37 protein-coding genes, 1 tRNA gene and 2 pseudogenes are annotated in these 43,185 nt (G+C 69.6%); 16 read left to right on the forward strand and 24 right to left on the reverse strand.

The genetic code is table 11. The features are described 5' to 3' along the window. Nucleotides 1-80: 80 nt before the first annotated feature. Together ACFHYQ_RS13235 and lat are read left to right on the forward strand one after the other, a co-directional pair. Nucleotides 81-1,751 carry a penicillin-binding transpeptidase domain-containing protein gene (locus ACFHYQ_RS13235; protein ID WP_394301421.1) on the forward strand — a complete coding sequence of 557 codons (1,671 nt, stop codon included), beginning with the start codon at nt 81-83 and terminating at the stop codon, nt 1,749-1,751. Nucleotides 1,752-2,204: 453 nt separating this feature from the next. Further along, nucleotides 2,205-3,500: an L-lysine 6-transaminase gene (gene lat / locus ACFHYQ_RS13240; RefSeq protein WP_394301422.1), complete on the forward strand. Its 1,296-nt coding sequence runs from the start codon at nt 2,205-2,207 to the stop codon at nt 3,498-3,500. A gap of 177 nt (nt 3,501-3,677) precedes the next feature. On the opposite strand, the gene ACFHYQ_RS13245 is transcribed toward lat, so the two are convergent. The 6 genes from ACFHYQ_RS13245 to ACFHYQ_RS13270 all read right to left on the reverse strand — a co-directional run bounded on the left by ACFHYQ_RS13245 (nt 3,678) and on the right by ACFHYQ_RS13270 (nt 6,567). Further along, nucleotides 3,678-3,878 carry a helix-turn-helix domain-containing protein gene (locus ACFHYQ_RS13245; protein WP_394301423.1) on the reverse strand — a complete coding sequence of 67 codons (201 nt, stop codon included), beginning with the start codon at nt 3,876-3,878 and terminating at the stop codon, nt 3,678-3,680. A gap of 123 nt (nt 3,879-4,001) precedes the next feature. Beyond that, nucleotides 4,002-4,496: a DUF421 domain-containing protein gene (locus ACFHYQ_RS13250; protein WP_394301424.1), complete on the reverse strand. Its 495-nt coding sequence runs from the start codon at nt 4,494-4,496 to the stop codon at nt 4,002-4,004. Nucleotides 4,497-4,549: 53 nt separating this feature from the next. After that, a complete protein-coding gene (locus ACFHYQ_RS13255) occupies nt 4,550-4,741 on the reverse strand; it encodes a hypothetical protein (RefSeq protein ID WP_394301425.1) in 192 nt (63 codons plus the stop codon). 216 nt (nt 4,742-4,957) lie between these two features. Next, nucleotides 4,958-5,030 (reverse strand) — tRNA-His (locus ACFHYQ_RS13260). 95 nt (nt 5,031-5,125) lie between these two features. Next, the gene (gene orn / locus ACFHYQ_RS13265) at nt 5,126-5,722 is read right to left on the reverse strand and encodes an oligoribonuclease (RefSeq protein ID WP_394301426.1); all 597 of its coding nucleotides are present in this window, start codon (nt 5,720-5,722) and stop codon (nt 5,126-5,128) included. 20 nt (nt 5,723-5,742) lie between these two features. After that, nucleotides 5,743-6,567, reverse strand: coding sequence for a hypothetical protein (locus ACFHYQ_RS13270; protein WP_394301456.1), 825 nt, complete (start codon nt 6,565-6,567; stop codon nt 5,743-5,745). Nucleotides 6,568-6,603: 36 nt separating this feature from the next. Here ACFHYQ_RS13270 and ACFHYQ_RS13275 point away from each other — a divergent pair, with 36 nt between their 5' ends. Beyond that, entirely contained in the window at nt 6,604-6,879 is a 276-nt protein-coding gene (locus tag ACFHYQ_RS13275) for a hypothetical protein (RefSeq protein ID WP_394301457.1), read from the forward strand. A 45-nt stretch (nt 6,880-6,924) separates the two neighbouring features. Here ACFHYQ_RS13275 and ACFHYQ_RS13280 read toward each other — a convergent pair. The 3 genes and pseudogenes from ACFHYQ_RS13280 to ACFHYQ_RS13290 all read right to left on the reverse strand — a co-directional run. After that, nucleotides 6,925-7,023: pseudogene (locus ACFHYQ_RS13280) on the reverse strand (DUF2510 domain-containing protein); the annotation flags it as partial. Between the two features lie 19 nt (nt 7,024-7,042). Then, nucleotides 7,043-8,560: a protein kinase family protein gene (locus ACFHYQ_RS13285; RefSeq protein ID WP_394301427.1), complete on the reverse strand. Its 1,518-nt coding sequence runs from the start codon at nt 8,558-8,560 to the stop codon at nt 7,043-7,045. Between the two features lie 3 nt (nt 8,561-8,563). Continuing rightward, nucleotides 8,564-10,249 carry a serine/threonine-protein kinase gene (locus tag ACFHYQ_RS13290; protein ID WP_394301428.1) on the reverse strand — a complete coding sequence of 562 codons (1,686 nt, stop codon included), beginning with the start codon at nt 10,247-10,249 and terminating at the stop codon, nt 8,564-8,566. 98 nt (nt 10,250-10,347) lie between these two features. Here ACFHYQ_RS13290 and ACFHYQ_RS13295 point away from each other — a divergent pair, with 98 nt between their 5' ends. Beyond that, entirely contained in the window at nt 10,348-10,560 is a 213-nt protein-coding gene (locus ACFHYQ_RS13295; protein ID WP_394301429.1) for a hypothetical protein, read from the forward strand. Nucleotides 10,561-10,641: 81 nt separating this feature from the next. Here the strand turns inward: ACFHYQ_RS13295 and ACFHYQ_RS13300 are convergent, their stop codons facing one another. Together ACFHYQ_RS13300 and ACFHYQ_RS13305 are read right to left on the reverse strand one after the other, a co-directional pair. Further along, complete coding sequence (locus ACFHYQ_RS13300) at nt 10,642-11,244, reverse strand: hypothetical protein (protein ID WP_394301430.1); 603 nt, start codon at nt 11,242-11,244, stop codon at nt 10,642-10,644. 182 nt (nt 11,245-11,426) lie between these two features. After that, nucleotides 11,427-13,253 carry a substrate-binding domain-containing protein gene (locus ACFHYQ_RS13305; protein ID WP_394301431.1) on the reverse strand — a complete coding sequence of 609 codons (1,827 nt, stop codon included), beginning with the start codon at nt 13,251-13,253 and terminating at the stop codon, nt 11,427-11,429. A 168-nt stretch (nt 13,254-13,421) separates the two neighbouring features. Here ACFHYQ_RS13305 and ACFHYQ_RS13310 point away from each other — a divergent pair, with 168 nt between their 5' ends. Then, nucleotides 13,422-14,225, forward strand: coding sequence for a TrmH family RNA methyltransferase (locus tag ACFHYQ_RS13310; RefSeq protein ID WP_394301432.1), 804 nt, complete (start codon nt 13,422-13,424; stop codon nt 14,223-14,225). Between the two features lie 6 nt (nt 14,226-14,231). On the opposite strand, the gene ACFHYQ_RS13315 is transcribed toward ACFHYQ_RS13310, so the two are convergent. The 3 genes from ACFHYQ_RS13315 to ACFHYQ_RS13325 all read right to left on the reverse strand — a co-directional run bounded on the left by ACFHYQ_RS13315 (nt 14,232) and on the right by ACFHYQ_RS13325 (nt 19,759). Further along, a complete protein-coding gene (locus ACFHYQ_RS13315; protein WP_394301433.1) occupies nt 14,232-17,609 on the reverse strand; it encodes an ATP-binding protein in 3,378 nt (1,125 codons plus the stop codon). A gap of 163 nt (nt 17,610-17,772) precedes the next feature. Further along, the gene (locus ACFHYQ_RS13320) at nt 17,773-18,858 is read right to left on the reverse strand and encodes a lysylphosphatidylglycerol synthase domain-containing protein (RefSeq protein ID WP_394301434.1); all 1,086 of its coding nucleotides are present in this window, start codon (nt 18,856-18,858) and stop codon (nt 17,773-17,775) included. 103 nt (nt 18,859-18,961) lie between these two features. Continuing rightward, nucleotides 18,962-19,759, reverse strand: coding sequence for a PIG-L deacetylase family protein (locus ACFHYQ_RS13325; protein WP_394301435.1), 798 nt, complete (start codon nt 19,757-19,759; stop codon nt 18,962-18,964). 160 nt (nt 19,760-19,919) lie between these two features. Between ACFHYQ_RS13325 and ACFHYQ_RS13330 the strand changes: the two genes are divergently transcribed. Beyond that, the gene (locus ACFHYQ_RS13330) at nt 19,920-21,071 is read left to right on the forward strand and encodes a glycosyltransferase family 4 protein (protein ID WP_394301436.1); all 1,152 of its coding nucleotides are present in this window, start codon (nt 19,920-19,922) and stop codon (nt 21,069-21,071) included. Nucleotides 21,072-21,407: 336 nt separating this feature from the next. Further along, a complete protein-coding gene (locus tag ACFHYQ_RS13335; protein WP_394301437.1) occupies nt 21,408-22,385 on the forward strand; it encodes a malate dehydrogenase in 978 nt (325 codons plus the stop codon). Nucleotides 22,386-22,483: 98 nt separating this feature from the next. Here the strand turns inward: ACFHYQ_RS13335 and ACFHYQ_RS13340 are convergent. The 5 genes and pseudogenes from ACFHYQ_RS13340 to ACFHYQ_RS13360 all read right to left on the reverse strand — a co-directional run. After that, a pseudogene (locus ACFHYQ_RS13340) lies at nt 22,484-22,978 on the reverse strand (DUF998 domain-containing protein); the annotation flags it as partial. Between the two features lie 44 nt (nt 22,979-23,022). Next, a complete protein-coding gene (locus tag ACFHYQ_RS13345; protein WP_394301438.1) occupies nt 23,023-24,780 on the reverse strand; it encodes an alpha-amylase family protein in 1,758 nt (585 codons plus the stop codon). A gap of 150 nt (nt 24,781-24,930) precedes the next feature. Beyond that, entirely contained in the window at nt 24,931-25,134 is a 204-nt protein-coding gene (locus ACFHYQ_RS13350; protein ID WP_394301439.1) for a cold-shock protein, read from the reverse strand. Nucleotides 25,135-25,292: 158 nt separating this feature from the next. Beyond that, the gene (locus ACFHYQ_RS13355) at nt 25,293-26,264 is read right to left on the reverse strand and encodes a phosphotransferase enzyme family protein (protein WP_394301440.1); all 972 of its coding nucleotides are present in this window, start codon (nt 26,262-26,264) and stop codon (nt 25,293-25,295) included. After that, a complete protein-coding gene (locus ACFHYQ_RS13360; RefSeq protein ID WP_394301441.1) occupies nt 26,261-27,718 on the reverse strand; it encodes a helix-turn-helix domain-containing protein in 1,458 nt (485 codons plus the stop codon). Before ACFHYQ_RS13360 ends, ACFHYQ_RS13355 begins: the two co-directional genes overlap by 4 nt. Nucleotides 27,719-28,058: 340 nt before the next feature. Between ACFHYQ_RS13360 and ACFHYQ_RS13365 the strand changes: the two genes are divergently transcribed. Next, complete coding sequence (locus ACFHYQ_RS13365; protein WP_394301442.1) at nt 28,059-28,388, forward strand: hypothetical protein; 330 nt, start codon at nt 28,059-28,061, stop codon at nt 28,386-28,388. Nucleotides 28,389-28,504: 116 nt separating this feature from the next. After that, complete coding sequence (cysS, locus tag ACFHYQ_RS13370) at nt 28,505-29,860, forward strand: cysteine--tRNA ligase (RefSeq protein WP_394301443.1); 1,356 nt, start codon at nt 28,505-28,507, stop codon at nt 29,858-29,860. Nucleotides 29,861-30,319: 459 nt separating this feature from the next. On the opposite strand, the gene ACFHYQ_RS13375 is transcribed toward cysS, so the two are convergent. The 5 genes from ACFHYQ_RS13375 to ACFHYQ_RS13395 all read right to left on the reverse strand — a co-directional run bounded on the left by ACFHYQ_RS13375 (nt 30,320) and on the right by ACFHYQ_RS13395 (nt 34,727). Then, nucleotides 30,320-31,435 (reverse strand): cation diffusion facilitator family transporter, encoded by a 1,116-nt coding sequence (locus ACFHYQ_RS13375; protein WP_394301444.1) that lies wholly within the window; start codon nt 31,433-31,435, stop codon nt 30,320-30,322. A 127-nt stretch (nt 31,436-31,562) separates the two neighbouring features. Continuing rightward, nucleotides 31,563-31,748 carry a hypothetical protein gene (locus tag ACFHYQ_RS13380; protein ID WP_394301445.1) on the reverse strand — a complete coding sequence of 62 codons (186 nt, stop codon included), beginning with the start codon at nt 31,746-31,748 and terminating at the stop codon, nt 31,563-31,565. A 126-nt stretch (nt 31,749-31,874) separates the two neighbouring features. Next, nucleotides 31,875-32,858 (reverse strand): 2,3,4,5-tetrahydropyridine-2,6-dicarboxylate N-succinyltransferase, encoded by a 984-nt coding sequence (gene dapD / locus ACFHYQ_RS13385; protein ID WP_394301446.1) that lies wholly within the window; start codon nt 32,856-32,858, stop codon nt 31,875-31,877. A 1-nt stretch (nt 32,859) separates the two neighbouring features. Further along, the gene (locus tag ACFHYQ_RS13390) at nt 32,860-33,564 is read right to left on the reverse strand and encodes a response regulator (protein WP_394301447.1); all 705 of its coding nucleotides are present in this window, start codon (nt 33,562-33,564) and stop codon (nt 32,860-32,862) included. Next, entirely contained in the window at nt 33,561-34,727 is a 1,167-nt protein-coding gene (locus ACFHYQ_RS13395; protein ID WP_394301448.1) for a sensor histidine kinase, read from the reverse strand. The genes ACFHYQ_RS13390 and ACFHYQ_RS13395 overlap by 4 nt, the downstream gene beginning before the upstream one ends. Before the next feature lie 160 nt (nt 34,728-34,887). Between ACFHYQ_RS13395 and ACFHYQ_RS13400 the strand changes: the two genes are divergently transcribed. From ACFHYQ_RS13400 to ACFHYQ_RS13430, 7 genes are all read left to right on the forward strand, one after another. Continuing rightward, on the forward strand, nt 34,888-35,550 hold the full coding sequence (locus ACFHYQ_RS13400; protein ID WP_394301449.1) for a hypothetical protein: 663 nt from the start codon (nt 34,888-34,890) through the stop codon (nt 35,548-35,550). A 104-nt stretch (nt 35,551-35,654) separates the two neighbouring features. After that, a complete protein-coding gene (locus ACFHYQ_RS13405; RefSeq protein ID WP_394301450.1) occupies nt 35,655-36,827 on the forward strand; it encodes a glutamate-cysteine ligase family protein in 1,173 nt (390 codons plus the stop codon). 32 nt (nt 36,828-36,859) lie between these two features. Continuing rightward, nucleotides 36,860-38,188 (forward strand): ergothioneine biosynthesis protein EgtB, encoded by a 1,329-nt coding sequence (egtB, locus tag ACFHYQ_RS13410; RefSeq protein ID WP_394301455.1) that lies wholly within the window; start codon nt 36,860-36,862, stop codon nt 38,186-38,188. Nucleotides 38,189-38,239: 51 nt separating this feature from the next. Further along, entirely contained in the window at nt 38,240-38,965 is a 726-nt protein-coding gene (gene egtC / locus ACFHYQ_RS13415; RefSeq protein WP_394301451.1) for an ergothioneine biosynthesis protein EgtC, read from the forward strand. 91 nt (nt 38,966-39,056) lie between these two features. Continuing rightward, entirely contained in the window at nt 39,057-40,049 is a 993-nt protein-coding gene (egtD, locus tag ACFHYQ_RS13420) for an L-histidine N(alpha)-methyltransferase (protein ID WP_394301452.1), read from the forward strand. Between the two features lie 893 nt (nt 40,050-40,942). Beyond that, a complete protein-coding gene (locus ACFHYQ_RS13425) occupies nt 40,943-41,821 on the forward strand; it encodes a hypothetical protein (RefSeq protein WP_394301453.1) in 879 nt (292 codons plus the stop codon). Nucleotides 41,822-42,160: 339 nt separating this feature from the next. Further along, nucleotides 42,161-43,185, forward strand: a 1,025-nt coding sequence (locus tag ACFHYQ_RS13430; protein WP_394301454.1) for a 13E12 repeat family protein, incomplete at its 3' end; no start/stop codon positions are given.

Below are 43,185 nucleotides of genomic sequence, written 5' to 3' on the forward strand. Positions count from 1 at the left end.
CGCTTGGTCGCATCGTGTCGAAAAGCTTGCAGCTTGACATTCAAGCTCCTGGGATGTCTCTCGCGTGATATGAGAACCGTATGCGGAACCGGGCCCTGCTCGCCCTGATCACGGTCGTGGCCACCATTTTCGTCTCCGGCGTGGTCGGTCTCATCGTGTCAGGCAGGCAGAATTCCACGGCTGCCCAGTCCCCGGTGGGGTCCCCGGCCCCGACCGCGGACCCGGCGACCGCCACCCCGGCCTCCCCGCCGACGATGGAGCTGCGGACCGAGCCGGACGGCTCAGCCCAGGAGGTCGCCGACGGCTACCTCAGGGCATGGTCGCGGGGCGACTTCGAGGCGATGCGCGAGATGGTGGACGACCCGCCCGACGACTTCGTCGCCAGGCACCGGGACTTCGAGGACGCTCTGCTGTCGGCGTCGGTGAAGCTCATAGAAGAAGCGGCCGTCACGACCGGCGACGACACCGCCGAGGTCCCCTTCGGCCAGGAGCGCGCGGAGCCGGGCCACGGCACCTGGAGGGTCCGCTCCACGCTGCGCCTCGCCGTACGGGACCTCAGCTGGAAGGTCATCTGGTCGCCCGCCGTCCTGCACCCGGACCTCGCCGAGGGCGGGCAGATCGTACGGGCCACGGGTCCGGCGCCGACGCGGGGACCGGTGACCCGCGAGGGGCGACCCTTCCCGCGGGACAGTTGGGCCGACGAATACCTGACCCGCCTGTCGGCCGCCATGACCGGGGGCGCCGCCGTGCCGACGGAGGGAACGGACGCGGCCTGGGCCATCCAACTGCAGAACCCCGGAGAGCCGGCCAGGACCCTGATCGAGCACAGGCCCCGGCCGCCGAAGCAGGTCAGGACGACGATCGAGTGGGCCGTGCAGGCGGCGGCGGCGCGGGCGCTCGACGAGGTCGGGCATCCGGCGGCACTGGTCGCGGTGCGGCCGTCCACGGGGGAGATCCTCGCGGTCGCCGACCGCCTGGGCGGCCCCACGCCGCGAGGGGCGTTCGAGCACAAGTACGCCCCGGGCTCGACGTTCAAGACGATCACCGCTGCCGCGCTGCTGAGCGAGGGAGTCACCCCTGACACGCCGGTGGAGTGCCCGGCCGCCTACCAGATCCCCGGACATCGTTCGTTCCCCAATTACAAGAACGAGGACCACGGCACGGTGACGCTGCGGCGGGCGTACGCGCTGTCGTGCAACACCTCGTTCGTACGTCTGACGATCGAGCGGCTGAACGCCGACGCGCTGGTCGAGCAGGCCCGGCGGTTCGGGTTCGGCGTGCCGATCGACACCGGCGCGGGCGGCGCCTGTGGCGGCATCGACCATCCCGAGAATCCCGACGCGCTCGCCGCGGACTCCTTCGGTCAAGGCAAGGTCGAGGCGACCCCGCTCTGCATGGCGCTCGTGGCGGCGGCCGTAAGCAGCGGAGAGTGGCATCCGCCGCGGCTGCTCCTCGACGCCGCCGAGTTGGCGGCCGCACAGCCGGAGACCGTGACTCTCCGGCAGGACGTGGCCGACGGGCTGCGCGCGATGATGAGCGCGGCGGTGACCGAGGGAACCGCGAGCGGCAGAGGGCTGCCCGAGGGGACCGCCGGCAAGACCGGTACGGCCGAGGACTGGCAGGGCGGCCAGGACCACGGCTGGTTCATCGGATATCGCGGCGACCTCGCCTTCGCCGTCTTCATCCAGAACGGCGGCACCGGCGCCGGCGCCGCCGTCCCCATCGCCGCCCGCTTCCTCCGGGCGCTGTAGCCCCCGTCCCCCCTCCCCCCGTCCCGTGATCTTGCGAATACTCGCAGGTCGAGCCGTGAGCAGGCATTTCACGTTCGTGATCTTGCAGTTTCTCGCAGCCGTACGCCCTGAGCTGCGAAAACACTGTTCATGATCTTGCATTCGGGACTGCAAGATCACGAAGTGCGCAGGCGCAGGTCGGGGTGCTCGTCTGCGAGAAACTGCAAGATCACGGAGTCGATTCGCGCAGGTCGGGAGGGTGGCGTGCGAGAATTCGCAAGATCACGGGAAAGTGTCTGGTGGCGGTCGCCTCGGGCTTTGCCCGGCCATGCCGTACGGCATGGCCGCGTCGTCAGCTCCTTCCCCTGAGGTATGGAAAATGTTCGCCAGAAGTCACATCTGGCTAGAAAGTCTTCACTATTAACCCCGTATATGAGGGAATAGTGTTGTCAGCGGCGTAACGGTGGAGGTGACATGGATCCCAGTGCTGTGCATGGCGCACTCTCGCGGCATCTGCTCGTCGACGGCTACCGGCTGGTGCTCGATCTGGACCGGAGTGCGGGTTCCTGGCTGGTCGACGCCCGGGACGGCCGACGATATCTGGACTTCTACACGTTCTTCGCGTCGGCACCGCTCGGTATGAACCCCTTCGCCGACGACCCGGAGTTCCTGGAGTCGCTCGGCCGCGTGGCCGCGAACAAGCCGGCCAACTCCGACCTCTACACCGTCCACCTGGCCGAGTTCGTGGAGACGTTCCAGCGGGTGCTCGGCGATCCCGAGTTGCCGCATCTGTTCCTGGTCGAGGGCGGCGCGCTGGCCGTCGAGAACGCGCTCAAGTGCGCCTTCGACTGGAAGAGCCGCTGGAACGAGGCCCACGGCCGCCACCCCGGGCTGGGCACCAGGGTGTTGCACCTGACCCGGGCCTTCCACGGCCGCAGCGGCTACACGCTCTCGCTGACCAACACCGACCCCGTGAAGACCGAGCGGTTCCCCAAGTTCGGCTGGCCCCGGATCGACGTCCCCGCGATCCATTTCGGGGACGTCGAGCGGGCGGAGGAACGCGCGCTGGCCCAGGCCCGTGAGGCGTTCACCCGATTCCGCCACGACATCGCCTGCTTCATCGCCGAACCCATCCAGGGCGAGGGCGGCGACAACCACATGCGCGCCGAGTTCCTCCAGGACATGCAGGCGCTCTGCCACGAGAACGATGCCCTGTTCATCCTCGACGAGGTGCAGACCGGCGTCGGCCTGACCGGCACGCCCTGGGCGTACCAGCAGCTCGGCCTCGCCCCCGACATCGTCGCCTTCGCCAAGAAGGTGCAGGTAGGCGGCATCATGGCAGGGCGCAGGGTCGATCTCGTGCCCGACAACGTCTTCGCGGTCAGCGGCCGGATCAACTCCACCTGGGGCGGCGGGCTGGTCGACATGGTGCGCTCCCGCCGGATGCTCGAGATCATCGAGCGTGATGGGCTGATCCCGGGGGCGGCGATCCTCGGGGAGAAGCTGCTCGGGGCGCTCCAGGGTCTGGAGGCCGACGGCCTCATCGCCAACGCGCGCGGACGCGGGTTGATGTGCGCCTTCGACGTCCCCGATTCCGCCGTCCTGGATCAAGGGACGCTGGTCGCCCGGCTCCGTGAGGAGGAGGGCATCCTCGTCCTGCCCTGCGGCGATCGATCCGTACGGCTGCGCCCCGCGCTGTCCGTCCAGCCCGACGAACTGGAGCACGGCCTGGCCGCTCTGCGCCGGGCGCTGAGCCGTACCGGCCATTGAGTACGGCCGTGCACCATCGAACGGATGCCGGACGCTCGGCTGTGCCTGCCCGAGCGTCACGGCATCCGAGCGTCACGGCATCCGAGCGTCACGGCATCCGAGCGTCACGGCATCCGAGCGTCACGGCATCCGAGCGTCACGGCATCCGAGCGTCACGGCAGCTGGGGCGTTAGAGCGTCAGGCGTCGTCGCTTCGCGTCGCCCCCAGCCAGCGGCCGATCGCGGTGTCACGCGACTCGACGCCGAGCTTGCCGTAGATGCGGTTGACGTGGTTCTTCACGGTCTTCTCGCTGAGGAACAGACGCTGGGCGATTTCGCCGTTGGAGTGACCGGTTGCGATCAGCTCCATGACTTCGGCTTCCCGCTTGCTGAGTCCCATTCGGGTAGGGTCGTCGACTCTCATCAGGCCTCCGTCGAGAGGTCAAAGATCGCCTGCCCCCCGCGCGGCCGTTGACAGCGAGCATAACCCTCATTTCCCAACTTTGGGGGCAATGTGGCCTGACTAACTTCCGTAAGATCGCCCGTCGTCCTGTTTGCGCACGCTCACCCGGCCATCGGGTTCCAGCACCACGTTCAGTTCGCTCACATCATCGGTTCCCTGCTCGCGCAGGTGCGCCATCAGCTCGTCCTCGGTGATGAGCTCGCGCCGGAGATTGCGCCGGTCAAGCCTGCCGTCCCTGATGAGGACGCGTGGCGGAGGCTTGACGACACGGGCGATGGCGGGCCAGCGGAAGGCCGCGGCGTCCAGCACGATCGACCAGCCGACGATGGTCGCCACGAGGAGCAGTCCGTCGGTGATCGAGTGATATTTCCCGGCCATCGCGTTCTGGGCCGCGTCAGCGATGATCACGATCACGATCAGATTGGTGGTGCTGAACGAGCCCACCTCGCGCCGGGGCGTGAAGCGAAGCATGAAGAAGATCGCCAGATAGACGACGGTGCCCCGGACGAAGATCTCCGGTAGCGGTGTCTCCGGCAGGAAGACCTCTTTCCACATCTCCCTCCCTTTCCCCGTGGGCGGCGGTCAAGTCAGGGGAGATCGGCGGGCTTTCACCGGTCTTCGGGTGCGGGCTCGGCGACCTCCACCTCGAAGGTCACGTACCCTTTGCCGCCGCAGTCCTGGCAGGGCTCTTCCACGCCGGCGGTCCCGATCCGGCCGCCGGCGACCGCCATCCGATAGATGATGACCCGTCCGGGGCCGTGACAACCGGGACATATCGCGTTGTGTTGCCTGTTCGGCATCGGTTGCCGCTCTCCTGGGGCGATTCGAGCAGAGGGAATTCACGAGCAGTGGGAACAAGCACAGAGTAACGGTGGTGAAGCAGGGATCGCGACCGAACGCGATCGGCGCATGACCCAGAGTGCTGCCGCGAACTGCCGCATCCCGACCCCCGTACGGGGATGCGGGATACGAAAAAGGCGGTGGCCGGTCCAGTTGGGACCGGCCACCGCCGCGCGGGTGAGTGATGGGACTTGAACCCACGACATCCAGGACCACAACCTGGCGCTCTGCCAGCTGAGCTACACCCACCATGTCCGCCCCTTGCGAGGCGTACGAAAGAAGTGTAGCGGCATTTTGGAGTCCGTGTGCTCACCGGTTCCGCCGGCCGGTCTGGAAACCCGGGGTCAGGAGGCGGAGACGGCCTCGGCGACTTTCCGGGCCGTGGCCGAGTCGGGGCCCGGCTGGGGCACGAAGACGGCCGCCCGGTAGTAGCGCAGCTCCCGGATGCTCTCGACGATGTCGGCCAGGGCCCGGTGCCCGCCCTGCTTCTCGGGCGCGGCGAAGTAGACCCTGGGATACCACCGGCGGGCCAGTTCCTTGACGGAGGAGACATCGATCATCCGGTAGTGCAGGAACGCGTCGACCAGCGGCATGTCCCGCGCGAGGAACGCGCGGTCGGTCGCTATCGAGTTGCCGCACAGCGGAGCCTTTTTGGGCTCGGCCACGTAGGAGCGGATGTAGTCGAACACCATGGACTCGGCCTCCGCGAGCGTCACCCCCGCCGCCAGCGCACGCAGCAGGCCCGAGGCGGTGTGCATCTCCCGCACCACCTCGGACATCTGCTCCAATGTCTCGGCCGGGGGCTTGATGACGACGCCGACGCCCTCGTCCAACTGGTTGAGCTCGCTGTCGGTGACGACGCAGGCCACCTCGACGAGCGCGTCACGGCCGAGGTCGAGCCCGGTCATCTCACAGTCGATCCAGACCAGTGGGTCATTCATGGCTCAAGAGTAGTCGGCGTTTACCTGGCTTCGAGCGAGTCCAGCACGCGCTTGTACGCCGACTGGTCCAGATTGTCCGGAATGGAGATGTGCAGCAGGGCAGGAGACTGCCCCTGGCCCTGATCGACCAGGACGAACGCCGCCTTCTCGGCCTTCCACTTCAACGCGTTCACCTCGGAGACCTTCGAGAAGTCCATCTCGAGCTCCACCACCCAGGCCTCACGGTCGCCCACTTTCATCGCCTCGTTGCGTACGATCTTCCGCGCGTGCGGCAGGGGGTAGAAGACCGGCTCATAGACGGACAGCAGGGCTCCGGCGAGGCCTTCGAAGCTCCCGGGGCCGTTGTACGGGAAGATCTGGGGGAGCCGGCCGGTGGAAATGGAGCCCATCCAGTCGCTCTCCTGGCCGTCGTAGTTCCGCTGGGACATGACCAGGCAGGCGCTCGTCCACAGCGGCCGGTTGGGGTCGCCGGGATTGTTGATCTCTGCCGCCTTGGGCACGATCCAGGCGTCGCCGGGATAGGCATAGGAGAGCCCGGTGACGGGATCGGTGATCCGCTCTCCGGACGGCTGGGGCAGTTCGGGCATCGACGGCGCGGGCGTCGGTTCGGTCAATGGGGGGACGACCCCGTCCAGTGACGGCGTCGACACCGGCTGCGGACCGGACGCGGTGGACTCGGCGCTCTTGTTGACGAAGAACAACACGCCGCCGATGACGAGCGCGAGCGCGACGACCACGGCGACGCCGCCCAGAGCCCACGGCCACATCGAGGACCGCTGTGGCGGCGGCCCGAAGTCCGGCACCGGCATCTGGGCGGTCTGCCCGAGATTTCCCCACTGCGGCACGTCGCGGACCGGCTGTCCCGGCTGCTGGTGAGGCTGGTGAGGCTGGTGAGGCTGGTGGGGTGGCTGGGGAGGGACGCTGTGCTGTGGGGCGGGCTGCTGCCGCCCGGGTTGGTCCGGCTGCTGCCAGGGCTGTCCGGGTTGGCCGGCCTGTTGCGGTCGGTCCGGCTCTTCAAGATGGTCTGGCTCTTCGGGCTGTTCCGGCTGTCCTGGCGGGTCCGTCGGCTGCTCGGGTTCCCCGGCGTACGGCGCCTGTGCCGCGGGAAGGGGGTCGCCGGGTCGTACGGGATATCCCAGGTGAGGGGACTGCCGTAATGCATCCGGCTCACCCGGCCGGCTCGCCTGACCGGACTGCTGCATCCGTGCATGAATGGCGTCGGTCCACTGCGTGCCGTCCCACCAACGGAGGTCGGGGGAGCCGTACGGGTCGGGGTACCAGCCGGCGGGGGTCGTCGTCATGCGGGCCACACTAGTGAAATCAGCATTTGTAGGAAAAACCGGCTTTATCCTGCAGAGGCTTCCCCGTCGCGCTGGGAGACAGGACGCGCAGCGTCGCGGTGCCGCGGAAGGACCCGGAGCCCTTCACCGTCCAGTGCAACGGGAAGTCCAACGACGTGGTCCCCGAGCCCACCGACTGCTCCTGCTCGATCTTCTGGCCGTCGCTGCGCAGCCACTCGTAGCGGATGGTTCCGCGGCCGCCGTTGGTCGTGACGACCCCGACGAAGTCGGCCCTGCCGCCGCAGCGCACGGTCTTCTTCGGCGGTTTGACGTCCACCCTCAGCACCGCGAGATCGGGGCCCAACGGGGACATGCGGAACCAGAGGATCACGGCGGCGATGAGCATCGCGAGCAGCAGGGGCCCGGCCCACACCGTCATCCGCCGCTTCCGCCGTCGTGGGGCGTCGCCGATCACTTGAGTATGGACGGTGGACGTCTGCCCGGAGCGCCAGATCTGCTCTGCGGTCGTCTCAGTCGGCACCCCCGGCCCGAAGCGCATCATCACGTCATGGTCCGGCTGTGCCGTACGGCCCGCCGGGGCGGCCGGGGCGACGTCGCGCGCGCCGGACAGGTCGAGCAGCGTGACGGCCTCATCGGCGACGGCCGTGACGGGGCTCATGCCGGGGGCGGGCGGGGATGCCGGGCTTGGGGATGCCGGGCTTGGGGATGCCGGGCTTGGGGATGCCGGGGCGCCTCCCGAGATCCACAGGTGGACGGTCCGGGCCAGGGTTGTGCTGCCGGGAGGAAGCACGTCGTGTCCGGCGAGCAGGGCCTCCCTGGCGGCGCCGAGCCCCTGGGCCAGGGCCACCGCGGCGGTGCGGTCGAGGAGCGCGGCGGCCATCCCCTGCGCGGGACGACCGTGTGTGGAGTCCTGCGCGAAACGCGCTGCCAGACCTCGGGCGAGTGCCGCCCAGGCGGCCGTATCCGCCGCTGTGCTCTCCGCCGTGCTTCCCGTCCCGAACTCGTTCGCGTTTCCGTTCGCGTTTCGGTGCGTGGACGCGTCGCGAAGCGCCGCGAGCAGCCCTCGTTCGGCCAGGAGCACCGATCCGTCGTCCCCGATGACAACCGTGCCGGGATGCACAGCGCCGTGCGCGAGCCCCGCCGCATGGAGGGTGAGCAGTGCCTGCGCGGTCTCCAGGAGGATCGAGGCCGCCCCGGCGGCGTCGATCCCGGCCCCGGGCACGGTGCCCCCGAGCAGGTCGGCGAGGGTCGGCATGGCCCGGCGTGTGGTGATCAGCCAGACCTCGCCCCGCGCGGTCACCAGGTCGGCGATGGGCAGGAGCACCGGTGGGCCGCCCTGCCGAAGTAGTTGAAGATCCGCTTTTACCGCGGTGATGAACCGTTCCCTGACCGGGGCTCCGCCGATCAGGTGCGGATCGAACCGCAGCACGCCCGACGGGGCTCCCGCCGGGGAGACCGCGTCGTGCCAGGTGCCGAGTTCACTCGTCCGGGTGCGTCCGGTCAGGCGATACCCCGCGATCGTCGCGCCCTCGTTCATCCATCACCTCGAGTCCCGCCGACGGCGCCTTCCGGTCGCCCGCTTCACCGCCAGTGTGGCGGGCACCAGGCCGGCCGTCATCAGGCCGATGGCGAAGACGCCCGCCGGAACGGCGCTTCCGTCCGGAGCCTCGGGTGAGGCCGTCAGGCTCGGCGGCGCGTCTCCGCTCGGCGTCCCCTCGCCCGGCTCTTCGCTCGGTGGAGTCGGGGACGGCGGGGTCGAGGACGGCGGGTTCTGAGTGGCGGTCGGTCTGGACGTCGCGGGTGGTGTCGTACTCCCCGGAGCCGGACTCTTCGGGACGGGGAGCGTGATCGTGGTGTCGGGCTCCGATTGGGTCGGCGACGGCTTCCTCGTCGGCGTCGGCGTCGGGCTGGGCTTCGGGCTCGGCTTGGGCGTCGGCCCGGCCGTCGGGCTGGGGGTCGGTCTCGCGGTCGGCGTGGCAGTGGGCTGCTGGACGGGATCGCCGGTCGCCGTCGGCCTGGGCCGTACCACCCGGGTGCTCGACGCGGTCGGCTTCGGATCGTCGGCCGAGCCTGTTTCCGTGGGCGTCTCCGTGGGCTCGGCCGTCGCCTCGTCGGTGGCGGGGGCGACCGTCAGCGGATCGGCGGGCGAAGTGCTCGGTGTCATGATCGTCTCGTCGGACTGGAGCGTGGTCCCGGTCAGGGAGCCGACCAGGGCCGCCGTGCCGCCCGCGACGGCTGCCATGACCACGACGGTCAGTCCGATCTTCGTGCTCACCTTGCCGAGCAGGCCGCGGCCCAGGTTCGTCTCCGCGATGGACGTGCCGACTTCGGAAGCCTCCTCGGCGAGAGGGAAGAACTGGACCAGCAGGCCGGCCAGCGCGGCGAGCCTACGCCGTCCCCGCTCCTCCCAGGCCGGGCCGTACACGTCGGCCGCGACGAGTTCCAGTTCCTGAAGGAACTCCAGTGCCGACCGCGGCCGGTCGGCGGCCCGCTTGGCCATGCCGCGCTCCACCAACCCGCGTAACGAGGGCGGCACTTCCTCCACCGGGGGAGGGGTGACCTGGTGCTGGCGGGCCAGCGCCGCCATGTTCTGCGCCCGGAACGGGCGGCCGCCGGTGAGGCACTCGAAGAAGACGACGGTGGCCGCGTAGACATCGGTGGCCGGGCCGGCAGGGCCGCCCGACCACTGCTCCGGCGCCATGTACGGCGGCGTGCCCGAGACGGCGCTGCCGCCCTGACCGATCTGCGTGGCGATGCCGAAGTCGACGAGCTTGCTCATGCCGTCGGCCTCGACCATCACGTTCTCAGGCTTGTAGTCGCGGTGGACGACGCCGACGCCGTGCGCCGCCGCGAGGCCGAGCAGCGACCCCTTGAGTACGACCAGTGCCGCCTCCGGACCGGTCGGGCCCTCGGAGCGGAGCATCGCGCGCAGCGAGACGCCGTTGATCAGCTCCATCACGATGGCGGCGCCCCGTGGCACCTCCACGTATTCATAGAACTTGGCCGCGTGCGGGCTGGGGTCCATCGACGCGAGCAGGCGCGCCTCGTGCCGGAACCTGGCGACGAAATGCAGGTCCGACATGAGTGCGTCGGCCAGGTACTTGATGGCCACCAGGATGTCGTCGGCGTCATGCCGTGCGAGCACGACTCTGCCGGCGCCACCCCTGCCCAGCTCGCGAATCTCCGTGTAGCCGGGGACTCGCCAGGCATCCGTCTGGCCGTGCATACGGTCTCCTCATCGCCCTGGGCCCCCGCCATGACGAGACCGTAGCTTAGTGACCATCGACGCCGTGAGTAGAAAAATCAGGAAATAGCCGAGCAAACGTGTCAAACAACCGGCACCGGCTACCCGCGGTCGCGGACGTGGGCGGGCACGGCGGCATGGCGTGCTGCTCGTCACCGCCGACCGTCACCGCCGACCGTCACCATCACGGGCCGCCCCGCGTGCACGGTCTCGTGCTCGGGTACGGCTCGGCCTCGCGGGCCGACGTACGGCACGGCTGCGCGGTGATTCGACGGCTCCTCGCCGCACAGTGATCCACCCACGATCCACCCACGATCCACCCGCGATCCGCCTGCCTCTCGCACGCGGGAGGGGGATCCCGGGCGGGACGGCCGTCAGATCACCCGCTCCAGCAGCCGCAGGTCGTCAGGTGCGGGAGGGGCCTCCAGCTTCGCGGGAGCCGTCCCGAGGATCCTGGAGATGTCGATCGAACCCGGATCGCCCTCCCGGGTCCCCGGCACCTGGGAATGGCCGAAGTGTCCGCCGAGGGCCCACAGCCGGCAGCTGCGGTCGGCCATGAGCGAGTGCGGGTACGGCAGGGGCGGTCCGCACGGCCAGCGCCGGGGGACCTCCCAGGAGTCCAGCCACTCCAGGATGTCGTCCAGGCCGTCGAGCTTGGTGTCGGTGAACGGTTCGTGCGTCGATCCGATGACCCGGATCTGCACGCAGACGCGTCCGTTTCGGCCCCGGTCGCCCACCAGCCCGCACGCCGCCCTGGTGGGCGGGAGGAGCTGGACGATCTCCCCGGTCACCGGGTTCCATACCAGGTGGGAGGGACGATCGAGCTGGATGAGCCGTTGTGCGACGGACTTGGCCGAAACCGCCTGAGGATCCGCGGGCCAGATGAACCAGACGGTGCGCGGAGCACCGCCCAACATCGCCCCGGAGTCCTCAAGGGAGGGAAGCCGGCTGGTGCCGGGCAGCCATGCTTGGGCCACGATGCCCCCTCAAATCCTCGGTCGGGTGGATTTCTCCCCTTTCGCGCTCCCACTAACACCTGGTGAATCCTGATTGTTACTGGCGAGTGCTATTTGACGGCAAAGTGGAGCGCATTCGCGGCATGGTTCCGTAATCTCCGGTGAAAGCACAGCATTTGCGATAAAGGAGAGAAATTCGAGGACTACTGTGCCGAACCTCCACAGTTCGGCGCGCACAGACGGCGGGCGATGCCCTTGAGGAAGATATCGCGGACCTCCAGCACCGTCTGGGGGAAGTAGGCGGCGCCACCGGTGGCCTTGGCGATCGCGGTCATCTGTGCCTTGTCGTCGTCCTGCGTCGTGTTGAACGAGATGATCAGGATGCTCACCGGACGCTTGGGGTCGTACGCCTGCTTCAGCTTCTGGATGATCTCCTTGTTCTCGATGCCGCCGTTCGGGTCGTCGTTGCCGACACCGTCGGTGAACAGGAGGATCGTGTTGACCTTGTCGGGCTGATATTCCTTGGTCATCTTCTGGTAGGCGGCCCACAGCGTGTCGTTCAGCCCGGTGTTGCCGGTCGGGATCGCCTGGGTCCGCTGCATCGCCTGGATGATGCGGTCCCGCCGGGTGACGCCGTTGACCTGCTGGGCCAGCGGACCGATCGAGATGACGGGCTTCCAGTCGACGCCCGGTCCCTGCAGGTTGTCGGAGAACGCCCAGATGCCGATCTCGGTCTTGTCGGGGAACAGCTTCAGCCCTTCGATGCTGGTCTCCGTGATGGCCTTCATGCGGCTGACACCGGTGCTGTCCGCCGGCTCGGCCATCGTTCCGGAGATGTCGATCAGCCCGAGCAGGCGGGCGCCCAGCTTGACCTGCCGCCACGCCTGGGCCAGCTTGTCGATCGACGCCTGGTCCGGAAGTTTGATCTCAGCGGGCTTCTTGGCGCTCACGCCGTTCTCCGGCTTGAGCAGGCCGCCGCCCTTGCCGTCCGGCGTGCGGAAGCCGTAGTCCTGCACGGTCTTCTTGCCCGAGGCCGAGGTCAGCTCGGCGGCGAAGGCGGCCGCGGCCTTGCGTACCGCGCCGGCCTTGGCCCTGATGACGATCGGGTAGTCGAGGCTGACCGTGCCCTCGGTCGGATAGAGCGCGACCGCGGGGCTCGACGGGGACGTCTTGGTGTTGAACGACCAGACCGCCTGCTCGGAGGCGACGCCGACCGGGATGCGCGCGGTGGTCTTCGTCAGCGTGGCGAAGAGATTGTCGGGGGACGGCACGGTGGATTCCGACAGCTGCCGCAGCACGCCGACGAGGAGTTCCTCGCTGCCGCCGCCCGCTTTGAGCACGCTCGCGCCGGCGAGTAGCGCGCCCAGCCCGGCGGCGTTCTGCGTGGGGTCGAGCGCGAGCACGCGAACCTTCCTGGCCAGGCCGTCGGGGTTCGCGGCGTTCGCGGCGCTCATGAGCCCGGTCCAGCTCGCCGGGCTGAAGGCCGAGCGCAGCTTCTCCGCGCCGGACTTCGACGTGGTGAGCACGACGGGGGAACGGGCGGCGTTGCCCGCCACCTTGGCCGTGCCGTCCGTGGGCAGGCCGGTGGTCCAGAGCTTGGAGTCGGGGATCCAGACATCGGGGTCGGCCCCGGACCTGTCCTCGGCCTGGGCCTTGGTGGGGCCGGATCCCGTGATCGCGTTGGCGACGTCGGCGGACTCGGCCGCCTTGACCGTCACCGTCACGCATTTCCCGTCGATCTTCTTGCCCGACTTGGCGAACTTGCCGGCGACCTTCTGCACCGCCGGCTGGATGTCGGGCGAGGCCGCCACGGTGAGACCGATCTTTTCGCCGGGGCCGTTCCCCTCTTCTCCGCACTGGGGGTCCTTGTTGACGACCACATAGGCAGCCACGCCGCAGAGCACGGCGAGGGCGACCGCGCCGGCCAACGGGACGAACACCTTGCCCGGGCCGCCGCGTCGCCTGGGTGGCGGCTCGTGCTGGGGGTTGAAGTCACCCTCGAGTTCGTCTGTGCGGTGCCGTCCGCCCACGGTGCCCTCTTCGGTCTCGATTTGGCTCTCCCCGGGCGCGCCGCGGATGGCTCTCGGGGAGATTCTCCGTAATGCTTACGGAACGATACTGGGCATCGTGAAGAGGGCCAAACGTCGTTTTTGGTGCACCGATATCGGGGCGCACCGGCGTCGCCGTACCCTTGACAGGTGCTCATCCAGGTCGAAGACGCCGCCGATCCGCGCCTCGCCGATTATGTACGGCTGCGCGACATGGACCTCCGCAAGAGCCTGGAGAGCGAGCACGGACTGTTCATCGCCGAGGGGGAGAAGGTCATCCGGCGGGCCGTCGGGGCGGGTCACCCGGTGCGCTCGATCCTGACCACGGCCAAGTGGGTCGGCCATCTCGTCGACGTCGTCGATGAGACCACCGTCTACGTGGTCTCCGACCAGGTCATGGCCGGCGTCACCGGCTTCCCCGTGCACCGGGGTGCGCTCGCCTCGATGGGACGTACGGCGCTGCCCGCGGTCGCGGAGCTACTGGGCCGGGTGCGCAGGATCGTCGTGCTGGAGGACCTGGTGGACCACGGCAACGTCGGGGCCATCTTCCGTTGCGCGGCGGCGCTCGGCGTCGACGCGATCGTCCTGTCGCCCCGATGCGCCGACCCCCTCTACCGCCGATCGGTGAAAGTCTCCATGGGGGCGGTCTTCGCGATCCCGTACGCCCGGATGATCGACTGGCACGGCGGCCTGGCCGAGATCCGGGCGGCCGGTTTCCGGACGCTGGCGCTGACGCCCGATCAGTCGGCCACGCCGCTCGACGAGGTCGTCATGGCGGAGCGGGTGGCGCTGCTGCTGGGCTCGGAGGGCGATGGCCTGTCGTCACACTGGCTCAAGGAGGCCGACCGGTCCGTCCGCATCTCGATGAGCCCGGCCGCCATGGAACTGGGCGTGGACTCGCTCAATGTCGTGGCCGCCGCCGCCATCGCCTGCCACGGCCTCCTCCGCCGATAGAAGGCGTCATGGATGCCGGGGCTGGAGGGCGTGGCGGGCGTCGGCGATCCATCGGGGCACGTTCACCCTTTCGGCCACGGCCAGTGCCTTCTCGTAGTGCTCCCCGGCCGGCAGGCCGAGCCGTACCGCGAGATCGCCGAGCGTCCTGGCGACCGGCCAGAGGGCGACCACGCCCGTGCCCGCCCCGGCGATCCTGTCGTGGAACGGCAGCAGCTTCTCGTACGCCTCCCGCATCCGGCTCTCGTCGTCGAGCAGCATGCCCGCCAGCGCCCGCCAGATGAGCGCGAGCTCGTAGAGGAAGTCGGTACGGACCGGCTCCCGGGTCACCGCGACCGCCTGCGCGTCCTTCACGTGTCCCGCGTAGAACAGCGCCACCACGTACGCGTCGAGCGTCCACTTGGCGCCGCGCTGGTGGGCCTCGCCCAGCGGCTCGACGATCTCGGCGGCGCGGCCGTCGACCAGGTGGAGGCAGAACGTGGCGATCAGCGGCAGGTCCTGACGGCCTTCGAGCATGCCGGCCCGCGCCGTCAGCCGGGCCGCGTTCCGGTAGGCGCGCTCCGCCGCGTCGTAGTCACCGGTGATCATCAGCCGCTGGCCGGCGTACCACGCCCCCACGGCGGCCGGGGCGGGCAGGTCGTAGCGCCGGCCGAGCCGTTCGGCCTGGGCGAGGTGCTCGTCGGCCTCGGCGAAGTCGCCCCGGGCGGCCGCGCATTCCAGCAGCACCAGGTGGGCCAGCGTCTGGACCGCGATCTGGCCGGACTCCGCGCCGACCCGCAGCAGCTCCCGGCCGATGGTCTCGCGCTCGTCCACCTGCGTCAGCGTGTACGACTGGCGCAACCTGCCGCTGAGCGCCATCGCCAGCAGCGCGGGGTCGCCGCTCGACCTCGCCAGCTCCTCGGCCTCCAGCGACGCCTGGTAACCGCGCTCGGTGGCCGAGCCCTCGAGTTCCAGCGCCAGCGTGGCGAGCAGGCTGGCCCGCAGGGACTGCTCGCCCGGCGGCAGTTCCTCCAGGGCCTTCTCGGTCACGTTGACGATCTCCCAGGCGGTCCGGGTGAAGTCCCGGGCGATGCCCTTGTGCGGGACCGCGAGCGCGGCCGCCACCCGCGCGGTCAGCTCCAGATCGCCGAGCGGCAGGGCCACGTCCATGGCGTCCCGCCGGTGCGCGCGGGCCGCGGTCATGTCCCCGCCCAGCGCCAGGGTCCTGATCAGCCTGAGCCGCAGCTCCAGCCGCTCCTTCACGGGACCGCCACCGGAGCGGGCAGCCGAGTGGGCAGCCGAGTGGCCAGCCGAGTGGGCGCGGTCGAAGGCGGCGATGGCCTTCTGCCACAGCGAAGCGGCCTCCCGGTGCGCGAACCGCCGCTCCGCCTGCTCGGCGGCCAGGCCGGCGTACCGCTGCGCCTTGGCCGCGGTCTCCGCGGTGCCCGCCGCGTCGTAGTGATGGGCGAGGGCGGCCACGTCGTTCGGGTCGCGCTGCTCGATGACCGACGCCACCGCGCCATGCAGCCGCGACCTGCGCAGCCGGGAGGCGTCCGAGTAGATCGTGTCCCTGATCAGCGCGTGGTCGAACCTGAGCAGGCCGGGACCCGGCTCGGTCACCAGCCCGGCGAGCAGCGCCGCCTCGACCGCGTCCACCACCGAGTCCTCGTCGCCGGACACGTCGACCAGCACGTCGACGTCCACGTCACGGCCGATCACGGCGGCCTGCAGCAGCACCTGCTGCGCCCGCTCCGGCAGCCGGGCGATCCGCCGCCGCAGCACCTCGCGCACGCCCGAGGGAACCTGGGAGATGTCGGCCTCCGCCTCGAACAGGCGGGCCGTCTCCTTGATGAAGAACGGGTTGCCGCCCGCGCGCTCCACGATCGCGCCGATGACCTCGTCGTCCACTTCGTGAACGCAGGTGGCGCGGATCAGCTCGGCCACCGCCGCGTCGGCCAGCCCGCCGAGGCCGACCCGTACGGGATCCAGACGGGCGAGCGCGGCCAGCACGTCCTGCTGCCCCGCGTTCAGCTCGCCGTCCCGGCACGTGACCACCAGCAGGACGCGGCTGGCCGCGAGCAGGCTCGGCAGCGCCCGCAGCAGGGCCAGGGTCTGGTCGTCCGCCCACTGCAGATCCTCCAGGAGGATCAGCAGCGGAGCCTCCCGCGCCACTCCGGAGAGGTAACCGCCCACCGCCCGGTGCAGCCGGAAACCGCCGGACGCGTCGTCGTCGCCGGTGCTGTCCGGGGCGGCGTCGTCCAGCAGCGGCGCGAGCAGGGCCGCGTACTCTCCCGCCCCCCTTCTCGTGACGAGCGCGCGCAACACCTCGACCCAGGCCCAGCCGGGAGGGGTGGCGGTGCTGTCGGGGCAGGAGCCGGTGGACGCCGTCCACCCCTCGCCTTCCAGGCGTTCGGCGAGCCGCCGTACCAGCATGCTCTTCCCGGCGCCCGGATCGCCGCCGATCACCGCGACGGTGAACCGGCCCGCCCGTGCCCGCGGCGGTGCCGCGGCGAGCGCGGTGAGTTCGGCCTCCCGCCCCACGAACGGCTCGGGCTGAAGGGGAGGTACGGCTCCCGCCTCGACCGGCCGGGGTGGCCACGTCGCGGCGGCCTCGACCGCCCGCCGGGCGGGCAGGACCAGGTCGAGGCCGGGATCCTGGGCGAGGATGTCCGACTCCAGCTTCCGCAGCGCGGGCCCTGGATCGATGCCGAGCTCGTCGGACAGGATCGTCCGGGCCCGGCGCAGCGCGGCCAGCGCGTCACCCTGCCGCCCGCACCGGTACAGGCCGAGCGCGAGCAGCCGCCAGCCCTCCTCACGCAGGGCGTGCTCGGTGGTCAACGCCTCCAGGTCGGGCACGGTCTCCGCGTGCAGCCCCAGTCGCAGGCCCGCGTCGGCGTACCGTTCCCGCGCGACCACGCGCAGTTCGCTCAGCCGCGCCACCTCGGCCTCGGCCCACGGCTGTTCGGCGAAGTCGGAGTACGGCGTGCCCTGCCAGAGCGCGAGTGATGACTCGAGCATCGCCCGGGCCTCGTGGGGGAGGTGGTCCAGCCGTTCCCCGGCCGAGCGGACGTCGGCCTCGAAGCGCAGCGCGTCCACGTGCTCGGGGGCGGTGCGCAGGGCGTAGCCGGACGCGACGGTCACGAGCAGCCGGTTCGGTCCCCCGCGCGGTCTGCCCGGCTCGAGGACGCGGCGCAGCCGTGAGATGTACACCTGCAGCCCTGATTGCGCGCCCCTGGTCGTGTCGTCGTTCCACAGGTCGAACAGCAGGGTGTCGACCGGGACGACCTGGCCGCGTGCCACCAGCAGACGGGCGAGCACGGCGCGCTGCCGTAACCCGCCGAGGTCCAACTCGCCCGTGCCGTCATGCGCACCCACGGGCCCGAGAACCCGGAACGCCACCGAGCTCATTGGCCGCCGCCCATCCGATTTGTCACACCGCGCTCAGCGGCTTTGTCACACCGCGCTCAGCGGCCGCCGATCGCTGATTCATGTCACGCGCAACGGTATGCGCGCCTGTGAATCGGAGACAAGCGTTTCGCCGACGACAGCATTCTGTCTTCGCGCTGCGATCTTAGGGGGTGTCTGATAGATCATGCCCCGATATGGGGGAGGCGGACCGCGCGGCGCGGTCGCCGCCGCGCCTGCGCAGCAGCGTCCAGCCGCCCAGCGCGAGCCCGCCCCACGGGATCTCGATCGTGTACGTCCAGAAGCCGAACAGCACGGCCGCCGCGGTGGCCCCGCTCGCGGGCTGGCCGAACGCGCCGATCAGCAGGGTGGCCACGCCGCCCTCCATGATCCCCGCGCCGCTGGGGGTGACGAGCGCGGTGGTGAGCACCCGGCTCAGCGCGAAGACCGCGACGGTCTCGGCCGGGCCGGGATAGGACCCGGTGGCGATCAGGCAGCAGGCCATGATCAGGCATTGCAGGCCGAGAAACGCGATCATCCCGAGGGACAGCCCCGGCCACCGCCGGTGGATGATCCCGGCGGTGTCGCTGCGCAGCCGCTCGATCGCCGCCGAGGCCGTGTGCTCGCCGGGCCGTACGCGCCGGGGCAGGAGCCGTACGCTCGCGTCGAGCACGCGCCCGAGGACGGCGGCGGCCCGGTCCCAGTAGAGCGCGGCGGCCACGACGGCCACGAGAACGAGAATCGAGACCGCGCCGGCCCATCCGGCCTGGGCGACCGTGGGGTTGGGCGCCCTGCCGGCGATCAGCAGGCACACGATGCCGACGGCGGGCAGGATGAAGCGGAACAGCGTGTTCCAGATGCCGGTGACGAGCGTGTAGACGACGATGGGCCGGTTGGCGAAGCCCCAGCCGCGCGTCATGCCGAACGTCAGCGCCACCCCGGCGGCGCCGCCGAACGGCAGCAGGTTGCTGACCGCGCTGCCCGCCGCGTTGAGCGTCAGCGCCTGCAGGTGGGTGAGACCGGGCAGCGCCGCGGTCATCACGAACGTGTACGCCCAGAGGCTGGCCAGCCATAACGCGGTCATCAGCGCGATTGTCGACACGTCCATCCGGCCGAACTCGTGGCCGATCTCACGCCAGCTGACCTTCGCCCCGGTCAGCGCGTGCACGATCTGCGGGAGATAGACCACGAGCGCGGCGGCCAACGCGAGCGAGACCACGGACAGCGTGATCTGCAGCCACTTCCTGTTCACCCGTGAATTCCCCCATGCCCCGTCGTCGTCATCGAACCGCTTCCCGGCCAGTCTGCCCGGGCAGCCGAGCCGTGGGCTCCTCCTTCCGGAGGATCGAGGCATCCTACGGATTGTCGAACGGGTGTCGCAGGCGGGTGCCGGGCGGCAGGCCCCGGCGGACGTACCACTCGGTGCCGAAGACCATCCGGTAGAGCGGATAAGGGATCTTGAGCATGGCGCCCAGGGTGCGGTCTCCGTCGCCGCCGGTCGTCTGCGTGCCGTGCGCGGCCATCGCCGCCCGCTTGGCCCTGGCGAACCTCCGCACGTTCACCCGATGAGTGATCGCCTCCCCGGGGGAGTAGGCCCGCTCGAAGCTTCTGACGTCGAGCGACGGATAGAAACGGGCCGCCAGCCGTACGCCCTTGAGCAACAGGTCCCGGTTCACCGTGGCCTCCAGGACGACGGGCGTCCCGGCGATCTCGGCCGCGCGGGTGCCGACCCGGTAGACCTGCACGTGATCCGGGTGGCCGTACCCGCCGGCGGGATCGTAGATCGTGATGAGGTCGGCGGCCTCCTCCTTGAGCACGTCGGCGAGCCGCTGCGCCGCCTCCTCGAGGTCGGCGTCGATGAACGCGTCGTCCGGCCGATCCTCGGCCACGCCGCCGTCGATGGCCAGGCCGGAGTCGCCGTAGCCGAGCCGCACCACCCGCGCGCACCCCAGCGCCGCCGCCGAGACGCGCAACTCGTCCATCCGGGCCCGGCCCAGCTCGTCGCCGTGCGGGAGTTCGGCGAGGCCACGCTCCCCGGCCGTCGCGACGACGAGCACGACGCGGTGCCCCTCGTGCGCCAGCATCGCCATGGTCCCGGCCGTCAGCAGCGCCTCGTCGTCCGGATGGGCGTGAAAGAACACCGCGGTGCTCATCGCGCCTCGTCGAAGGTTCTCATCAGCCTCACCCGCGTTTCGTACCTCTTCCGGCCATGATCCCACGGGCGGTCGTACGGCGCGTGCCGCTCCTCCGCGGACGAGGGATGTTCGATAGGAGGCGTTTGATGGGGACCGGCCACTCTGTCAGTCTTGGCCGGTGAGGATTCTTCACGTCAGCGACTGCTACCTTCCGCGGCTCGGGGGCATAGAGGTGCAGGTCGCCGACCTCGTCAGGGCGCAGCGCGAGGCGGGCCACCTGGTCGAGGTGGCGACGGCGACGCCGGGGGCCGCCATCCCCGGAGTGCACCGCGTGGTGGCGCGCCTCCCGTTCGACCTGCCGGTTCACCCGCGCGGCACCGGCCACCTGATCCGGCTCATGACCTCCCGGCGGCCCGACGTGGTCCACGTGCACACCGGGGCGGTCTCGCCGTTCGCCTGGATGGGCGTGCGTGCCGCCGTACGCTCCGGACTGCCCGTCGTGGTCACCGTGCACAGCATGTGGGATCCGGTCACGCGCGGTGTTTACCGGGCGCTGCAGGCCACGTTCGACTGGCGGCGCTGGGGCCTGGTCGCGACCGCCGTCAGCGAGGCCGCCGCCCGCCCGATCCGGGCGGTGACCGGCCCCCGGGTCCCGGTGCGGGTGGTGTCCAACGGCCTGGACGTCTCCGGTTGGCGCCCCACAGAAGCACAGGACGAAGCCCAGGACGAAGCACCGCACGACGGCGCGCCGCCGGAGGCCGTGCACGGGGACGCCGTGCACGGGAACGCCGTGCATGTGGTGGCCGTCGGCAGGCTCGCGCCGCGCAAGCAGCCGCTGCGGCTGCTCAAACTGCTGGAGGCCGTACGCACAAGGGTGCCGGGCCAGATCGCGCTGCGGGCCACGATCGTGGGCGACGGCCCGGCGCGCGGGCGCATGGAGCGTTACCTGAAGGCCCGGCGCCTCGACTGGGTGTCGCTGCCCGGACGGTTCAGCCGGGAACAGATCAAGGAACTGCTCGCATCCGCCGACGTCTTCGTGGCCCCGGCGCCGCGTGAGTCGTTCGGGCTGGCCGCGCTCGAGGCCCGGGCGGCGGGTGTCCCCGTGGTCGCCCGGGCCCAGAGCGGGGTCGCCGACTTCGTCGGTTCCGGCAAGGAGGGCCTGCTGGGCCGGACGTTCGACGAACTGGCCGCCGCGGTCGCCCGGCTCGCCGGGGACGCCGAGCTGCGGCGCTCGATCGCCGCGCACAACCGGGAGACCGAGCCGGTGAAGTGCTCATGGGCGGCCGTGCTGGAAGGCTTCGGTCACTGCTACGAGCTGGCCAGAGCCTGAACAGTCAGAACGGCAGGACGCGCCCTGAGGGGGTACGCAGGTCAAGGGACTGGGGGGTCTTCGACGGCCGCGGTCGCGACACAATCCGCACCTTCTTCAACTGGGCCCCTCCTTCCGTGGGGTTCCGCTCAACCGGTGTCATCATGATTCCCAAGAAACCGCCGGACTTACCCTCCGACGGTCAGTTCTTCTTGTTCCGTCTTGCTCTTCGCGCGACGCACCGTCCGGGACACCTTGGGCCGGGACACCTCGGGCCGGGACGCCACCTCCCCACGGGAGGATCAGCGCGGCCGGATAGCATCCGGGAGACACACAGATATGCGAATGGGGATCGTCATGACCGTCAAAGTGACCGTCACCGGCGCGGCCGGCCAGATCGGTTACGCGCTGCTCTTCCGCATCGCCTCCGGCCAGCTCCTCGGGGTGGACACCCCCGTGAAGCTGAGCCTTCTGGAGATCCCACCGGCCGTCAAGGCGGCCGAGGGCACCGCGATGGAGCTCGACGACTGCGCATTCCCGCTGCTGGAGGGCATCGAGATCTCCGATGACCCGGCGAAGGCGTTCGACGGCGCCAACGTCGCACTGCTCGTGGGCGCCCGTCCCCGCGCGAAGGGCATGGAGCGCGGCGACCTCCTCGAGGCCAACGGCGGCATCTTCGGCCCGCAGGGCAGGGCGATCAACGACCACGCGGCCGACGACGTCCGCGTGCTCGTGGTCGGCAACCCCGCCAACACCAACGCCCTCATCGCCCAGTCGGCCGCGCCGGACGTGCCGGCCGAGCGGTTCACCGCGATGACCCGCCTCGACCACAACCGCGCGCTTTCCCAGCTCGCGGCGAAGCTGCGCGTCCCGGTGACCGAGGTCAAGAAGATGACGATCTGGGGCAACCACTCGGCCACGCAGTACCCGGACCTCTTCCACGCCGAGGTCGGCGGAAAGATCGCGGCCGAGCAGGTCGAGGAGGAGTGGCTGCGCGACACCTTCATCCCGACCGTCGCCAAGCGCGGTGCCGCGATCATCGAGGCACGGGGCGCTTCCTCGGCGGCGTCCGCGGCGAACGCGGCCATCGACCACGTCCACGACTGGGTCAACGGCACGCCGGAGGGCGACTGGACCTCCGCCGCCATCCCGTCGGACGGCTCGTACGGCGTCCCGGAGGGTGTCATCTCCTCGTTCCCGGTGGTGTCCAGGAACGGGCGGTGGGAGATCGTCCAGGGCCTGGAGATCGACGCGTTCTCCCGGCAGCGGATCGATGCCTCGGTGAACGAACTGGTCGAGGAGCGCGACGCGGTCAAGGACCTCGGTCTGATCTGACGTTCCTCAGGACGGCCCTCAAGCGGGTGGCGCAGCGGTACGAGAAACAGGGCGGCCACCTCGGTGATCACGGTCAGGCGCTGGGTGAGCCCGGCGGGCACGGCTCCCGGGTCGACACCCAGCGCCCTGATGACGTACGGCACGGCTACGAGCACGAGGGAACCGAGCGCGACCACGCTCAGCGTGCGGATGAGGTTCGAACCGGTGATCCTGGCGATGATCAGCCCGGCGGCCGGCACACTGAGAAAAGCCACGAACGCCGCATATCTGTGGATTTCGCCGGAAACGGACAGCGACAGTCCGGGCCGGTCCGTGGGAAAGCCGGCGACCAGCAGCAGGCAGCAACTCCATACCCCGATCAGGAACGCGGCCCCCCGACCCAGCGGGTCAGGGTGCAGGCGGGTCAGCCACACGGCGAGCACGGCCGAGCCCGCCGCGATCAGCGTGAGCGAGACGGGCAGCAGCCAGCCGTACGGTGCGAAGACGTACTCGCTGATCATGCCCTGGAGCGGGTCCAGCCCCGACACCAGGTGCAGGACCGCCATCCCGGCCGCACCGGCTCCGATCACGGCATTCCCGAGCAGCATCCTCATGCCTCATCACTGTGACCGCGAGGATGACGCCGGCCTATCGGAGATCAGCCGGACTCGTCCCTGACCCATCCCTTAGGGATGTGGTCGCGTTTCCCGGGTGTGTCTCCGGAACCGGCCGGGGCCGCCTCGGGAGTGGAGGCCCGGAACCAGCGGCAGCCGTACCTGCCGAGCTTGAACCGGGCCCGGCCCTCGTCGGAGACCTCGATCGCCCCGTCCACCAGCAGGTCGGTCAGCACCTTCGACGAGTCGAGCCCGTCGAGGGTGAGCTCGACCTCGGTCGGGACGTCGCTGAAGTTGTGCACGGCGAGGATGGTCGCCCCGTCGAAGTCGATCCGGTGTGCCAGCACGGGATCTGTCCGTGAATCCGGCCCCGAGTCCGGCCCCGAGTCCAGAACCGTGTAGTCGCCCCAGGCGAGTTCGGGGGTGTCGCGGTAGTTGCGGATGAGCCGGATGATCCACACCAGCAGCGAGTCGGGATCCCGGTGCTGCGCGCTCACATTGACCCGCTCCGGGCCGTACTCGCCGCGTACGACGCCGTGGACCTTCGAGGGGTCGGCCTCGCTGAAGCCGCCGTTGCGGTTTGGCGTCCACTGCATCGGCGTCCGTACGGCCTGCCGCCCTTCGAGATCGAGGTTCTCGCCCATCCCGATCTCCTCGCCATAGAAGAGGACCGGCGTGCCCGGCAGGGAGAACAGCAGGCTGTAGACCATCTTGATCCGGTCGATGTCGCCGCCGAGCATCGTGGGCAGACGCCGCCGCAGGCCCCGGCCGAACAGCCGCATGTTCTCCTCCGGGCCGAAGGCCGCGAAGACCTCCTCACGCTCCGGTTCGCTGAGCTTGTCCAGCGTGAGCTCGTCGTGGTTGCGCACGAACGTCGCCCACTGGCAGTCCTTCGGCGGCCGGGGGCGCTCCCGCATGGCGTCTCTCAGCGGGCGGGCGTCCTCGCGTGCCAGCGACAGATACATCCGTTGCATGCCGATGAAGTCGAAGCACATGGTGATCTGATTGCCGAGATCGTTTCCGAAGTACTTCACCAGGTCGTCGTAGGGCAGGTTGACCTCGCCCAGCAGCACGGCGCTGCCGTCCCTGCGGCTCATGAACGCGCGCAGGCAGTTGAAGAACGCATGTGGATCGGGCAGCTTGTCCTCGTCGTGCTCGGTGACCTGTTCCAGGAGGTACGGCACGGCGTCGACGCGGAAGCCCGACAGGCCGAGCTCCATCCAGAACCCGAGAATCCGGGAGATCTCGTCCTGCACCACCGGGTTGGCCGTGTTGAGGTCGGGCTGGAAACGGTAGAAGCGATGGAAGTAGTACTGGCCGCTCGTCTCGTCGTGCTCCCACAGGCTGGTCTCCTGGTCGGGGAACACGATGCCGGCGGGGTCGTCCGGTTCGGGCCGGTCGGACCAGATGTACCAGTCGCGGTAGTGGGAGTCCCTGCCGGAGCGGGCCTCCTTGAACCAGGGATGCTCGTCGGAGGTGTGGTTGACGACGAGGTCGGCGATGACCCGGATGCCGCGGTCCCCGGCCACCCGCATGAACTCGACGAAGTCGCCCAGCGTGCCGAGCCGGGGGTCCACGCTGTAGAAGTCGGTGATGTCGTAACCGTCGTCGCGGTCGGGGGTCGGGAAGAACGGCATCAGCCAAATGCACGTGACGCCCATCCGGTCGAGGTGGTCGATGTGCTGCATGGCGCCGCGGAAGTCGCCGATGCCGTCGCCGTTGCCGTCGGCGTACGTCTCGATGTCGAGGCAGTAGATGACGGCGTTCTTCCACCACACGTCCGATGTCAGGCTCAGCCTCATGGGCCTTCGAGCTGCCCGGTAAAGGCAAAGTAAAACATGTTCACGGGCCCGCGCCGCCCGATTCGGTGCGGCGCGGGCCCGTGGTCGTAGAAACGTGGTCGTAGAAACGTGGTCGTAGAAACGCTGATTATCGAGACATTGAGGCGATTGCTACAGCGGCGTGACCTGCTCGGCCTGGGGACCCTTGGCGCCCTGCACGGTCACATAACTGACCCGCTGGTTCTGGTCCAGGCTGCGGTAACCACCCGAGTTGATCGCCGAGTAATGAACGAACACGTCAGCGGTGCCGTCGTCCGGAGCGATGAATCCGAAGCCCTTTTCGGCGTTGAACCACTTGACGATGCCTTCAGACAACTGCTTCTCCTTTTCGGGAGCCTCGCCGCGCCACCAGGAAGCATGCATGCCCGCGGCCGGCAATCCCCCGAGTGCGCTGTATCGAAATATCCGTCCTGAAATGACGACCGCGACACCTCCTCGCAGTCGTCTCGAAATGTACCCCCGAATGTCGGGCACTATGCGGGCGCCGCCATGTACCACCGCGCGTGCCCGTCGCCGCGAGCGAGCGAGTCGAGCCGGCGGGGCAGTTCCTGGCGTGAGAACGGGTCGCCGACCGCGTTGCGGATGTGGACGCCCACCGCGTACATGTCCCTGACCTCCATCAGGGTGCTGTAACCGGGCCACTGCCGCAGGTCGGAGCCGTACGCGCGGGCGAAGTCGTCCACGTCGGCGGCCGACAGTCCGAACCGGCGCTGACCGTGGTAGGTGTGCACGAGGTCCCACTCACGCGGCCCGACGGCGACGCCGTCCCAGTCGCACAGCATGACGTGCCCGTCATCAAGGCGGAGCAGGTTGTCGATCCAGGCGTCGCCGTGCAGGAGAACCGGGGAGCCGGTGTCCAGATCCAGCCAGCGGCCGGTGAGCTCCTCGATGCGGTCGCGCAGCCAGGCCCGCTGGTCGCCGGTGAGCACCTCGGCGCTGTCCTCGACCGCGTGCTCCACCGCGTGCTCCACCGCGTGCTCCACCGCGTGCCGCACCTCGGCGAGCGGGTCGGTGAGCCGCCGCAGCGCCATCGGCGGCACCGGCTCGCCGTGCAGGCTGCGCAGCACCCGGCCGAGCTGTCTCGTGGTCGGCCGCCCGGTGGACGGGACATACCGCCAGAAGGTGACGGTCCGCCCGTCGTGCACGATCGGCTGGCCGGGGATCTCGTCGACGGGCCGTACGGCGGGGAAGCCCCGGTCGGCGAGCCAGCGGGCGACCGCCAGCACCACCGGCAGCCGGGTCACCGCGTCGGGGGCGGACGTGATCCGTACGACCATGTCTCCGCGCAGCTTGAACACCGCGTTGCTGCGCAACCGCAGGAGCCGGGCTCCTGTCACGTCGACGCCAAGCCGTACGCACACCTCGCGCAGCACCTCGGACGCCTCGTCGGCCAGTCGGCAGTCGCTCGCCGTCACCCCCCTCGCGCCCGCCGCGCCCCGGTTCACGGTCGTGTGTCCATGGGCAGTCTGGGCGACGACTCCGCCAGCACACTGCGCAGGTGCCGTACGGCGGGCAGGCCCGGATCGACCTCTGACAGCAGGGCCGTGGCCCGGGTGACGACGATGGAGGTGCGGTGCTCGGCGGGCACCTGCCCGAGGGCCTGCGCCGCGATCCGGCACGCCTCCTCCTGGTCCCCCTGTCTGGCCAGATGAGTCGCTTGATCGAGCAGGATCAGGGCGGGATCGATCGTGTGGAATCCGGGAGGATAGGCGTCGATCCCCTGGATCTGCCGGGCGTCCCCCAGCTCGATGAGCGTCCCGGTGCGGTAGAACTTCATCCGCTTCTCGGTGAAGACGAAGGCCAGATCGTCCTGGGTGATGCCGCGCATGCGGGCGAAGATCTGCTCGGCCTCCGCCAGCGCCGTCCTGGCGCCCTTACCGTCTCCCATGCGCGCGAGCGCGCGGGCCTCGGCCGCGGCCGCGAGAGCGGCGGGGGAGCTGGGGGCGGAACCGGCCAGCATCCGCGCTTCGCGGGCCAGCCGCACCGTCTCGCCGGGGTCCCCGTAGTAGTAGAGCAGCATGGTCTGCTGCGCCCGGACCAGCGCGCGCAGCCGCAGGTCTCCCACGTCGTCCGAGGCCGCGCGGGCGGTGCCGTACCAGGCGTGGGCCTGGCGCGTGTCGCCGAGCTTCATCAGCGCGTCAGCGGTCAGCAGCGCCAGCATCGTGGTGGCGGTCAGCAGGCGGCGCTGCACGGAGAACGGCTGCCGGGCGGCGCTCAGCCGACGTACGTCGGAGATCTCCAGCATGACCCGGCAGAGCATCGGCAGTGGCGGGGTGATCATGTATTCCCTGCGGTAGCGCAGGACCAACTCGTCCAGCCGGTCGAGCTGGTCCTCGGTCACCGACCCGGCGGCGAGCGTACGGTCAAGATCGTGCCGGGTGCCCTCGACCTCGGCGAAGAACCGGCCATCCGGCAAGCTGAGGAGCATGGCCTGATGGAAGAGCGCCCGGCGCTCGGCGTCGTCGGCCATGAGGTCGGCCATGAGCTCGTCAAGCCGCATCGGCTCGTCGCCCCTGGCGTGGCTCACCACGATGACGCGCTGACCGCCGGGGTCCTCGCAGTAGTCGGCGGCCAGGCCGAGCCGTACGGCATTGGCCCTGTAGAGCCGGGCGAGCAGGTCGATGGTCTGCGGGCGGGGACGGGCCCGGTTGTTCTCCCAGGCGTTCAGCAGGTCGATGCTGGCGCGGGGCAGGCCCAGCGACTCCCGCTCGCAGAGCGACTCCAGCTCCTCGATCGCCTGCCGTGCCGACCAGCCCCGGGCCAGCCGGTGGGCCTTGAGCAGACTCGCCCCGCAGCAGCCGTGGATGGCCTGGGCGGTCTGCCAGAGCGTCCACTGCCGCGCCCCGGCCTGCTCGCGCCAGCGGCGAGCGCACGCCGGTGAATGCTTTCCACGGGCCATCGGCGCCCCCCTAGAAGGTCCTGTCCCGTAGATCTTCTTGCCTACTGTGGTCGCCCAGATGGCGCCTCGCCACGGCAAAGATCCACGGGACGCTCCCATGCCCGGCCCATCCGCAGTGCAGTCTCACCCTTACGGTTGTTCCCCCAAGGTAAAGCCGTATGCGCCCAATCCGTATCGACTGTGTCGGGTTCGTGGCCGCGGATTCCGTGGCTGTTCCACGGAATCCCGGTGGATTCCCTGGTTGTCACACGGTTTCGCGGGGTGGCGGCGATTGCCCCGCCGGTCCGCGTGGGTTCACCCTGACCGATGACGGGTCTCGACGTCCGCCTTGGAGGACAGTGTGTTGGATGACGCCGTGTTGGACGGCGCCGTGTTGGATGATGCCGTGTGCGCGGATCCCGGTGAGGCGCTTGACCATCTGCAACGGCTCGCGGCCCAACTCGAGGCCCACGCGTTTCAGGTACGCCTGACGGTCCCTGCCGGGCGCTACCCGCGCCTGCGCGTGGTCAATCCGATGGAGCCCTCGGTGGCCGAGGACGTGCTGGCGTCCGACGGGACCGACGGCGAGTGGTGGTATTGGCTGTCGTGGGCCGGGCGGATCGGCCACGCCTCCGACGTCGTCACCGCCGCCGAGCGGATCGCCAGCGTCCTGCACGTCATACGGCGGTAGCCGGCCCCGGGATCGCGGTAATTCCATGGCCCGGCAAACGGCATTTACCCCCGACTGCACAGGCATGCCGCGCGCGGTGTCGACAGCCGGTGGATTTGGGCCCTACCCTCGGATGGGTGGGTCTTCGCCTTTACGATACGCACCGTCGCGCCGTCCGTGATTTCACCTCTCGGATTCCCGGAGCGGTTTCGATTTATCTTTGCGGCCCCACCGTCGTCGTTCCGCCGCATGTGGGGCAGACAAGGTCGCAGGTGAATTTCGACATCCTGCACCGATGGCTGAAACACAGCGGATACGACGTCATGCTCTGTCGGAACGTCACCGACATCGAAGACAAGATTATCGGCAGATCCCGGTCCGAGGGCATCGAGTGGTGGCGCGTCACCGATCCGGTCCACCGGTCGTTCGCCCAGGTCTACGCGGCGCTGGGCTGCCTTCCGCCCAGCGTGGAGCCCAGGGCGACGGGACACATCCCCGAGATGATCGAGATGATCGAGGAACTGGCCGGCGCCGGCCACGCCTACGAACGCGACGGGAACGTGTATTTCGACATCGGCTCCCACCCCGGCTACGGATCGCTTTCCCGGCAGCGTGCACAGCACATGAGAATAACTGAGGGACATGACCGGGAAAAAAGAGATCCGCGTGATTTCACGCTGTGGAAGAGAGCCAGGCCGGGTGAGCCTTTCTGGAGATCTCCCTGGGGCGAGGGGCGACCGGGATGGCATCTGGAATGCTCCGCGATGGCCCGTAGGTATCTGGGAGAGGAGTTCGACATCCATGGCGGCGGCGCCAATCTGATATTTCCCCACCATGAGAACGAGATGGCCCAGTCGAAGGCAGTGGGAGACCCTTTCGCGCGTTTCTGGCTGCACAACGGTCCGGTCACGCACCGGGGTGAGAAAATACGCAAGCACATGCGTAATCCGCTGGCCGTTCCGGTGTTGCTGGACCGAATCCGGCCGGTGGAGCTCCGCTACTATCTCGCGGCCGCCCACTACCGATCTCCGGTGGAGTTCACCCTCACCGCGCTGGAGGAGGCGGCCGCGGCCTACCGGAGGATTGAGCGCTTCGTGTTCCGGGTGGCCGCCGACCTCGATCCCGGGCTTCCGCCGCAGTTCGCCGCTGCGATGGACAGCGATCTGAACGTTCCTGCCGCGCTGTCGGCCGTCCACGCCGCGGTCGGTGAGGGGAACGCCGCGCTGGGGGCCGGGGACCATATGCGGGCCGCCAGGAAATGCCGTTCTGTACGGGCCATGCTGAATGTCCTGGGTCTCGATCCGCTCAGCGATATCTGGCCACGGGAAGCGCATCTGCAGGACGTCGCCGGAGCCGTACTCCGAGTGGTTCGCGATCTGGCGGCCGCCGGGTTCTCGCGGGGAGATCATGAGCATGCTCTGCTCATGGAGCGTCAGATCGAGAAGGCTCTGGCAAAGCATCACCAAATCCAACATCTGGCACTTATAAGATAGATATCCGCCAGATCCCCAAGAACCCCATGCCCCCCTCTCTCCTCCTTGGCAAGGATCTCCTCCTCCCCTCAAGGTGGTGATCCCCCCCTCTCCAAGGTGGTGATCTTGCGAATACTCGCAGAGATGGCGGGTGACCTGAGGAAACCTCGTTTGTGATCTTGCAGAAACTCGCAGAGGGACCCTCTCGCCTGCGACTTTATCCTTCATGATCTTGCAGTGCAAGATCACGAAGGATGTTTTTCCTGGTCGGGGGTGTTCTCTGCGAGTTTCTGCAAGATCATGACATGGGATCGTGCTGGTCGGAGGGCATGCCTGCGAGCAACTGCAAGATCACGCGTGGGGGGGTGGGGGGTGGGGTGCGCGGATCTCGGCTCGTCGAAATCGCCGGCATCATGGCGGACCCGCAGTACCGGAACCTGTGCATCGTCGCGATCATCGAGACCGACTCGCTGCCGAATCTCAGCGCGGGCCCTGCCGTCCTCCGGCGGCGGGGCCCGCCCCTTTTCCTGGATCTCTTCCCGGGTCTCTGCTTCCCGGGTCTCTCCCTGAGCTGCCGGGATGCGACGGGCCGTGGGGATCGCGGCAGTGCGGTTCCGCCGCGCCGGTCACGCCGGTCACGCCGGTCACGCCGGTCTCACAGGAGGAGCGGGTGATTCGCCCGATTTCGAGTAGCCGGGCAGGGGCGTGATCGACCTGGAGCGTCGTGTGCTCGATGCCGTACCCGTCGCGCAGCACCACCTCGATGGCCTGCCGTACGGCATGGCAGTCGGCCTCGGGGGCGACGAGCACATGGGCCGAGAGCGCGGCGTATCCCGAGGTGACCTCCCAGACGTGCAGGTCGTGAACCTCGGCGACCTGCTCCATCGCGGCCATCCTCCGGCCGATCTCCGCCGGCGACATCCCCACCGGGGCTGCCTCCATGAACACGCGGCCGGAGTCGCGCACCAGCCGCCAGCCCGCCTTGAGCATGAGCGCGGCCACGACGAGGGCCGCGAGGGCGTCGGCGCGGGCCCAGCCGCTCATGCACACGACCAGCCCGGCGATGGTCGTGGCGATGAACGCGTAAAGGTCGCTGAGGATGTGCTGGAAGGCGCCCTCGACGTTGAGGCTCGCCCGGTTGGCCTTGCTCAGCAGCCAGGCCGCCGCCACGTTGACGGCGATGCCGGCCAGGCCGGTCGCCAGCACCGGCGCACCCTGGACCTCTGGTGGGCTGATCAGCCGGTGGACTGCCTCGACGACGAACAGGATCGTGAGCAGCAGCAGCGTGATGCCGTTGATCTGGGCGCTGATGATTTCCGCCCGTTTCAGCCCATAGGTGAAGCCCCCGGCAGGCGGGCGGGCGGCGATCCGCATCGCGACCAGGGCGAGACCGATGGCCGCCGCGTCGGTGAGCATGTGCCCGGCGTCGGAGAGCAGGGCCAGCGAATGCGCGAAGACGCCGACCACGATCTCCGCGGCCATGAAGGCGAGGATCAGCAGCAGCGCTGCGATGAGGAACCGTCGGTCGGCATCGGCCCGGACGCCGTGCCCGTGCTCGCGTCCGTGCCCGCCTCCATGCTCTGGGGCGTCGCTCACGCCCTCGCACCTGAAAGCTCGCTCATAGGTGAAAGAGTACGGCCGGCCGACGTGCGAGGCGGGCACTCCTCGGTCGGCCGGACAGCCGCCGGGCGGTCAGCCGCCGTTCGGTTAGCGGGCGGGTCGGTCAGTGCCCGTAGTGACCGGAGCGGCTGCCGCTGGAGCGTGTGATCTTGAGGATGACGGAGATGATCAGGGCGATGGCCCCGATGATCAGGATCCACTTGAGCGCACTGAAGATCAGTCCGAGCACCGAGCCCAGAACGATGAAGCCGACGACGACGAGTGCTGCGATGAAAAGAATGCGTGCCATGTCTCAACCGTACGAGCCGTCTGCCCTGGAATCCCAGGGCAGACGGCCAAGTTCAGGGCTGTCTCAGGGACATCTCAGGGTGCCGTACGGCTCGTGGCGCTACACCCCGAGAGTCTCCCGAGAGTCTCAGTCGTTGACGTGCAGTTCGGCGTTGAGCTCGATCCCGACGCCGACCCTGGACACCGCCTCGACCGCGCCGGTGGTCGAGTTACGGCGCAGCAGCAGGCCCGGCCTGCCGGACAGTTCCTTGGCCTTCACCACGCCGCCGTCGGCGAGGATGACCTTGGTCCCGGCGGTCACGTACAGTCCGGCCTCCACGACGCAGTCGTCACCCAGTGAGATGCCGATGCCGGCGTTGGCCCCGAGCAGGCACCGTTCTCCGATGGAGATGACCTGCCTGCCGCCGCCCGAGAGGGTCCCCATGATCGAGGCGCCGCCGCCGACGTCGGAGCCGTCGCCGACGACCACGCCGGCGGAGATCCGTCCCTCCACCATGGACGAGCCCAGCGTTCCGGCGTTGAAGTTCACGAAGCCCTCGTGCATGACGGTCGTCCCGCTCGACAGGTGGGCGCCCAGCCGTACACGGTCGGCGTCGGCGACCCGGACCCCCGAGGGAAGCACGTAGTCGACCATCCGCGGGAACTTGTCCACACCGTAGACGGTCACCGGCCCCCGGGCCCGCAGGCGCAGCCGCACGTTCTCGAAACCCTCGACCGGGCACGGCCCGTGGTTGGTCCACACGACGTTGGTCAGCAGTCCGAAGATCCCGTCGAGGTTCACTCCGTGCGGCCTGACCAGGCGGTGCGACAGCAGGTGCAGCCTGAGGTAGGCGTCGTGGGTGTCCACGGGCGGCTCGGAAAGCAGGGCGATGCCCGTCCGCACCGCCACGACCTCCACTCCGCGGGCCGGGTCGGGGCCGAGCAGCGCCGCCAGGTCCGCCCCGTCCGGATATGCGGCCAGCTCCTCGGCTGTCAGCCGCTCAGTGCCCTTGACGGGAGGCTCGCCCAGCGCGGGCGAGGGATACCAGGTGTCCAGAATGGCGCCGTTCGAGGCGATGGTCGCCACACCAATGCCGTGCGCACCCGTGGTGCCGGGATCGATAGTCGTCATGTCACCCAACGCTACCGGCAGGGCGGTCACCGGGGCGTACGAGCCCGGCCTCGTACGCGTATCGCACCACCTGGGCCCGATCACGCAACCGGAGCTTGGCCAGCAACCGGTTGATGTGCGTGCTGACCGTCGCCTCGGAGATGGACAGCGCGGCGGCGATCTCGGCGTTGGACAGCCCCTGGGCGATCAGGCGGAGCACCTGCTCCTCCCGGGCGGTCAGGCCGCCGGGGGCGGCGGCCGCCGCGGGCGCCTGGACGTAGCCCTCGATCACCCGGCGGGTCACGGCGGGGTCGAGCAGGGCCTCGCCCCGGACCGCGCTGCGGATCGCGGCGAACAGGTGCTCGGGTGGTGAGACCTTGAGCAGGAAACCGCTCACCCCGGCGCGCAGCGCGCGGTCGAGGTTGCCGTCGGTGTCATAGGTGGTGAGCATGATCACCCGTGGTGCCCGAGGTAGGGAGAGTATGCGCCGGGCCGCCTCCAGTCCGTCCATTCGGGGCATCGCGACGTCGAGCAGCACGACGTCCGGCCGCACCCTGGCGGCCAGCTCGATCGCGGTCAGTCCATCCGACGCCTCGCCCAGCACGGTCAGATCCGGCTGCGTGCCGATCACAAGTCGCAACCCGGCGCGGATCATCACCTCGTCATCGGCGATCAGGATGCCGATGCCGCTGCTTTCGGGGGTGCTGCTTTCCGGGGCGCCGCTCACAGGGGAAGCACCGCCCGGATCCCGAAGCCGCGGCCGACCGGCCCCGCCGAGAACGAGCCCTGGAACAGGGTGACCCGCTCACGCATGCCGATCAGCCCATGCCCGCCGTGGTGCCCGCCGTGGTGCCCGCCGTGGTGTCCAACCTGGTGTCCCGCTTGGCTCCGGTCCGCGTCACGAGGCCCCCGGTCGACCACCTCCAGACGGAGGTCGCGGAGAGTGAACTCGACGGTGACGGCGACCTCCGTCGGACCCGCGTGTTTGAGCGCGTTCGTCAGTGCCTCCTGCACGATGCGGTAGGCGGACAGGTCGAGTCCCGCGGCCAGCGGCACCGGGTCGCCGCGTACGTCGAGCGTCACGTCGAGCCCGGCCGACCGCATCTGCTCCAGCAGGTCGTCCAGTCGGCCGAGACCGGGCCGCGGGCCCGGCGCCTCGCCATCAGGTCCGCGCAGCAGGCCGAGCATGCGCCGCAGCTCCTCAATGGCCCCCCGGCCGATCTCCTCGATGCCGGACAGCATCTGCCGCTCGTGATCCTGGTCTTCCCGCAGCAGGAGCCGTACACCGCCGGTGTGCATGGTCATCACGCTGACGCTGTGGGCCACGACGTCGTGCAGTTCGCGGGCGATGCGGGCGCGCTCCTCCGCGACGGCCTCGCGGGCCAGCAACTCGCCGCGCTCGGCCGCCTGCACGGCGAGCACGCGGTGGCGGCGCACGGCGGCTCCGGAACCCGCCGCGATCGAGGTCATGACCAGGGCCACCGCCACATCGCCCCATCCGGCCCGCGGCGACAGCGCGGTCAGCATGCAGAGCAGGTACGCCCCGGTCGCGGCCAGGCCGACGCCGGCCTTCACGCTGACCACCCGCACCTCGGCCAGCAGGGTGAACAGCAGCACGAGCTGGGTGTAGAACTGCCAGGCGGCCGCCGTCTCGCGTAGGAGCGTGAACGAGACGACGTTGGCGGCCGAGTAGCCGCAAAGGATGGCGAACGGCGCACGGCGCCGGAAGAGCACCAGGGCCGCCGCGGCCATCCCGGCCATGATCCACCAGGCGACGTACGGCCGGACCGGTGTCAGGGTGCGCCCGCCGATTTCCTCCGCCACGGCGAACAGGCCCACGACGGCCGCGACGAGCCAGTCGACCGCTGTTGGGGGACGGCGCTGGAACATGAGCAGAGGGTAGCCGCCGCCGTCCCGGCACCGTTCCATGGCCGCCCGTCATGGGCACTCCGGGGGAGTCGACGTCCGGCCGGAATCAGCCTCCGGGGGGAGGAGGCGTCAAAGACCGCTTTGACGACCGGACGAGGGCCGGCTCCCTACTGTCCGGTCCATGATTGCCAACGCGAACTCCTTCCGCCGCCTCGCGGCGGGCGCCTGCCTCGTCCTCGCCCCCCTCTGCCTGCTGCTGGGCATGGTCGTCGACCCCTACGAGCACGGCGACGTCATGGCCTACGCGAACAACCCGGGCGCGGCGGGCGTCAGCGCGACGCTGCTGCACTACGCCTGGGTGCTCTGGGTGCCCGCCGTCCTCGGCCTGGTGCACCTGGTACGCGGACGGGGGGTGGTGCTCGCCAACCTGGCCGGCGCCGCCACCGTTCTCGGCCTCATCAACTTCTCCTCGATGATGGTCGTGGACTTCATCGACATCTCCCTCTACCAGAACCTGCCGGCGGACCAGGCGCGGAAGCTCATCGACGAGTCGGCGCACCCCGCCCTGATCTTCGGCTGGCAGTTGCCCGGCATGATCGGCGCGTTCCTCGGACTCACCCTCGTCGCGGTCGCCTACGCCCGGTCCAGCCGGGCGGGCTGGTGGTTCCCGGCCGGTGTCCTGGCCGGGCTGCTCGTCTGGCTGTTCGGCGCGAACCAGGGGAACGCGCTGCTCGGGCTGGCGGGCCCGGTGATCCTTCTGGTCGTCTTCGGGGCCGTCGGCGTCTCACTCATCCGGATGAGCGATGCGGACTGGTCATTCCGTACGCGATCACAGAAGGGATGATTTGTCCTAATTTCTGCTAAATAGGTCTATTTATGGCTATCCGGGTTGAATGTGAGGTGTGTGGGAAGAAATTCGATTCGGCACGGCTGGCCGATGGAGGGCGGATGACGGACGTGCAGGCATACGCCCGCGAGTGCTTCCGCGGGGAGACCGCGGACCGGTTGGGCGTCGAATTGGAGTTCCTGGTTTATGACACCGTTCTCCCGGCGGCGCAGGTGCCCATCGCTCGAATCCGCGACGCGCTCCCGCCGCTTCCCGGCGGGAGCCGCGTCACGTTCGAGCCCGGAGGGCAACTCGAACTCTCCGGGCCGCCGGGAAGGCTGCCCGTCGCGGTCGCCGCTCTCGCCGCCGACGTCCAGGCCGTACGGCTCGCGCTCGGCCGTGCCGGGCTGTCGCTCGGCGGCATGGGACTCGACCCGCGGCGATCGCCGGTGCGACAACTGCGGGAGCCTCGCTATGACGCGATGGCGGCCTTCCTCGGGGTGCCCTATGGGCTCACCATGATGTGCTCGACGGCGTCGATCCAGCTCAACATCGACGTGGGCGAGGACCCCGCGGTCCGCTGGACGCGGGCGCACCGGCTCGGCCCCGTGCTGGTGGCGGCGTTCGCCAACTCGCCCGCCGGGGGATGGATGTCGGCCCGGCAGGCCATCTGGCGTGCCCTCGACCCCAGCAGGACCGCGCCCGTCGAGGCGGGTGGAGACCCGGCCGCGGATTGGGCGCGCTACCTGCTGGACGCCCGCCTCATGATGATCAGAGATGCCGGGGGCGGCTTCCGCCCGGTCCTCGACGGCACGGCGTTCCGCGACTTCGCCCGGGCAGCGGGCCGGCCGCCCGGGGAGGACGACCTCGCCTATCACGCCACCACCCTTTTCCCGCCGGTGCGACCACGCGGCTGGCTGGAGATCCGCTACCTCGATGCCCAGGGAATCGATGCGCAAGGAAACGATGCGCAGGGTGTCGACGCGCAGGGTGCCGACGACTGGGCGGTCGTCGCCGCCGTCGTGTACGCCCTGATCGCCGATGACCGGACGGCGGAAACGGCGCTGGAAGCCGCCGCGCCAATGGAGGGCCGATGGGCGGACGCCGCCCGCCTGGGGCTGGCCGATCCCGGTCTGCGCCGGGCGGCCTCCGTGTGCTTCCGGGCCGCCGTTGAGGCGCTGCCCCGGTTGGGGGCCGAGCCCTGGCTGGTCGCCCAGGTCTCCGCGTTCGCCACGAAGCACATCGAATCGGGCCGATCCCCGGCCGTCGATCTGATGGAGGAGATGATCGCGTGACCGAGCTCAACGATCACTACGATCACTACGGCGTGACCAGCGCGGATGATCCGTACTCATGGGACGACCCGAACGGGCTGAAGGAACGGATCGTGACAGAGCTGGTGACGGTACGCGAGCGCTCACTGACGTACACGGACGCGGACGACGACCTGCTCGTCCGGCAGCATTCGCCGCTGATGTCGCCGCTGGTGTGGGACCTCGCCCACGTCGGCAACTACGAGGAGCTGTGGGTGCTGCGTGCGGTGGGCGGCATGGCCCCGCTGCGGCCGGAGATCGACGACATCTACGACGCGTTCAAGCAGCCGCGCAGGGACCGGCCGACCCTGCCGCTCCTCCCGCCGGGCGAGACCAGGCGGTACATCTGCGGCGTGCGCGGCCGGGTGCTCGACGTGCTCGACGGCATGGACCCCGAGGCCATGCACCTCGACGGCCCCGACCCGCTTCGGGTCGGCGGGTACGTCTTCGGGCTGGTGACACAGCACGAGCACCAGCACGACGAGACCATGCTCGCGACACTGCAGCTGTCCGGGCATCCGGGCCTGGTGCCGGAAGGCGGTCTGCCCACCGGCCGGTCCATCGGACCCGTCGCCCCGGAGATCCACATCCCCGGGGGGATCTTCACGATGGGCGCGGGCGCCGCCTCGCCCTGGGCGTACGACAACGAGCGTGTCGCCCACCGCAGGCACCTGCCGGGCTACTGGATCGACCGCTACCCGGTGAGCAACCGTGCCTTCGCCACGTTCATCGCCGACGGCGGATACGACGACCCGCGTTGGTGGAACCCCAAGGGGTGGGAGTGGATGCGCCGTTCCGGCGTGCGCGCGCCGCTGTTCTGGGCGCGGGACGGCGACACCTGGTCGCGTACGCGCTTCGGCAGGGTGGAGCCGGTGCCGGAGGACGAGCCGGTGCAGCACGTCTCCTGGTACGAGGCCGACGCCTACGCATGCTGGGTCGGCAAGCGGCTGCCGACTGAGGCCGAGTGGGAGAAGGCGTGCGGCGGGCACGCGTATCCGTGGGGCGACCGGCCGCCGAGCGCCGGGCAGGCGAATCTCGGCAATCGGGCCGCCCGCCCCGCGCCCATCGGGGCCTTTCCGCGAGGGGCCAGCCCGTACGGGGTCGAGCAGCTCATCGGCGACGTCTGGGAGTGGACCGACTCCTGGTTCCTGCCCTATCCCGGTTACCGGAGCTTCCCGTACTCGGAATACAGCGAGGTCTTCTTCGGGGAGAGCTACCGGGTGCTGCGCGGCGGGTCCTGGGCCACGCATCCCACCGCCGTCAGAAGGACGTTCCGGAACTGGGACTATCCGATCCGACGGCAGATCTTCGCCGGTTTCCGCTGCGCCCGTTCAGAGGATTGAAGGGGACTGAAGAGGACCGACAGAGGGTCGAGGACAGACCGGAGGATCGAAGTGTGCCGTCATGCGGCGTGGTTCGGGCCGGCCCGACCGCTCTCGTGGCTGATCTCCGAGCCGGAGCACGGCCTGCTCGAGCAGTCGTACGCCCCGCGCATGCAGCGGTACGGCACGGTCAACGCCGACGGCTTCGGCATGGGCTGGTACGACCCGGTCCTGTGCGAGCCGGTGCGCTACCGCCGTACCGTCCCCATCTGGTCCGATGCCAACCTGTCCGGCCTGGCCGCGGCCGCGCGGTCCACCTGCCTCATCGCCGCCGTGCGGTGCGCCACCGTGGGCATGCCCGTCGAGGAGACGGCCACCGCGCCGTTCGCCGACGGACGCTGGCTGCTCAGCCACAACGGCCGGGTCGAGCGGGACGCCGTCAGACGGTTGGCGGGCGGTCGGGAGAGCCTGTGTGAGCCGGAGAGCCTGTGCGACTCGGCGTGGCTCGCTTCGCTCGTGTTCACCCGGTTGCGGGCCGGCGCCTCGCTCGCCGACGCACTGACCCTCGTCGTGAAGCGGGTCGCCGCGGCCGATCCGGCCGCTCGGCTCAACCTGCTCGCCTGCGGCGGCGCCGAGGCCGCCGCCATCGCCTGGGGTGACAGCTTGTACGCCCATGTCGGTGAGGGAGTGCTCGTGGCCAGCGAGCCGCTGGACGACCGCCCGGGATGGCGTCCGGTGCCCGACCGCAACCTTCTGTCGGCGTCCCCCGACGGCGTGCTGGTCGCCCCGATCCGTTGAGGACTTCGTCCGCCGAGGACCATCCGTGGAGAACGTGCGCTGAGATCCGTTCTGAGATCCGTTCTGAGAACCGTTCGATGAGGAGCGACTCATGGCTGTGATCGATCGTCTCGACGACGACTACCTGCGGCAGGCGCTGGAGCACGATGTCCGTACCGGGCTCACGGCCACGCCCAAATGGCTTCCGCCGAAGTGGTTCTATGACGAGACGGGCAGCGCGCTGTTCTCGGCGATCACCCACCTCCCCGAGTACTACCCCACACGGCGAGAGCTGGAGATCCTGCGCCGGCACGTGTTCGACATCGCCGCGCGGAGCCGGGCCGACACACTCATCGAGCTGGGATCGGGCACCAGTGAGAAGACGGTGCTGCTGCTCGACGCACTCGCGGCGGAGGGGACGCTGCGCGCGTACACCCCGGTCGACGTCGACGTGGTCACGCTGGAGGCGGCCGCCGGCCGGCTCTCCGTCCGTTATCCCCGCATCGAACTGCGGCCCGTACGCGCGGACTTCGAGGCCCATCTGGCGCTGCTGCCCAGTCTGCTGCCCACGCCGGGCCGCCGGATGGTGGCCTTTCTCGGCGGCACGATCGGAAATCTGCCGCCCACCGCCCGGGAGGTGTTCCTGAAGGAGTTGCGCGCCACGCTGCGGCCGGGGGACATGCTGCTCCTCGGCACCGATCTGGTGAAGGACGTCGCCCGGTTGGTCGCGGCCTACGACGACGCCCTCGGTGTGACGGCGGAGTTCAACCGCAATGTCCTGCGCGTGCTCAACCGGGAACTGGACGCCGATTTCCAGCCGGACGCCTTCGAGCACGTCGCGATCTACGACGAGGACAACGAGTGGATCGAGATGCGCCTGCGGGCCGCCCGCCCCATGCGGGTCGCGATCAGCGCGCTCGGCCTCGCCGTCTCCTTCGACGAGGGCGAGGAGATCCGTACGGAGATCAGCGCCAAGTTCCGGGAGGAGGGGGTGGCCGGTGAGCTCACGCGGGCCGGGTTCGCGGTCACCAGTAGATACACCGATCCCGCGGGGGACTTCGCCCTGACCCTCGCCTCGGCATCCCCCATGAGCTCTTTGGCATGAAGAAGGAAAAGGCATGAAACACCGCTGTTGATCCGGACACGTATGGGATAGGAGGCATAGCCGGCCAAGGGAGCGATAGTGGGCGACTCGGGGATGAAGCAGCGCTTCGAGGAGATCTATCTCACGCACTTCGCCGACCTCCTGGCCTATGTCCGGAGACGCACACAAAACAGGAGGGCGACCACTACGTCGTCACTGTGAAGGACCTGTTCGCCAACCCGGAGATGTACCAGCGAGAGCTGCGGGACCGGGGCCTGGACGTCCAGGTGCGGGTCGAACCCGTGTCGCCGGCCAACGTGGGAGAGGCCACCGTCTTCGACGGCACCCGTGACGGGAGCGTCATCACCGCGATCGAGGCCCCGGCACGTGTTCGCGGTTCGCCGGCTGTCCGATCGGTTTCCGCATTCCGGCGACGTTCCGGGGACACGCGATCGTGTTCATCGGGCGTCCGGCCCGGCCCGGAGAGCGCTACGGGATCCCGGGTGCCGTCGACTCACCGGGTGAGCCGTTCCACTGCGTCGACTTCGTCAACAAGACCGTGGCCGAGGTCAGGCCCATACTGCGGATCCGTGGCGTGACTGCGGAGTTCATTTCTTACAGCTTGATCGGCTACCCGCTGATGCTGCGCGCTCTGCTGCCCTTTCACAGCGTGGTGGTGATCGCCGCCGTTCAGCACGCGATGGGGCTGATGACAGGTTTGATCATCTACGCGGTGCCGCGCCACAGGGGGTTGCCGGTCTGGGGGGCGGTGCTCGCCGCTGCGCCCGTGTTGTTCGACGCGTCGTTCCTGCGGTTGGAGCACGCGGTGTTGTCCGACACGCTGTTCATCCTGCTCGTCGTGTCCGCTGTCGCCGTACTGGCCTGGGGACGTCAGCTGTCAATGTGGGGGGGCCTTGACCGCCGGGTCGCTGCTGGCTGCCGCCGCGCTCACTCGGACGGTCGCGCTGCCGTTATTCGTGCTCGCCCTGCTCGTGCTCCTGCTGCGCCGCGTCCCCTGGCGCCGCCTTGCCGTACTGGCCCCGGCGGGAACGCTGCCGCTGGTCGGCTACGCCGCCTGGTATGGCGAGCGCTACGGGGAGTTCGCATTCAGCGGTGCGGACGGGGTGGCGTTGTGGGCACGCACCATGACCTTCGCCGACTGCGCCGTCATCCGGCCCTCGCCGGAACTGGCCCCGCTCTGCCCGAACGGGACTGCGCTGGACGCCGCCTCCGAGTACATCTGGTCGCCCGATTCATCGCTCAACCGCCTGCCCGGCGACCAGTTCGCGTACAACGACCGGGCTCGCGCCTTCGCGCTGCGCGCCATTGCCGCGCAGCCGCTGGATTACCTCCATGACGTGGTGCGGGACACCGTGATCGCGTTCGCCTGGACCCCGATCGCCCACCCGGCGCGGACCACTCCGGCCTTCGGCTTCGCCCGTGGGACCTGGCCGCTGGCGCGGCAACCGCTCGTCGACAAGGTGCAGCGGGTGTACGACCCCGGCATCACTGGCATGCGTTCCGTGGAACCGTACGCCAGTCTGCTCATCGCCTACCAGTACCCGGCCTACCTGCGCGGACCTTTGCTGGCGGTGATCCTGCTCTTGGGCGCCGTGGGGGCGGTTCGGCGGCCGGGCGCGGCGGCGCTGCCATGGGTGATGGCCGTCGGCTTGCTGGCCGCCCCGTCCGCCGTGCTCGAATTCGATCATCGGTATGTCCTGTCCGTCGTACCTGTGGCGTGCCTGGCGGCGGCACTCGCCTTCACCAGTCCATCGTTGGCGTCGCGACGGTGAACTTCCCCGACTCCTGGCCTCCCGGGTGAGGCGCCCTGGCTCTCGCCGTCCGGGCGCCGTCCGGTGATGGCTCCACTGCGGACTCCTCCGGGGCCTCGCGACGGTCCACCTGGTCGATCCTCACTACAGCGAAGACCCACAGGGCATTCCATAGACCTCACGTACGCCTCTGCAGGCCATCCATTACCCATTTCCGACATTGCGAGCATCTACGTCATTCTCCATTTACTTCTTGTATTTTCTTTGGAATTCGGTGGCTGAAAGTGTTGTCATTACTGGGTTGGGCGTGAGAAAATTCAGACAGGTTTTCGAAACGGTGAGTTAGTGGGGAGGGGGCCGATGAAACCGGACGCGACGGCACGGGCGACGAAAGCCGCCGAGCTGTTCGATCCGGATCCGCCGGCTCCCCAGGCTCGGCCGCTGCTGGGTCCGCAGTGGTGGGCCGCGGTGCGGGCCGAGGCGGAGGTCCGTGCCGCCGCCCGTGCCTCGGGTGGCCGTGTCACGGGTGTTTCGGTGCGTTCTGGGCAGTGGTCTGATTGGCCCGATTGGCTTGCCGCCGTTGCTGATACGCCGCCCGACACCGCACCCTCGGGCACCGCACTCCCGGACTATGCGGATGCGGGTAGCTTCACGGACAACCGCATGGACGCGGACATGGACGCGGTCACCCATACGGACCACGTGGAGGCTGACGACCGGACGGGTGGGGATGGCCACGCCGACCGCGCGGGAGCGGATGGCCGCGAGGGTGTGGGCCAGCGCACGGCCGGCCGAGAGGGTGGATGGACAGCTCCGCCGCGAGATGGCTGCGCGGATGGCTGCGCGGATGGCCTCGACCCCAATGAGACGGCCGAGACTGAGTCGGCGGAGGCTGGGGCTGAGCCGGAAGGGGCTGAGACAGCCGGGAGTGGGGCGGCCGGGAGTGGGGCGGGGTCGTGGCCGTTGGTGTCGGCGGTGCGGGAGTCTGCGCTGGCGCTGGCGTTGTCCCCGGTCCCGGACGCGCCGGATGTGTGTCTGGCGCAGCTGGAGGAGTTGATCTTCGCGCGGGATCGGCTGGAGGCGGCGATCGCGGTGCGCGCGCAGCGGGTGCATGCGGCCGGGGCCGCTCGTGAGCGCGGGCATGCCTCGACCAGGACCTGGCTGCGGTCGGTGTGCGGGACGAGCCGGCGGGTCGCCAACCGGGTGATGGGCCTGGGCATGGAGTTGGAACGCCTGGCGCAGGTGAAGGCCGGGTACGCCGCCGGGAGCCTGAGCGAGGCGGTGGTGACGGCGATCTGCGCGGCCACCGCCGGGCTGAGCGATGCCGACGCGGCCAACGCCGAGCAGATTCTGCTGGAGTTGGCCGAGGCGGCCGGGCCGGAGGA

The organism is Sphaerimonospora cavernae (assembly GCF_042435035.1).
Classification (GTDB): Bacteria; Actinomycetota; Actinomycetes; order Streptosporangiales; family Streptosporangiaceae; genus Sphaerimonospora; species Sphaerimonospora cavernae.

Bases quoted from the DNA above. Each gene is read 5' to 3' on its own strand.
- ACFHYQ_RS13235 (WP_394301421.1), top strand. From the start codon at position 81: ATGCGGAACCGGGCCCTGCTCGCCCTGATCACGGTCGTGGCCACCATT.
- lat (WP_394301422.1), top strand. From the start codon at position 2,205: ATGGATCCCAGTGCTGTGCATGGCGCACTCTCGCGGCATCTGCTCGTC.
- ACFHYQ_RS13245 (WP_394301423.1), bottom strand. From the start codon at position 3,878: ATGGGACTCAGCAAGCGGGAAGCCGAAGTCATGGAGCTGATCGCAACC.
- ACFHYQ_RS13250 (WP_394301424.1), bottom strand. From the start codon at position 4,496: ATGTGGAAAGAGGTCTTCCTGCCGGAGACACCGCTACCGGAGATCTTC.
- ACFHYQ_RS13255 (WP_394301425.1), bottom strand. From the start codon at position 4,741: ATGCCGAACAGGCAACACAACGCGATATGTCCCGGTTGTCACGGCCCC.
- orn (WP_394301426.1), bottom strand. From the start codon at position 5,722: ATGAATGACCCACTGGTCTGGATCGACTGTGAGATGACCGGGCTCGAC.
- ACFHYQ_RS13285 (WP_394301427.1), bottom strand. From the start codon at position 8,560: ATGAACGAGGGCGCGACGATCGCGGGGTATCGCCTGACCGGACGCACC.
- ACFHYQ_RS13290 (WP_394301428.1), bottom strand. From the start codon at position 10,249: ATGCACGGCCAGACGGATGCCTGGCGAGTCCCCGGCTACACGGAGATT.
- ACFHYQ_RS13315 (WP_394301433.1), bottom strand. From the start codon at position 17,609: ATGAGCTCGGTGGCGTTCCGGGTTCTCGGGCCCGTGGGTGCGCATGAC.
- ACFHYQ_RS13325 (WP_394301435.1), bottom strand. From the start codon at position 19,759: ATGAGCACCGCGGTGTTCTTTCACGCCCATCCGGACGACGAGGCGCTG.
- ACFHYQ_RS13335 (WP_394301437.1), top strand. From the start codon at position 21,408: ATGACCGTCAAAGTGACCGTCACCGGCGCGGCCGGCCAGATCGGTTAC.
- ACFHYQ_RS13345 (WP_394301438.1), bottom strand. From the start codon at position 24,780: ATGAGGCTGAGCCTGACATCGGACGTGTGGTGGAAGAACGCCGTCATC.
- ACFHYQ_RS13360 (WP_394301441.1), bottom strand. From the start codon at position 27,718: ATGGCCCGTGGAAAGCATTCACCGGCGTGCGCTCGCCGCTGGCGCGAG.
- ACFHYQ_RS13380 (WP_394301445.1), bottom strand. From the start codon at position 31,748: ATGGCACGCATTCTTTTCATCGCAGCACTCGTCGTCGTCGGCTTCATC.
- dapD (WP_394301446.1), bottom strand. From the start codon at position 32,858: ATGACGACTATCGATCCCGGCACCACGGGTGCGCACGGCATTGGTGTG.
- ACFHYQ_RS13395 (WP_394301448.1), bottom strand. From the start codon at position 34,727: ATGTTCCAGCGCCGTCCCCCAACAGCGGTCGACTGGCTCGTCGCGGCC.
- ACFHYQ_RS13400 (WP_394301449.1), top strand. From the start codon at position 34,888: ATGATTGCCAACGCGAACTCCTTCCGCCGCCTCGCGGCGGGCGCCTGC.
- ACFHYQ_RS13405 (WP_394301450.1), top strand. From the start codon at position 35,655: ATGACGGACGTGCAGGCATACGCCCGCGAGTGCTTCCGCGGGGAGACC.
- egtD (WP_394301452.1), top strand. From the start codon at position 39,057: ATGGCTGTGATCGATCGTCTCGACGACGACTACCTGCGGCAGGCGCTG.